A 57,671-nucleotide genomic window follows, 5' to 3' on the forward strand; every position below is an offset into this window, starting at 1 on the left:
GCGGGCCTTCAGCCCGACTTCCCCTTGGGAGGATAACGGGGCACCACCACCCCCAGGGACATGACGAACTTGAGGCCGTCCTCCACGCTCATGTCCAGTTCGATCACCTCGTCCCTGGGCACCAGAATGATGAAACCCGAGGTGGGGTTGGGGGTGGTGGGCACGAACACGCTCACCACCTGCCGCTCGGTGCGGGCCTGTACCTCGCCCATGCCGCTGCCGGTCTGGAAACCCAGGGTCCAGATCCCCTTGCGGGGATATTCGATCAGCAGCACCTTGCGAAAGGAGTCTCCGCCGGCGCCGAACAGGGTCTCCATCACCTGTTTCACCGCCGAGTAGATGGTGCTCACCAGGGGAATCCGGGCCAGGATGGCCTCCCAGAGATCCACCAGCTTGCGCCCCACCAGGTTCGCCACCACCAGACCGGTGAGAAAGACGATCACCAGCGCAACGACGATGCCGAAGCCCGGGATGGTGAAGCCCAGCAGGTTTTCCGGTCGCCAGGGCGGCGGCAGCAGCAACAGGGTGCGATCCATCATGTCGACGATGAACTTGATCACCACCACGGTGGTGATCAAGGGCACCCAGACCACCAGTCCGGCGATCAGATAGCGCCGGAAGGTATGCAACGGTCCTGTGGAGATGGGGTTCAAGGCGGATCAGCTCGCGGCCTTGCAGGCGGCGCAGGCGTCGGCGCCACCGCCGGACTTGCCGTCGGCGCCGCAGGCCGGGGCCTTGCCGTCATCCTTGAGGTTCTTCTTGTTGCCGTTCTTGAAGTCGGTCTCGTACCAACCGCTGCCGCCCAGACGGAAGGCGGGGGCCGAAACCTGCTTCTGCAGGGTGGCACCGTGGCATTCGGGGCAATCCACCAGGGGGGCGTCGGAGAACTTCTGGATGGCCTCCAGGCGGTGGCCGCAGGCATTGCATTCGTATTCGTAGATCGGCATGGTCAATACCCCAGGGGCAGAAATCTGGACAGGTCCGGATTATATCCGCAAAGTGTTTCACGGCACCGGAGAAATGGTGCCTGGTTGCATATGGGGACGTCCGGGAAAATTTCCAGTCCTCATTTTCACGAGGCAAGGACACCATGGCAGACAAGGTCATCATCATGCTTCTCAACACCAGCCTCAAGGCCCCAGGGACCCTGGGGGCGCCCTTCTTCCAAGCCGCCGTGGCGGCGGCCATGGATCTGGAGGTGGAGGTCTATTTCGCGGCCGAGACCACCCAGCTGCTCAAGCAGGGAGTGGCGGAGAACCTCTACACCGGCAAACAGCGGACGAAGTCCGTCTATGACTTCATGCGGGACGCCCACGAGGCCGGGGTGAAGTTCTATGCCTGTGCCGGTGCCATGGCGGAGCACGAGCTCAGTGACGACAATGCCATCCCGGAGCTGGACGGCAAGCGCGGCGGCGGGGCCTTCATCGGCGAGGCGGTGGAGGACGGGGTTGTGGTGCTGACGTATTAGGAGACCACCATTGAACACATCCCCCAGATCCGTGCTCATCACCGGCTGTTCCTCCGGCATCGGCCATTGCGCCGCCCGAATGCTGCGGGAACGGGGTTTTCGGGTGTTTGCCACCGCCCGACGAGCGGAAGACGTGGAACGGCTGCAACAGGAGGGCTTCGAAGCCCTGCCCCTGGATCTGGATGATCCAGACTCCATTGCCGCCGCCGTGGAGGCGGTCCTCGCCGCCACCGGCGGACGACTCCATGGTCTGTTCAACAACGGCGCCTACGGTCAACCGGGGGCGGTGGAGGATCTGTCCCGGGAGGTGTTGCGCAAACAGCTGGAGACCAACGTGCTGGGCTGGCTGGACCTGACCAACCGGGTGATCCCGGTGATGCGGGCCCAGGGCGAGGGGCGCATCGTGCAGAACAGCTCGGTGCTGGGCCTGATCGCCCTGCCCTTTCGCGGTGCCTACACCTGCTCCAAGTTTGCCCTGGAAGGACTCACCGACACCCTGCGCATGGAACTCCACGGCAGCGGCGTACACGTCTCCCTGATTGAACCCGGTCCCATCACCAGCCGCTTTCGAGCCAATGCCCATCAGGCCTTCCTGGCCCACATCGACCGGGACAACAGCGTCTTCCGGGAAAAATACCAGGCGGCGGAACGGCGTCTGACCAAGCCGGGGCCGGCCGCCCCCTTCACCCTGCCCCCGGAGGCGGTGGTGAAAAAACTGATCCACGCCCTGGAAAGCCCCCGCCCCCGGGCCAGGTACTACGTGACGGTGCCCACGTATTTGTTCGGCACCCTGCGGCGCATCCTGCCGACACGCTGGCTGGACCGGATATTGATGGCAGTGTCCAGAGGCGAGAACCGTTAGGGTTCCGGGAGGGGCGATGGGGCTCCGCTTCAGTCCGTGCGTCCTCTCAGATAGCTGTAGTACAGCACCGGGATTACCAGCAGGGTGAGCACCGTGGAGACCAGTACCCCGAAGATCAGGGAGATGGCCAGACCGTTGAAGATGGGATCGGTCAGGATGAACCCGGCGCCGATCATGGCCGCCAGACCAGTGAGCACGATGGGCTTGGTGCGCACCGCCCCCGCCCGGATCACCGCTTCCTCCAGGGCCACGCCACGGGCCACTTCCTGGTTGATGAAATCCACCAGCAAAATGGAGTTGCGCACGATGATCCCCGCCAGGGCGATCATGCCGATCATGGACGTGGCCGTGAATTTAGCGTCCATGAACAGCCCATCCAGCAGGGCGTGACCGGGCATGACACCGATCACCGTCAGCGGGATCGGCGCCATGATGATCAGCGGCACCACGTAGGAACGGAACTGGGCCACCACCAGCAGGTAGATGAGCACCAGCCCCACCGAATAGGCCAGGCCCATGTCGCGGAAGGTCTCATAGGTGATCTGCCACTCCCCGTCCCACTTCAGACTGTAGACGTAAGGGTCCTCCGGCTGACTGATGAAGTACTGATCCAGAGGACGGTCCAGGGCCAGGGGCTGGTCACGCAACTGGAAGAACAGGTCGAACATGCCGTACAAAGGACTGTCCAGACGCCCGGCCATGTCGCCGGTGACATAGACCACCGGCAGCAGGTCCTTGTGATGAATGGACCGCTCCCGGGTGGTCTCCACCACGTTGACCAGCTCCGACAGAGGCACCAGGGCACCGTCCCTGGCCCGTACCCGCAACGCCAGCAAGGTATCCAGCTCCGCCTTGTCGGCGGCGTCGAACTCCAGCCGGATGGGCACGGCGTACTTGACCCCGGCACCGAACAGGAAGCTCTCGTCCTCACCCCGGATCACCGTGTCCACGGCGTGGGCGATCTGGTCCTGGGCCACACCCAGCCGGGCCGCCTTTTCACGGTCCACTTCCAGGATCAGGCGCGGACCGGGATATTCCACCGAGTCGTCCACATCCACCACACCCTCGGTGGACTCGAACAGGGCCCTGACCTGACGCGCCACACGGACCTGACCTTCGTAATCGGGGCCGTAGATCTCCGCCACGATGGGGGCACGCACCGGCGGCCCCGGCGGCACCTCCACCACCTTCAGGGCGGCGCCGTGGCGCGTGGCAATCTCCTGCAGGGGGCCACGCACGTCCAGGGCGATCTCGTGACTCTGGCGACGACGCTCCTTCTGATCCACCAGATTCACCTGGATATCCCCCAGATGTCCGCCCTCCCGCAGGTAGTACTGGCGCACCAGGCCATTGAAGTTGATGGGCGAGGCGGTGCCCGCATACACTTGGTAATCCCGTACTTCCGGCACCGTGGCCAGATATTCGCCCATTTCCCGCAGCACCCAGGCGGTACGCTCCAGGCTGGTGCCTTCAGGCATATCCACCACCACCTGGAATTCGGACTTGTCATCAAAGGGCAGCATCTTGAGTACCACCACCTGGAAATAGGCCAGGGAAACGGAGCCCAGGATCAACAGCACCATGCTCCCGTAGAGGCCCCAACGGCGCATCCGCGCCCCCTTGCCCCGCAGGAAGGGTCCAAGGATGGCCTCGGAACCCCGCTGCATCCAGCTGGCGGCGGCCTCACCGCCGTCATGCCCCTTGCCCCCGTGTGCCGGGGATTGCTGTTCCGCCTGACGCCGCAATAGCTTGTAGGTCATCCAGGGCGTCACCACATAGGCCACCGCCAGGGACAGCAGCATGCCCATGCTGGCATTGATGGGAATCGGGCTCATGTAAGGCCCCATCAACCCGGAGACGAAGGCCATGGGCAACAGGGCCGCAATAACGGCGAACGTGGCCAGGATGGTGGGACCACCCACCTCGTCCACCGCCAGGGGGATGGCCTCCAGCAGCTTCTTCTTGCCCATTTGCATGTGGCGATGGATGTTCTCCACCACCACGATGGCATCATCCACCAGGATGCCGATGGAGAAGATGAGGGCAAACAGGGAAACCCGGTTGAGGGTGAAGCCGTAGGCCCAGGAGGCGAACAGGGTCAGGGCCAGGGTGATGACCACCGCGGTGCCGACGATAAAGGCCTCCCGCCAGCCCAGGGCCAGCCACACCAGGATCACCACCGAGGCCGTGGCAAGGATCAGCTTCTGGATCAGGGTCCGGGCCTTGGCATCGGCGGTCTCGCCGTAGTTGCGGGTGACGGTGACCTCCACCCCTTCGGGGATATGGGTGCCCCGGAGCTGCTCCATGCGGGTCATGAGCCGGTCGGCGATATCCACCGCGTTGGTACCCGGCTGCTTGGCCACGGCGATGGTCACCGCGGGTTCGGTCAGGCCCGGCACGAAGTCGTTGCCGGCACCCACGCCCCAGCCGAAGCGCACGTAATTGTCCGGCATGGCCGGCCCCTGACGCACCTGGGCAACGTCCGACAGGTAGACGGGACTGCCCTCGTGGACGCCCACCACCAGGGCGGCGACCTCCGCCTCGCTGGACAGGAACCGACCGGCCTGCAGGGGGATCTCCAGGTCATCCCGCACCAGCGCCCCGGCATCGCGGGAGACATTACCGGCCCGCAGGGCATGACGCAGATCCTCCAGGCTCAGGCCGAAACCGGCCACCCGCTGGGGGTCCAGCCGCACCTGGACCACATGGTCGGGACCGCCGATGGTGTAGATGTCCCGGGTGCCCGGCACCCGCTTGAGTTCGGTTTCCAGACTGTGGGCCACCCGCAGCAGCTCATGGGCACCCCGGGCAGGGTCTTTGGTCCAGAGGGTGAAGGCCAGGATGGGCACATCATCGATCCCCTTGGGCTTGATGATGGGTTGCCCCACCCCCAGCCCCTGGGGCAACCAGTCCTGATTGGAAAAGACCTGATTGTAGAGCCGCACGATGGCATCGGTGCGGGGTTCCCCCACCTGGTACTGGACCGTGATCACCGACAGGCCGGGCTGGGATACCGAGTAGACATGCTCCAGGCCCTCGATCTCGGACAGCACCTGCTGGGCCGGGATGCTCACCAGCTGCTCCACCTCCTCCACCGAGGCACCGGGGAAGGGAATGAACACGTTGGCCATGGTGACATTGATCTGGGGTTCTTCCTCGCGGGGGGTCACCAGAATGGCGAACAGCCCCATCAGCAACGCCACCAGCGCCAGCAGGGGCGTGATCTGGGATGTCAGGAAGGCCTTGGCGATACGCCCGGAGATCCCCATGGCGCCGGCGTCCTTTGCAGCCTGGTTCATCGTGCCGCCTCCCGCTGCCGGGTCTTGAGGGCCACGCCGGCGGCGACGGGATCCAGGGCCACCTGCTCGCCTTCGGACAGGCCGGCCAGGATGGCCACCTGCCCGTCACCTTCCGTTCTCCCCGTGCGCACCTGGCGCAGGCTGATACGGCCCTGATCATCCACCACATAGACCGCGGAGACCTCGCTGCGCTGCACCACCGCCGAGGCGGGTACCAGCAGGGTCTCACGCTCGCCCACGGTGAAGGCCACCTTCACGAACATGCCGGGAAACAGGCCCGGTGTCCGATCGGGCAGTTCGGCCCGGACCCGGAACGCGGCCGTGGCCGGATCGGCATAGGGGAAGAAGGTGAGCTGGCTGACGGTCACCGGCGGCTGGTCCTCCAGCAGGATGCGGGCGCTCTGATACCGACGCACCGGGTTGATGAAGCGCTGGGGTACTTCCGTGGTCACCCGCAGAAACTCCAGGGAGATGCCCGACAGCAGCGGCTGACCGGGACTGACGCTCTCGCCCACTTCCACATGACGCCGGGTGACGATGCCCGCGTAGGGGGCGCGCACCTGGGTATAGTCCAGTTCCTCACGGGCGCCGTCACGGGCGGCGCGGGCGGATTCCAGGCGGGCTCGTGCCGCTTCCAGCGCGGCAGTGGCCCGGTCCATCTCGGCACGGGAGATGAGCTGGCGCTCGAAGATGCCCTGTACCCGATCAAACTCGGTCCGGGCCTCGTTGAAGCGGGCCTGGGATTCCCGCAGGCCGGCCTCGGCCTGATCCAGACGGGCACGCTGTTCGGTGTCCCGCAGACGGATGATGACCGCCCCCGCCTCCACGAAATCGTCCACGTCATACAGGACCTCCATGACCCGGCCGCTGGTCTGGGCCGATACCGTGGCCTGCCGCACCGCTTCCACCCGGCCATCGAAGACCTGCTCGGCGGGCAACAGGTGACGGGTGGCGGGGACGGTGGCCGGATCAGGGGCGGCCAGGGCGGACGCGGCCCAGATGAGAAGCATGCCGGTGAACAACCGGCGCAGGCCTGAGTGGATCATGACGCGGATCTCCGTGAGGATCGTGCCTTCGGACATCTTGCCGAGGGCCCATGGAATATTAGTTTTCGCTAATTTAGCATGGATTGCGCGTCATCAAAAGGCGGCCATCCCGGAACGGCACCCGTGGCCCGGGAAAATCATCCCCGCCCCCCGTTCATGGTAAATTTATCCCATTCCCTTTCCACAGATCATGATCCGGACACCCCCGCATGCGAGTATCCCAGTTTCCCCTGGCCACCCTGAAAGAGACCCCCGCCGACGCCGAGGTCATCAGCCACCAGCTCATGCTGCGGGCCGGCTACGTTCGCCGCCTGGCCTCCGGCCTGTATACCTGGATGCCCCTGGGGCTGCGGGTACTGCGCAAGGTGGAGGCCATCGTGCGCGAGGAGATGAACCGGGCCGGTGCCCTGGAGGTACTGATGCCGGCGGTGCAGCCGGCGGAGCTGTGGCAGGAGTCGGGGCGCTGGGAGCTGTACGGACATGAACTGCTGCGCTTGCGGGATCGCCATGACCGGGAGTTCTGCTTCGGCCCCACCCACGAAGAGGTGATCACCGACCTGGTGCGGCGTGAAGTGAACAGCTATCGTCAACTGCCGGTGAACTATTACCAGATCCAGACCAAGTTCCGGGACGAGATCCGTCCCCGCTTCGGCATCATGCGGGCGCGGGAATTCCTGATGAAGGATGCCTACTCCTTCCACGCCGATGCCGAGAGCCTGCAACAGACCTACGACCTGATGCATGCCGCCTACTCCCGAATCTTCCAGCGCTGCGGCCTGGATTTTCGGGCCGTGCATGCGGATACCGGCGCCATCGGCGGCAGCAAGTCCCACGAATTCCACGTCCTGGCCGCCTCCGGCGAGGATGCCATCGCCTTCTCCGACAGCAGCGACTATGCCGCCAACGTGGAACTGGCCGAAGCCGTGGCCCCGACCGGGGAGCGGCCCGCCCCCACCGAGGACATGCGCATGGTGGACACCCCCAACGTGCGTACCATCCAGGAACTGGTCGACGGCCATGACCTGCCCGTCGAACGGACCATCAAGACCCTGGTGGTGGCCGCCTCGGAAGAAACCGCCACTCAGCTCATCGCCCTGGTGGTGCGCGGCGACCATGAACTCAATGCCCTCAAGGCGGAAAAGCTGCCCCAGGTGGCCTCCCCCCTGCGCATGGCCGGGGAGGCGGAGATCCGCGCGGTGATCGGTGCCGGCCCCGGCTCCCTGGGTCCCGTCAACCTGCCCATCCCCTGCATCGTCGACCGGTCGGTAGCGATGATGAGCGACTTTGCCGCCGGCGCCAACCAGGACGGCAAGCATCTGTTCGGCATCAACTGGGAACGGGACGTGCCCCTGCCCACGGTGGCGGATCTGCGCAACGTGGTGGCCGGCGACCCCAGCCCGGACGGCCTGGGCACCCTGGAGATCCGCCGCGGCATCGAGGTGGGCCACATCTTCCAGCTGGGGGACAAGTACAGCAAGGCCATGAATGCCACGGTACTGGACGAGCAGGGCCGCTCCCTGGTGGTCACCATGGGCTGCTACGGCATCGGTGTCTCCCGGGTGGTGGCCGCGGCCATCGAGCAGAACCATGACGAGCGGGGCATCATCTGGCCCGCCGCCCTGGCCCCCTTCCAGGTGGCCCTGTGCCCCATCAACGCCCACAAGTCCCAGCGCCTGCGGGAAGCCGCCGAGGACCTGTACCAGCGCCTGCAGGCGGCCGGTATCGAAGTACTCATGGACGACCGCAACGCCCGGCCCGGGGTCATGTTCGCGGACATGGAACTGATCGGCATCCCGCACCGGATCGTGCTGGGCGAACGGGGCCTGGATGCGGGCGAGGTGGAGTACAAGGGCCGCCGGGATGCGGAGGCCACCATGGTCCCCATGGCGGCGCTGGAACCGTTCCTTCTGGAGCGGCTGGGGCGGTGATGACGTTGCCCCCCTCATCTCAAGGGAGATGAGGGGGTATGGGTCAGCATATGATTAAAATCCTGCGTTTAAAGATATTAGGCCAACAACGGTTCCTGCTTTTTTTCTCTGACTCAAGACAGGGCGTTTTTGATTTACAGGATTATCTGAGCAAACACTCAGGCAACCTGCTCAAGCCACTGCATGATCCTGGATTTGCAGAAAAAGCCTTCATCGATGCGGGAGCCCTGTGCTGGCCTCATGGCCTTGAGCTGTCACCTGCACGTCTTTATGAACTTGCAGCCATGCAAGACGCGGCTTGATCCTCAACAGCATCAGATGCCCAGATACGCCGCCTTGACCTTGTCGTCCTCCAGCAGGTCGCGGCCGGCGCCTTCCTTTGTTAAGGAACAGGCACTCTTTGAGTGCGGACCCGCATGCCAGGTGGCGTGGTGAGGGCGTGCTAAATACCCACCCTTAACCGATTATGAGATTTTTGCTGACACTCAGCGGGTATCTGCTATCACACCGGCGGTAGATTCAGCTCTTTCAGATATTGATTGTGCTTGTCTGATGCTTCGCAAATGCGCTTTTCGATGGCCAACAGTTGCGCATGGACAGCGGCAAGGTCGATTTCCGGCTCGGCCTCGGCGGTGCTGACATAGCGGGAGATGTTGAGGTTGTAATCGTTCATCTCAATCTCCGCCATCTCTACCCGACGAGCGTAGCGCTCTTCTTCCCTGCGGTGCTGGTAGGTCTCGACAATCTTGTCGATATGCTCCGGCAATAGCTGATTCTGCCGTTTGCCCTTTTCAAAATGCTCGGCGGCGTTGATGAAAAGCACATCGTCAGGCTTTTTGCACTTTTTCAGCACCAGGATGCACACCGGGATGCCGGTGGAGAAGAACAGGTTGCTCGGCAGGCCAATGACCGTATCGATATGGCCGTCCTTGAGCAGCTTGGTGCGGATACGACTCTCCACACCGCCCCGGAACAGCACACCGTGGGGCAGAATGATGGCCATGGTCCCTTGGTCGCCCAGGAAATGGAAACCGTGCAGCAGGAAGGCGAAGTCAGCGGCTGATTTGGGCGCCAGACCGTAGTTCTTGAAGCGAAAATCCTCGCCCAGCGCTTCGTTAGGCTGCCAGCGGTAGCTGAAGGGCGGATTGGCCACCACCGCGTCGCACTTGAGCTTTTTGGCCGGGTTCATCTCGTTGAGCAGCGTCCAGTCATTGGTCAGGGAGTCACCGTGGTGAATCTCGAACTCACTGTCCTTGACCCCGTGCAGCAGCATATTCATGCGCGCCAGATTGTAGGTAGTGATGTTTTTCTCCTGGCCGTAGATCTTGCCGATGCCATGCGGCCCCATCTGGTTACGCACATTGAGCAGCAACGAGCCGGAACCGCAGGCGAAGTCCAGCACATTGTTGAGCTTTTTCTTGTGGCCGGTGGCGGGGTCCTGGCTGTCCAGAGTGACGATACGCGAGAGGATGGTGGAAACGGTCTGCGGAGTGTAGAACTCTCCGGCCTTCTTGCCGGAGCCGGCAGCGAACTGGCCAATCAGGTATTCGTAGGCATCGCCCAGGATGTCGCTGTCGGTGGAGAACTGCGCGATCCCCTCGGCGATCTTGGTGATGATGGTGCAGAGCTTGTCGTTGCGCGCCTTGGGTGTTCGGCCCAGCTTTTCCGAGTTGAGGTTGATCTCGGAAAACAGCCCCTGGAAGGTGCTGGCGAAAGATTCATTCTCGATGTAATTGAATCCCCGCTCCAGGGTTTGCAACAACTCGGCGTCCTGGGTGCGGGCGCGTTCGTAGATGCTGCTCCACAGGTAGTCCGGATGGATCACATAGTGCATCTTGCGACGCATCTGTTTCTCAAAGGTGGGCACATCGCCGGCGTTAGCCGCGTACCAGACCGCCAGCGGCGCACGCCGGTCATCCGCCTCCCGCCTGGGATAGTCCGGCCCCAACTCTTTTTTTGCCGCCGCCTCGAAGTTATCGGAGAGATAGCGCAAAAACAGGAATGACAACATATAGTCGCGGAAGTCATCCGCATTCATCGCCCCACGCAGGTCGTCGGCGATGGCCCAGAGGGTTTTTCCCAGTTGGCTCAGTTGCTCTTTGGTCATGCTCTTTCCTTCAAATTATCTACCGAGGGTCCCTCGGCAGTTGATTCATTCTTTTCGGGCTTTGAGCCAGATCTTGCCTTTATTTGTCACTCGATATCTCTGAAGACGACTGCGGGGTTTACTGGGGATCGTCATTTCGATCAGCCCGGCTTCCAGCAACGGGTTGAGTATGACCCCTCTGAACTTACTCCGATTCGAGCGTCCTACAACGGCCATCAAGCCTGTAAGAGGGAGATCTTCTTCACACGCCTGAATCACTCTGACTTGGTCCCGACTTAGCCCCGACTTGGTCCCGACTTCCCCGGTGACTTCGGGGGTGACTTCGGGGCCATGTCCCTCAACAAACCCCTCATGAACCGGCAAGCGGATCAAAAACGAACTGCGCTCATCGTCACTTTCAAAGCGCGGCTGCGGTGAGCCATTGGCCTGCATGACGCGCAGAATCTTGGGGATACCGGTGGAGCGACCTTCGGTGAGATCCAGTTCCTTCAAGAACTCGCCAATGCGGCGGTTGCGGTAGCGGCGGCTGACGGCACGGCCTGCCTGCAGGTCTTCCATACGGATGGAGCGATCCGGCCCAGGGAAGCTCAGTACCAGCAGCTCTTCGGGGGTAATACGCACCTCGATCGGCTCACGGATCTCGTAGGAGCGGTGATACACTGCATTTACCACTGCCTCCTCAATAGCCGCCAGCGGGTAGTTCCAGAAGCGCTCTGCCTGGGGGCGATCCGGGTGCTTGATCACGGCTTCCTTCAAGTAATTGCGGGCAATGTAGTCCACCGCATCACGGGTAATGCGCCCCAGCGGACCACGAAACTCCTTCTCCTCGAAGCGATCACCACCCGGCCCATCGGGGAAATACACCACATCAATCTGGGTGGCCGGAAAAAACTGCTCCGGATGTTCGTTGAAAAACAGTAGTCCGACATTTTTCGGGAACACCATCTCGGCCGGGCCGTCCACCACATTCATTCGCCGCCCCAACGCCTCAACATCCAGGTTTGAAGCTTCACCTGCCAGTTCACTGCCGATTTCCTGCAGGAACTCGCGCATCAGATGGGGCGAAAGATCGGTAAGGCTGGCGTTCTGTCGATAGCGGTCATCAAACGGCACTGTCGCGGCCAGGGACAACAGTTCTCGCTCATCCACCCCTTTGGCTCGCACCGTGCTGGTGTGTTTGCGCAGATAAAACGCCCACTCGGTATTCTTGTCGCCCAATCGCACGCGAGCCTTGTAAGGGCGCGTTTCCCCACCCGGCACCCACAGCACCAGAATCAGTTTACCCTGTACTTCATAGGTCGCCGTCAGGGGGTGATAGGGTGGCTGAAGCGCCGCATTACCCAGGTTCAACAGTTCCTTCTGGATGCGGTCAATCTGCTCCGGCTGCAAGCCCACCGGTGGCAAGACGGGCTGGCCGTTCTGCTCCGCGACACCCACCACCACGTAACCACCACCCATATTGTGAAAATCATTGGCAAAGGCGCAGATGCTGTGCAACACAGCTTCTGGATTCCAGCCTGCCTTGTATTCCACCCGCTCGCTTTCGATGGTGCGGTGATGGAGCAGGGAGTTAAGGTTGATGGGGAGTTTGGGGGTCATGGCCGCGCCTCACCCGCGGCAGGGAACAGCTCCGGATTGAAGCGGTAGTTGTTCATGAAGTCACGCAGAATCTTGCGGAAATACTCTTTGTTCTCCGGCAGCATTTCCCGTGGCTCATACAGTGAATAATTGCCGTGGCTGAGCACATTGACCAGCCGGGCGTGGAGAATGCCGTCAGGGTCGTCACGCTCTTGCTTGATACAGGCGGAGAAACTTCGAAAACCGTGGAAGGTGGCCGTCTTTTCCAGAATGTTGCGCAGGATATTGAAGTGATAGGTGTAGACCTCGCCGGATTCGGCCACCTCGTGCAGCTGCTTCAGCAGAGCGACATGATGGTAGTACGGTGTCTCACCGGTATCCGCCAGCCGGAAATGGTCGGTCTCCTTGCTCAGGAAGACCTTGACCGCCTTGCCCAGCTCATTACAAATCACATTGAAGAAAAGATGATGGTGCGTCGAGATCACTGTTCTGATCTGCCCATTGGCATTCTTCAGCAGTTGCGCCAAGTGGCTGGCCAGGGCTATGGCGTTATTGTCGACCAGTGAGGAGATGGGAATCACCTTGGGATCGGTGGCCGATCAAAAATGGACTGAGTGGTCGAATGGCATGTATTACGCAGCGTCAAGGCGCAACTCCAAGGCGTTCCAATATTCAAGTAACTTTCTTGCTTGGTCAGGCAATAAATTATCAAATGCGCCATCAATCAGATCCCCGACAAATTTCAGTGCACAGATGGAGATATTAACCCGGCAACCATTCATATCTGTATCTACTGTTGTAAGTTGCTGATTTTTTAAGATTAAAAACGAAGTAAAGTAACTTGTTTGATTGCCGGGTTAATAACTCATCCACTTGCTTACACACTGCCAGCCCCGGCCTGAATGAGTTGGTCTTTAGTCATGTGCTATCCATGTGAAATTCGAATTTCTCTACCAAGCGACTGAAGATATCGAGGAATAGATTTTGCTCATAATCGTTCATCATTTCGGTTTGATCATAATAAACCGTCTTGTGCGAGTGCGTATTAACAACATTCATTACTTCTTCAGTGTTTTCAATGCCTATCTTTTTTAGTGTGTAACTGGGCCTACCTGTACCCAAGAACGAGGCCACATTTTCCAGAAGTTGGCGCAGCAACGAGAAGTGATAAGTATAAAGCTGGTTATTACGTGCCTCATCCAATACTTCAAGAAGGTGCAGGTGATAAAGGAAGACACTTCGCTTTGGCGCTTCCAGCACGAGATTATCTCCGACTCGTTTAAGGACTCGGATTGCCGTTATATTCCTGTAGCGACCGCTCTTTTCCCCTTTCGTCAATCGATTTGCAAGATTTGCAAACAGTCCAATGTGATGCGTTGTGATAATCAGGCGCCTCTTGCCATAAAACTGCTCGACGAGCTGGAATATCGTGTCGGCTGTTACGAAAATATTGTGATCATCTAGGCTAGAAACCGGATCATCGATAAAAAAGTGCGCGTCCTGCTCGTCTGCCCAACCATCGACCTCCAGCAACGCCAGGTAAAAACACCAGACAAAGGTGCGTTCTTCACCCCGCGATATCTTAATCGGGATGCCTTCCGCGCCTTCCTTGAAGAAAGTGACTGAGTCGATGCCTTTTTCAAGATCATCATACAGATTCAGCTTGAATCGATAACTCGGGTTATAGGGTGCCAATTTGAGCATCACAGCGTCTTCGTTATCAGTCAGAAAACTATGAAACTGGTTCAGGCTGCTTGGCAGTACGCTAAGTTTTATATCCGCACCGCCATTATCCTCATCGTTATCCCAGACAAACAAGTCTTCGCTAAAGGCGTTATAATAGACGCCAGAATGCTGTCCGGTATCCGGGTCTTTGGTAGCATTTTTGTATGCGACCGACAGGCGGGTCTTGCCTGTGGCATTAAAGGCAAAGATCAGGGCGATATCCTGATCTAGCTCTTTTAATTCATTGGCCAGATCCTCGACACTCATGACACCATACCTTCAAAGATAGGGAAAAGCTGTTGCATCAGGCCTTTCTTATGGGTCTTGAGGCCATCGAGTTTTTCCGTGTGTGCTAAGATCAGTGCATCGAGGGACGAAAGGCAGTCGGCGACGGCTTGCTGTTCACCTTTATCCGCTGGCACTTTCAGAAGTATGGAGGAAAATAGGGATTTGTTAATTATAGGTACGGCTTGCTTTCCTGCCATCTCAGCGATTCTTTCTGACGCCAATTCTAGTGCGTAATACACAAAATCATTGAGAAACTTATTAAACGGAATAACTGAATTGATTTGCTGGTTAGTGGCACACTCATACTGATTTTGTGCGATCTTGCCAATCGTGGAGCCAATACAAACAAAGAGGGTGCTTCTTGCAGGAATAACTCGCGCCTTGGATAACCCTTTGTCGGTTAGGGTCTTCGCTGTCCGTGTAACAAAGCATTGATGTGAAATATCAGCCGGAGATACAAACATAACATCCCCTCCATACAGGCTCTTGTCCGTGGTGCTTGGGGTGCTCCCGGTAACCACCTCACCAATTTCCGAAATTGCCTCCTCTTTCCACTCCCCCGCACCCCGAAACTCGGGAAAGCGCAAGCGGGGAACGGTTTCGCCTTCGCGGGGGAAGAGTTGCTGCATCAGCCCTTTTTTATGGGTCTTAAGGGCGTCGATTTTGTCCGCTTGCGCAGCGATCAGCGCATCGAGGGACGAGAAACAATCGGCGATTTTTTGTTGTTCTCCGATCTTTTTATCGGGGTATACAATCACCTTCTCTTTAAGCGTGGAAAAATGCCTCTTATAACTTTCCATCTTTACTGGAGAAGACAAAAGACACTGATACAAGAACCCCGGGTCAACCTCACCTCTTGACTTCAGTATTTTTATACCATCAGCACCTTGCACAAATGATTGAAAGATGATTTTCAATACGCACGTATGGTCGCCAAAAACAATTAATGGTGACTCAACCAAAACCAAGGCATTTTCATCATTCGTCCAACCGCAAATATAATCCTGGGATTGATCTATAACAGGGAAACGCCCTTCATTTTCATACTGATCTGAGGTCAGTTTCTTCGGTGGTGTTACCGTAGTTATCAAGCTCTTCACTACCTCAATGTTCCACTCCCCCGCATTCTGAAACTCAGGAAAACGTAACCGGGGCACCAAAGCCTGCTTCTCGCTCTTTATCGTCTTACTCATAGGCCGCCAACCCCGATATCTCACGCCCACCGACCTGCTTTTTCAGAAACGGTACCAGTTCTTCCATCAAGGCCAGTTCAGCCTGACTGCGTGCCTTCCAGCCCAGTTCTAGCGGCTCGAACAGGTCGCTTAACTGCTCGCCGTCAAAGATCATGCGATCCAGAATTCCATCCACAAAGGCTTGCAATGCGTCACGGTCCAGCCCGTGGCGCTCGGCCAGGGCGGCGATTTCGTTGTGGGCCTTTTGCGCCTTGAAGGCCTGGTAGCCGTCGCGAATTGCGGCCTCGCTCAGGCCCTTGCCGGCTTCCAGGGTGTTGATGTAGGCGATGATGTCCTCGCGCTCGTCCATCAGGTTGCTGCTGGCGGCCAGCAGATTGATGAGCTGGTCGCGACTCATGGTCTGCTTGCCGGGCTTGTCCTGACTGAAGCGGGCAATCAGGCCCATGATGTAGTCATAGTCGATCAGCGCCGAAGAGAAGAGCACGAACTCGAAATCCAGTTGCTCGATGGCCTCCTGATCTGGCGAGGCCTGCTCGCCGGTTTTGCCCTGCTGTTCCTTGAGGCGCTGGGCGGTCTCCAGGTAGGCGCCGCGCAAGGAACGCAGATCATCCTCGGGCAGCACGCTGCTGATGCGTGCTTTCTGTGCCTCGTCCAGGTCGGTGTACTGGTCGAGCTGGGTCTTGAGGCGCTGCACCTCCTTGAAGCGATTGACGAACTCGATGCGCGCGGTATCGCCCTTGAGGTTGTAGACGCCCTTGGGTTCGGCCACCACATCCTTTTCGGTGAGGAAGTGTCCGATGGCGGCGACGGCTTGTTCGTACTTTTCTATCACCGTGGGGGCTGGGTCCACCAGCCAGATCTCGCGGGAGCGGTTGATGTCCTCGCCGGAGAAGAGCGCAATGGCGTCGTCCACCGCATGCTGCTGGCCGCGAAAGTCGAGGATGTTGCCATAGGGCTTGGTGTCGTTGAGTACGCGGTTGGTGCGCGAGAAGGCCTGAATCAGACCGTGGTGCTTGAGGTTCTTGTCCACGTACAGGGTGTTGAGATATTTGGAGTCAAAGCCGGTGAGCAGCATGTCCACCACGATAGTGATGTCGATCTTGTGCTGATGCGGCAGGTCGCTGTTGGGGTATTGCTGGTCCTTGATGCGCTGCTGCACGTCCTGGTAGTAGCGGTCGAACTCGCTGACCGAATGGCCGGCGCCGTACCGGGCGTTGTAGTCGGCAACAATCTCTTGCAGGGCGGCCCTTTTCTGCTCCGGCTCCTGCTGGTTGTCGGCCTTCTCCTGGGGTAGGTCTTCCTGAAGTTGCTTCACATCCTTGTCGCCATTGGCCGGGGGCGAGAAGACGCAGGCAATGTTGAGCGGAGTGTATGCCGGGTCGTCGGCCCGGCGCTCGGCCTGAACGTCCTTGAACAGCCGGTAATAGCCAATAGCCTCGTTGATGGAGGCGGTGGCCAGCAGGGCGTTGAAGCGGCGCTGATTGGTGGCGGCCTCATGCTTGGCAAGGATGGCGTCCACCACCGCCCGCTGGGTTACGGCCTGATCGGGTCTGGCCTTTGATTTGCCCTTGGACGGGTCGCCGACTTCGTTTGCTCGCGCTGCCTCGGGCTTGTAATAGTCGATATGAAAGCGCAGCACGTTGCGGTCATCAATGGCGTGGGTGATGGTGTAGGCGTGCAGCTGCTTTTCGAAAATGTCCTGGGTGGTGCGGTAGCTGCCGACGGTGCCGTCGATCTGCTTGTAGCTGGCGTTGTCGTCAAAGATGGGCGTGCCGGTAAAGCCAAACAGTTGCGCTCTGGGGAAAAAGGCCTTGATGGCCTGGTGGTTGTCGCCGAACTGGGAGCGGTGGCACTCGTCGAAGATGATGACAATGCGCTTGTCACGCAGCGGGGCCAGACGTTCCTTGTAGGTCTGCCTCCCCTTCTCCTTGTGCTGTTGGGCTTTCTTGCTGGTTTCATCCAGCGCCAGACCGAGCTTCTGGATGGTGGTGACGATCACCTTGTCGGCGTAGTCCTCGGAGAGCAGGCGGCGCACCAGGGTTTCGGTGTTGGTGTTTTCCTCCACGCAGCCTTCCTGAAAGCGATTGAATTCCTCGCGGGTCTGGCGGTCCAGGTCCTTGCGGTCCACCACGAACAGGCATTTTTCGATATCCGGGTTGTCCTTCAGCAGGGTGGAGGCCTTGAAGGAGGTGAGCGTCTTGCCGCTGCCGGTGGTGTGCCAGATGTAGCCGTTACCCCGGTTCTGGTGGATGCAATCGACAATGGCCTTGACCGCATAGATCTGATAAGGCCGCATGATCATCAGCTTCTGCTCGCTGGCCACCAGCACCATGTAGCGGCTGATCATCCGGCCCAGAGTGCATTTGGCCAGGAAGGCGTCGGCGAAGTCGTCCAGGTGGGTGATCTTGCGGTTATCCTCATCGGCCCACTGGTAAATGGGCAAAAAGCGCTCGTCGGCGTTGAAGGCGAAGTGCTGGCCCTGATTGTTGGCAAAGTACCAGGTGTGGTCGCGGTTGCTGACGATAAATAGCTGCATGAAGCACAGCAGCGTGTTGGTGTAGCCGTTACCAGGCTCATTGCGGTACTCGACGATTTGCTCCATGGCCCGGCGCGGGTTGATGCCCAGCGTCTTCAGCTCGATCTGTACCACCGGCAAGCCGTTGATAAGCAGAATCACATCATAACGGTGGTGGCTGTTGTCGGTGTTGATGCGCAGCTGGTTGATGACCTCGAAGTCGTTCTTGCACCAATCCTTGAGGTTGACCAGCATGTAGTGCAGTGGGGTGCCGTCTTCGCGCTGGAAATAGCCGTATTCGCGCAGGGTTTTGGCGGCCTGGAAGACATCGGCGTTGATGATCTCGTCGCGCAGGCGGGCGAATTCGGCATCGGTGAGACGGACGCGGTTCAACGCCTCAAACTTGTCGCGGAAATTCCGCTCCAGCGCGGCCTTGTCGCGGATGTCAGGGCGGTGAGTGTATTTGAGCGCTTCGAGCTTACTGATCAGCTTTTGCTCGATCTGGCTTTCTTTCAGAGTCATCCTGCCCCCAGTTGTCTTACTTATTTGCGCAATATGTCCGAGCCTGCCTTGCGATTTAGCCTACCCATCCATTTCAACCCAACTCTCATGCATCAAGGTGGTGAGTCAGCCCCGATGATGAAAGAGGACGATAAGGGACGGGCACGCTTGAGTTTTGACGAACATGGGAAAAGAAACAGGCTCTCTGACCACTTCTGCACGTCTTTATGAACTTGCAGCCATGCAAGACGCGGCCTGATCCTCAACAGCATCAGATGCCCAGATACGCCGCCTTGACCTTGTCGTCCTCCAGCAGGTCGCGGCCGGCGCCTTCCAGCACCACCCTGCCCGCTTCCAGGACATAGGCCCGGTCGGAGATGGCCAGGGCCTGGGAGGCGTTCTGCTCCACCAGAAATACGGTGATCCCTTCGCCGTTGAGCTCGCGGATGATGTCGAAGATCTCTTCCACGATCAGGGGCGCCAGCCCCATGCTCGGCTCGTCCAGCAGCAGCAGCCGGGGCCGGGCCATCAGGGCCCGCCCCATGGCCAGCATCTGCTGCTGCCCGCCGGAGAGCATCCCCGCCAGCTGATGGCGCTTCTGCCGCAGGATGGGGAAGCGGTTGTAGATCCGCTCCAGATCCTCGTTCACCTCCGCCCCACCCTTGCGGGTGAAGGCCCCCAGGCGCAGGTTGTCGTGCACGCTCAGGTCCCGGAACACCTGCCGCCCCTCGGGCACCTGCACGATGCCCATGGCCACCCGCTGATGGGCCGGCAGACGGGTCAGGTCCGCCCCGGCGTAGGCCAGTCCGCCCCGGTCCACCGGCTGCAGACCGGACAGGGTCATGAGCAGGGTGCTCTTGCCCGCGCCGTTGGCCCCCACCAGGGAGACGATCTCGCCCCGGCAGATGGTCAGGTCCACTTCATGCAGCACCTCGATACGACCATAGGAGGTGACCAGGCCCCGCACCTCCAGCAGGGCCTCCCGGGCCGGTGCCGGGTCCAGGCGCCGGGGGTGATCGATACCCAGCCCGCCCACGTGCTCGGGGGCCATGTTGATGATGCGGTGGCGCAGTTCCTTGAACTCCTCCCGTACCCGCTCGCCGAACAGGGGATCGTCGTACTGATCCTTGGCCTGGGCGATCCGCTCCCAGTCCGACTCGTCCAGCAATGCCCGGGCCTGGGGGATGAGCACCCGTTCCTCCTGCAGGACGTGGCGACGCAGGGTCTGGGTGAACCGGAACATGGCCTGGATGAAGGGGTCCCTGCCCCGCGGCCAGTCGTCCAGGCTCTCGTGCAACAGGGTGCGCAGACGCTGCAGGGCGTCATGGGCGGTGAGGTAGTCCTGTTCCAGCTCGTCCAACGCGGGAATGCCCTCGGGGGCCCGTGCCCGCAGGCACTGGAACAGCAGGATCTCGTTGGGACGACTCTGCACCCGTTCAGAGAAGTGCTCGAAATAGTCCAGGATGGCGTTGATCAGGACCTCGTCCGGGGCCTGGGCCTCATCATCGATATCCTTTTGCAGACGCTCCAGCAACAGGATGATGCGCCACAGGTTCAGATGTTCCCGGGTGATGATGTGGACGGCCTGTTCGCGGGGATCGTGGCGATGCTCGGTCATGGGATTCCGGCTGGCAATGAGGGGTACGTGGTCGGAACTAGCCGCCCAGGTAGGCGGCGATCACGTCCGGGTTGTCGCGGATTTCCCGGGGCGTGCCCTCGGCCAACTTGCGGCCGTAATCCAGCACCAGCACCCGGTCGGAAATCGACATCACCAGTTTCATGTCGTGCTCCACCAGGACCACGGTGATGCCGCCGGCCGCCACCTTGCGGATGAGCTGTTCCAGGGCGGCGGTCTCGGTGGAGTTCAACCCCGCCGCCGGTTCGTCCAGCAGCAGGATGGAGGGCTGGGTGGCCAGGGCGCGGGCGATCTCCAGGCGCTTGAGGGCACCGTAGGGCATGGCGGCGGCATCGGCATCCACATAGTCGCCGCAGCCGACGAACCGGATCAGTTCCTCCGCCTGCGCCCGGCAGGTCCGCTCACTGGCCCGCAGACTGGGCCAGCGCAGCAGGGCCGCCAGGAAATTGCGTTTGAGATGCAGATGCCGGCCCAGCATGACGTTTTCCAGGGCGGTCATGTTCATGCAAATCTGCAGGTTCTGGAAGGTCCGGGACATGCCCAGCCGCGCTAGGCGCTCCGGTGGCAATCCCTGCACCGCTTCACCTTTAAGGGAGATTTCCCCCTGATCAGGCTGGTACAGGCCGGTGATGAGATTGAACAGGGTGGTCTTGCCGGCCCCGTTGGGTCCGATCACCGCATAGACTTCTCCTGGCAGGATCCGGAAGCTCAGGTCATCCACCGCATGGACGCCGCCAAAGGCCTTGCCAAGGCCCCGGACTTCCAGCAGAGGGGCCGGCCGGGCGGTGTCGTCACGGGACGTTTCGGTCTGTTGCACGCTCTGATTCATGCCCCTACTCCTGCCCGGACGCCGGGGCGGAGGCCGGCCGCGGTCGCAGACGCCTGACGGCCTCGCTCAGGGTGGGCAACAGCCCCTTGGGCATGAAGATCATGGTCAGCATCAGGATCAGGCCGAACATCATCATCTCGTAGTCCTGAAAATCCGTCAGCAACTGGGGCAGCAGCATCAGCAGCACCGCGCCCAGGATGACGCCGTAGGTGGAGGCCATGCCTCCCAGCACCACCATGGTGATGAGTTCGATGGAATGCTCGAAGGACGCCACCTGGGGGGTGATGAAACCGGTGTAATGGGCATAGAAACTGCCCATGACGCTGGCATAGACCGCGGAGATCACGAAGATCAGCAGCTTGTAATGGGAAGTATCCACCCCCACCACCCGGGCCGCCACCTCGGAACCGTGCACCGCCCGCAGGGCCCGCCCGATGGGTGAATCCACCAGGTTCTGGGCGATCCAGACCGCCAGCAGCAGCAACAGGGCCGCCAGGCCGTACCAGAGCAGCGCCCCGGAGACTTCCAGACCCAGCAGGGAGTAATGATCGAAAATGCTCAGCTCGGCGCCCATCACCGTGAGGGGCTCCACCGCCAGGCCGTCGGGTCCGCCGGTGAGCCAGCCCTCGTTGTTGATGACGATGGCGATGATGATGCCCATGCCCAGGGTGGCCATGGACAGATAGTGTCCCTTGAGCCGCAGGATGGGACGTCCCAGGGTCCAGGCCAGGACAGCCACCAGCAGCGCGCCGCAAAGCAGCGCCGGGATCGAGGTCCAGCCATAGGTGCCGGTGAGAATGGCACTGGCATAGGCCCCCATGCCGAAGAAGGCCGCATGACCCAGGCTCACCTGACCGCCGTAGCCCACCAGAAGGTTCAGGCCCACCACGGTGGCGGCGATCAGGGCGATCTGGGTGGCGATGTCCAGGTGAAATTCGTTACCCAGGAACAGGGGCACCAGCAGGAGCACCAGGGCCAGCACCGGCAGGCCCGGCACGCGTTCAGGCAGTCGCAACGCCATCAGACACGCTCCGCCACACGAGCACCGAACAGACCGCGGGGCATGAAGAACAGGATCAACAGGATCAGCAGAAAGGCCACCGCATCCTTGTAGTCGGAGGAGATGTAGCCCGCGGTCATGGCCTCGGCAATCCCCAGCAAAAGACCGCCCACCACGGCCCCCACTCCGCTGCCCATGCCGCCGATGGCCGCGGCCACAAAACCCTTGAGCCCCAGCATGATGCCGATGTCATAGGCGGTCAGAGTGACGGGAGCCACCATGATCCCGGCCATGGCCCCCAGAACCGCCGCCAGCATGAAGGCCAGCATGAGCACGAACTGGGTACGGATCCCCATCAGGCGGGCCGCCCCGGGGTTCATGGAAGTGGCCAGGATGGCCTTGCCCATCAGGGTACGGGTAAAGAACAGGGCCAGCAGCAGGACCAGGACACCGGCCACCGCCAGCACCCACAGGCTCTGGGTGTACATGACGGCACCCAGCACGTTCACCGACTCCGTGGCACTGAAGCTGGGCATGGCATGAAATTCCTTGCCCCAGATGATCTGCGCCAGTCCGCGCAGGAAGATGGAAGCCCCGATGGTGATGATGATCAGGGTGATCACGTCCGCCTTGCGGGCGGGGGCGATGGCCAGCTTGTGCAGCGCCACCCCCAGCACGGCCGCCAGGGCCACGGCCATGGCGATGGCCAGCGGCAGGGGCACCCCCATGGCCAGCAGGGAGACCGTGGACATGCCGCCGATCATGAGGAACTCACCCTGGGCGAAATTGATCACATGGCTGGCGTTGTAGACCAGGGTGAAACCCAGGGCCACCAGGGCATAGGTGGCGCCGATGGTGACGCCCGAAAAGAGGTACTGGAGAAACTCGGCAAACATGAATGAACCAGAGTGGATGTTGTGTCGGGAAAGTGAGTCACGGGGAGGGGCGGCACGCGTCCGCCCCCCGGACGATCAGTCAACCAGTACCCACTGTCCGTCACGGACTTCCAGCAGGCGGAAGGACTCGGGCGCCAGGCCGTTGTGGTCATCCGGTGACATGTTGAATATGCCGGTGACCCCCACATGGCCCTGGATCTGCTCCAGGGCGGAACGGACCGCCTCGGGCTCGGTGGTGCCGGCGGCCTCAATGGCGGCCACCGCCAGCATCAGGGCGTCGTAGGCATAGCCGCCGAAAGTGGACACCGACAGGTTCCAGCGGGCCTCGTAGGCGGCCTTGTAATCCTGCACCACCTGCTTTTGCGGGTCATCATCGGGCAGGGCGTCGGGGACCAGCAGGGCGGAAGCCGGCAGGCGCACCCCTTCGGCGGCGGAACCGGCCAGATCCAGGAAGCGGTCGGAGGCCACGCCGTGGGACTGATAGAAGGGCAGTTCGATCCCCAGATGGGCATAGTTGCGGGTGACGATGGCGGGCCCCTGACCGAAACCGAAGTTGAATACGGCCTGCACGCCCGGGGTGTTGCGGATCCGGGTGAGCTGGGCGGTCATGTCCGTGTCCTGGGGACCATAGGTCTGATCCGCCAGCACCTGAATGCCGAAATCGGCGGCCACCGCCAGGGTCTGCTCCCGGCCGGAACGGCCGAAACCGTCGGTGCCCGAAATGAGGCCGATACCGGTGATGCCGCGGGATTGCATGTCGGCCAGCACCCGTTCGGCGGCCATGCGGTCGGACTGCGGGGTCTTGAAGATCCAGGGGCGGACCGGCTCGGTGATCACCAGGGCGCCGGCCATGGAGATCATGGGACGACCGGCCCGTTCCACCAGGGGCACGGCGGCCATGGTGGTGCCGGTGGTACTGCCGCCGATGATCAGGTCCACCCGGTCGGAACGCAGCAGGCGATTGGCGAAGTTGCGGGCCTCGTTGGCGTTGCCGCCGTCATCGTAGTGGAACAGACGCAGGGGCCTGCCGATGACGCCGCCCGACGCGTTGATGCGCTCCACATACATTTCCAGGGTCTTGAGTTCGGGGTCCCCCAGAAAGGAGGCCGGCCCGGTGGCGGACACCAGGGCGCCGATCCGGATCGGTTCGGCGGCCATCGCGGGGGCCACCATCCCGCAGATCAACACGAGGATCAGCAGTACGGCGCGGTACGGAGAACGGTTCTTGGTCACCATGATTCCGGACACCCTTGTGGTTGCGAGGGAAAAACCCGCCTATAAAACCACAATAGCGCCGGGGGCGCCACCGACGAACGGCGCCCGGGGACCGAAGATCAACCCGGGTTCTCTTTCAACTGCGCCATCAACCGACTGATGGCCCGGTCGAACACAGGCACGTCCTCGATGACGCGGGCACGACCGGCACGAAATTCCGCCGCCAGGGCATGTACCGTCATTTCCCGCACCTTGAGTCCCTGCTGATTGACGAAGAAGTACTTGCCGCTGATCAGGCTCTTCCAGGACAGTTTCATGCGCCGGGTCTTGCCCAGTTCCTCATCCTCGATCTCCAGCCAGGTGCCCTCGCTGAGTTCCCGGGCCGTGAGCAGGTGCAGATCATCCACGGTCGCGGACTCGGCATCCCCCCCGGCGGGTGATTCATCAGGAAAGACCTGGAAACACCCCTCGGCGATGCGCTGATTGATTTCCGCCACCTTGCGGGCCATGAAACTGCGCCCATCCGTGGGGACAGGATCCGCCGTGACGGGGGAAGATTCGGCGACAATTTCGGCGGAGGCCTCATCGGAGACGACAGGCACCGTCGATGCACTCCCCCCGGACATCTTCTCCTTCACCATGCGCGTATGCTCGGCGGCCAGCATCCCGAGGATCTCCTGCTGCTCGGCCTGCGGCAGGGACATCCGGTTCATGCCCTCCTGAAGGGACTTGAGCAGGGAAGGCAACAACCGGGTCAACTGCTCCCGTTCCTCCTCGCCCTGCTTGGGAATCAGGCTCCAGACCAACAGTGACGCCACGTTCAGGGCCTTCTGCCAGAGGGGACCGTGTTCCCCGTGCCTGAGATGGATCAGCACCAACAAGTCCTTCCAGGTACCCTCCAGCAGGCGGTGGACGGCCGGCGGCAAGCTCTGGCCGTCCAGAACATGCTCGATGGCTTCACCGGCCACGGCCTTGGCCACCAGTAACTGTTCACGCCCCTGGGCGACCTGAGCCGTTTCCTCCTCCCGACGGCCGGCCCGTTCGGCCTGGGAGGCACAAAAGGACTGGAAGTCCGCCAAGACCTCTTCGAACAGACCCACGTCATCCTCGAACTCATCCAGCAGACGCTCCACCACCGACTCGATCCTGGCTCGCAGCTCACCCCCCTCATCGGACGACTCGGACCAGCCCACGCCGGCTCGGGACAGCTCACTGAGGAGGCGACGGGCGGGATGGCGCTTGCGGCTGAAGAAACTCTTGTCGAGGATGGCCACTTTCAGCAGGGGGATCTGCAGGCGACCGATCAGCTCCTTGATGGGCGCGGGCAGTGCCGGGTCATCGAAGACGAACTCGAACAGCATGGAGACGATGTCGATGGCCGATTCGTCGGTCCGGTTGATGGCCACCGCCTGGCCGCCGTCGGGGTTGAGCGCGGTGATCACCGCCCCCTTGAGATCCGCAACGGGCACGGTGCGTCCCTCGACGGCAAGCTGGTTGAGAGGAATGGCGGACAATGCCGACAGCAGGGCTCCGGCGTCCGCCGTGGTGATGGCGGTCCCGGGACCCGAAACCGGTCTGCCGACCGCGGTACCGCCCGGGTGATGACCGGTCGCCGACGGGTAGCCTCCCCCACCACGGGCCAACCTTTCCAGCAGCAGCAAGAGATCTCCCTCCTCGCCGGAAGTCCCGCCGGCAGGCTCCTGCGCCGGTGCCGACCACCCGCCTCTTTCGGCCGCCTCGTCCCGCGCGGTACCACCGGTTGCGGCGGGCGCGGAAAACCGGCCCTCCGGCCGCAGATCCGGCAGGATCCCCATCTCCTGCAGATAGCGATTGACCTCCTGATACAGAGGCGGCAGATGGCCGATCACGAACTGGTCGAACAACTTGTAGATGATCAGCCTGATCCGGATATCCACATCCAGCACGTGCATCGCATCCCGAAAGGCATGACAGAAAGCCTTGGGGTCGAGGGGATTGTCGTCTTCCCCGAGGCCGGGGCGGTCCATCACCGCTCCCAGACGCCGACGCACCGCATGGAGCTCGGCCTCGCTGATGCGACGCACCTTCGCCACCATGCCCTCGATGGCCAGATTCTCCTCCAGCTCATCGGAGGCCACCAGGGAGAGTTCATCCGTGGAGGCCGGGGCCGTTTTCCAGCCACCGGGGCCTGGGCGCATGCAGGCATCGAATACCCGCGCAATCTGGGTCACATACTCGCTTTCCATGGTGGAACGCTGACGACGCAGGGCGCGCATGGCATCAAAGAAAGTGGTCTGGGAGCGATTGTCCTCGGCCTTTTCCGCCAGCCTGAACAGCGCATCGTCGGCACCGTCCAGCATTTCCTTGAGCAGAGGCTCCACGTGACGGGAGGCCAGGTTCCGGCAACGGCCGAGAATCTGGAAGGGGGCGGCCTGCTGGCCGCCGCGCCGCGCCGCGGCGTTGAAGGCGATCACATTCTCACGGGCTTTCTCATTCATGGCTGACACCTGGGCAGGCGGATCGTACCGACCGGCGGGGGCGACGGACTGCGGTTGACTTGTGAGCCTTATAGTTCATATTACTCCTGTCAGACCCGTATCCACTTCAAAATTTCCATGGATGATCAGTAACATGGGCAATCCTCCCGACAGACGGTGCGACCTGGACGACCTGCTCGAGGATGTCTCCGGACTGGTTTCGCCGCCGGAGATCATCATTCGCCTGCGCTCGGCCCTGGATGCACCCGGCAGTACCGCAAGTTCCCTGGCGGCCATTGTGGCACAGGATCCGAACCTGAGCGCACAGATCCTGCGCCTGGCCAATTCGGCCATGTACGGCCTGCCTCAGCGCGTGGAGACCGTCAGCCGGGCCATCGCCGTGATCGGCACCCGGGCCCTCTATCATCTGGCACTGGCGGTCACCGCCACCCATACCTTTTCCCGTCTGCCCTGCGAACTGGTCAACATGGCCGTGTTTTGGAGACACAGCGTGTTCACCGCCCTGATCGCCCATGATCTGGCCCAGCGCTGCAACGTGCTGCATCCGGAACGGCTGTTCGTGGCCGGATTGCTCCATGACGTGGGCAGCCTGGTCCTGTATGGGCGCCACCCCGACCTGCTGCGGGAAACCATGCTGATCACCCGGGGATGCGAGCCGCTGCTGGCAAGCCACGAAAGGGAAATCCTGGGTTTTGATCATGCCGACGTGGGGGCGGAACTGCTGACCCGATGGGGTCTGCCGGAAAGCCTGCGAACAGCCATCAGACTGCACCACCAACCCGACAGGGCACTAGGAACCGGGCTGGAGGCCACCCTGGTTTATCTGGCGGACATGCTGAGCAATCGCACCGAACAGGGTTGTTTCAGTGAATTCGGCCCCCGGAACGAGGAGATTCCCGATGCGATCTGGGAGTGCTTGGGCCTGGACCCGGAAGATGGGGAGGACTGCCGCGCCAACGTGGGCTGGCGCTTCATGGAAACCCTCACCGTCATCCTGCCCCAGGCCAGATACTGAAACGGCAGGTCTGTTCAACCGGTGATGAAGCCTTCCGCCACCGGACCCGTAAAGGGCTCGCAGGACACCTGATCCACCCGCGCCTGAGCAGGCCCCTCATGCAGCCATGCCTTGAGCCGGTCCACCTTGTCCGCGGGTCCGGCAACCACGACTTCCACCCGTCCGTCAGGCAGATTGATTGCGTGGCCACGCAATCCCAACGACACGGCCTGATGCTGGGTGGAGACACGGAAATAGACACCCTGCACCTTGCCGGACACCCGGCAAAGACAGGCCACTTCGTCATGGGACTTCACGGACACGAATGATGACTCCTCTGCAAAAAAAGGCCCGCGCAAGCGGGCCTTTTCAAGGCTTTCAGCAAGACGGCGCCGGATATCAGCGCTTGGGGGTCAGACCGTACTGATCCAGGTAACGCAGGTCGGAACGCTCCACCGGACCGACGGCCCAGGCACCGCGGGTACGGGCATGGTGCACGGCGGCGTCCACATCCGCGGCGGACGGACGCAGCTCGATCTTCAGGCGCTGACCGGGGAAGATGAGGTCCGCATCACGGATCTGATCCGCATTGGCCCGGTAGATCAGCGGCCACTGATAGGGGTTGCCGTAGACGGAACTGCGACCGGAGATCTTCCAGAGGCTGTCACCGCGAACCACTTCATAGGTCATGTGGGTGGGTTCGGCCGCGGGGGCCGGTGCCGGTGCGGGGGCCGGCGCGGGAGCCGGAGCCGGCGCGGGGGCCGGTGCCCGGACGAACAGGTCCGGATCACAGACTTCGTTGGCGGCATCGCGGGTCCAGTAACCGGTGCGGACGCACTCCCCGGAGGCGGCGCTACGTGCGTAGGCCCCGCTGCCGTCCACCACATAGGCAGTGCCGACGGGAACCTCGGACACACTGGCGCAGCCCGCCATCAGAGCCGCCGAAGCCAGACCGGCGAGCAGAATCATGTTCTTTTTGGTATTCACGGCTAGAGCTCCATTTGAGACGTGTGCGAGGGGTGACCCTTCGAGGGCCTTTACCATGATTTTATACGATGAAAGCGGACATGGCGAATGGACGGTGGCCCGTCCGGCACAAGCACCCCTGTTCCAGGATCACTCGGCGGCGCGGATGCGTGCCTCGATGGCCAGTGCCCTGGCCTCCCTGGCCTGGCGGCGGGCCGCCTGGAACTCCCCGGCGGAGAGACTGCTCTCGGCCTGTTCCAGCAGACTCCGGGACCGCTCATAGGTCTCGGAGGCACGCACGGGCGCCCCCACTTCCTCAGCCGCCCTGAGGGCCTGCCGGGCATCGCTCATTTCCTGTACCGGTGCCATGGTGGCACATCCCGTGACCAGCAACGTCACGTATACTGCGATCAACAGGTGCCGGAACAAGGGTCGATGGCGGGATCTGGTGGGCACGATGCGGTGACACACTGCCTGGGTGTAAAAAAGACACTAGCACCTGACCCAAAAAACGTCAAGACAACAACTACCTACAGTCAAAACCTGTTGTAATTTCGTGAACTTCCTCAATGTACCTCCGACCCGCGAGGCCTTTTCCATGAGTCAGACTCCCGACATCGAGATCCTGGTGCTGTATTACAGTCGGTTCGGCGCCACCGCCCAGATGGCGCGCCATGTGGCCCGTGGCGTCGAAGAAGTGAAGCACTGCACCGCCCGCCTGCGCACCGTGCCGCCCGTATCGGCCACCTGCGAAGCCGTCGACGAGGACATTCCCGCCGAAGGCCCCCCCTACGCCACCCTGGACGACCTGAGGGAATGTCGGGGTCTGGCCCTGGGCTCCCCCACCCGCTTCGGCAACATGGCCGCCCCCATGAAGTACTTTCTGGACCAGAGCAGCAGCCTGTGGCTGGCGGGCACACTGGTGGGCAAGCCGGCGGGGGTGTTCACTTCCACCGCCACCCAGCATGGCGGCCAGGAGTCCACCCTGCTCAACATGATCATTCCCCTGCTCCACCACGGCATGCTGATCACCGGTATTCCGTATACCGAGCCGGCCCTGAGCGAAACCACCTCGGGCGGCACCCCTTACGGCGCCAGCCACGTGGCCGGCGCCCAAGGCAACAATCCGCTGACGGACCATGAACGAATCCTGTGCCACGCCCTGGGGCGGCGCCTGGCACGAACAGCCCTGAGCCTTGCGCAAGGAAGCCGGGAATGAAGCGGAACGGATATCACCGGCTGGCCCTGGCCGGCCACCTGGGGCTGTTCGGCCTGATCTTCCTCTGGACCCTCTGGATCGCCCCGCCGGAACAGTTCCCCCGGGCGATCCTGCTGGTGCTGCTGCTGGGGCCGCTGCTGCTGCCCCTGCGGGGGCTGCTCCATGCCCGTCCTCAAACCCATATCTGGACGAGCCTGCTGAGCCTGCCCTACGTCCTGATCGGCAGTGCCCTGGCGGCAGCCGGCGAGCAGCGCCTTTACGGGGTGCTCATGGTCCTGCTCAGCCTGGCCCTGTTCGCGGGATGCGTCGGGTTTGCACAGACCATGAAAAAACGCTGATCCGGTGCGCTAGACACCCCCCAGAATATGCTTGACGAACCGCACCGTCACCCGGCGCCGGGTGGCCAGGGACTCCCTGTCCAGTTGGTCCAGCAGGGCGATCAGGGAAGGCAGGTCCCGACGATGGTGGCGCAGCAGATAGTCACAGACCTCCGGAGACAGATCGAATCCGCGCCGCCGGGCCCGCGCCATCAGGGCCTCGCATTTATGCGCATCGCCCAGCACGCGCAACTGAAAGACCGCCCCCCACAGCAGGCGTGAACGGAGGTCCGGCAACGCGACCGGCAGGGACTGAGGCGCGGTACGCGACGCCATCAGAAGGCGCCCGCCCGTGTCGCGCACGCTGTTGATCAGATTGAACAGGGCCTGCTCCAGATCGGGCTCCCAGGGCATCCGGTCCAGGTCGTCCAGAGCGATCAGGTCCACGCCCTGCCAGCCCTCCAGCAGGTCCGGGCCGGCACCGGCGGTGATACCCATGGGCAGGTAGGCCACCCGCCCGCCCCATTCCGCCACCTCATGGCAGGCGGCATGCAGCAAGTGGGTCTTGCCCGCACCAGGGTCACCAAACAGGTACAGCTGCCGCTCTCCCGTGCCCCGCGCCAGCCCCCTGACCGCTTCGGGCACGAGGGCCTGCCCCCCCGGGTGAAAGGTATCGAAGTCCGTACCGTCACGGAGGGTGACGTCCAGGGTCAGCTGACGGGCCATGAACCCCTCGGCAATGGGGCCGGATGCGCCTGATTCATGCCGTTGAGCGCCAGTGCAGGTAGGCCTTGCGCCCCCAGGTGAAGACATAGGCCAGGCCGCTGCTGATGGTGGTGAACAGCACCAGCATCAACATGCCGTCCAGATACCAGGCCGGCAGCGCCAGTACGCCGGCATTGACGATCACCGACAGCACCAGCACGATCTGGAAAAAGGTGTTGGCCTTGCTGATGAACAGCGGCTGCATTTCCAGGCTGCGGGTCACCGCCCGAAAGGCCATGGCCCCCAGCACGATCACGGCATCCCGCGCCACCACCAGCCCGACCAGCCACCAGGGCAGCAACCCGGTCCAGGCAACGGTGAAATAGGTCCCCATCATGAGGATCTTGTCCGCCAGGGGGTCCAGATACCCCCCCAGCTTGGTATACCAGCCGTAGCGCCGGACCAGCCAGCCATCCAGGCCGTCGGACAGACCGGCGATGAGCAGCAGCCACAGCACCAGCACGTACTGATGGGTGGCGAGGGCCCAGATGATGGGTCCCGTCAACGCGATCCGCATCAGGGTGATGGCATTGGGTAGCTGGCGCAAGTTCACCGCAATAACCTGAAGCCGATGGTTTCAATACCGTCCACCGCCGCCTCCGCGGCCTCCGCGGCCTCCGGTACCAGGGTGGAGCCCAGCAGGGCGGCACGTTCCAGATCGCGCACGCCACCCCGCACCTGGACCAGGAACAGGGCCCGGTCCGGCGTCAGGCCATGGGGCCGCAAACGGGACACGACGGCCATGTCACCCAGGTAGTTGACCACCCGAAGATAGTCGGCCAGGGAGTCCACGCCGCCGACACTGACCATGACCCCGCCCCGCTCCACCTGCAGGCCGGCAACGGCCAGGCGCCGCCCCAAGTGATCCGCCGCCTGATGCATGACCGAGGCAATTGCGGCATCCTGATCCTCGCCCTCGCTCTGCCACTGGGCGGATTCCTCGCCGGCATAGAGCTGCATTCGAGCCAGCCAGCGGCTGCCGGAAGGCTGTACCCGGGCCACCAGAACGCCGCCGGGACCGTAACGACGGGATGCCCCCATCACGGGCTCATGGAATCCCCCCATCACGTCGGCCAGAGTCACGCGGCCCTGGTCTTCCAGGTCCATGAGCGGAAACAGCAGCGGCAACCCCCGTTCCCGGGCGGTCCGCTCCAGGGCGGATCTTGCGGGGTGATCATCGGCCGATGACACCAGGCGGCGCTCCTGTCGATCCTGAACTCCCAGCCATACCAGCAGGGCGGGTCGATCCCCGGACCAGACCGGCAGTCCCGCCTCCAGCAGATGCCGTTCCACCGCACCGACATCGAAACGCACCCAGAGCAGACTGGTGGCCTCGTCGGGACCGTCAAGATAACGATATTGCTGGACGTGACGGGGTGCCTGCTCAAGCAAGGCAAGGACCCGGGAATCATCGAGCATGTCGCGACGCCCGGTCAGCCGGACGACCACCTGGGCCAGGGCCCGGTTGAAACCTTCCATGCGTTCGGGGCGGTCCCGGGAGGCCACGCTCACCTCGGCTTCCCCAAGAACTGGAGCGGTGTCCGCAATCCCGACCACCGGGGCGGCCGCCAGGGCCGACAACAGGAACAGCGTAGCAAGCAAGCGAAGTGAAACCAGGGTTCTCATCATTGTGCTCGGGACTAGGGCTGCAGGCGTCGGACCCGTTAAAATAGCACAAATGACCTGGCGCCAAGCCCGTCGGTCGCGGTTTTCGCCCGTGTCAACCGACCCGCGAAGATGGCTTGCCCCGCCCTCCCTTGGTAACATCACCGCCCTGCGGGCCGAAAATACCGCCGGGCACATCCTGCCCGGCGATTGCCTCCCATGGCGACCCGGCCCACAATCAGCGCATTGCACCCTCCCACGCAAGGTCAGAGTTTTCCATGGTCCAGAAAAACACTCCTCCCACCCAGGGCATCAGCTACCGTGATGCCGGCGTGGACATCGACGCGGGCAACGCCCTGGTGGAACGCATCAAGCCCCATGCGCAGCGTACCCGTCGCCCCGGTGTCATGGCGGGCCTGGGCAGTTTCGGCGCCCTGTTCGAACTGCCCATCGCGGATTACAAGGAGCCGGTCCTGGTTTCCGGCACCGACGGCGTGGGCACCAAGCTCAAGCTGGCCCAGCAACTGGGCCGCCACGACACCATCGGCATCGATCTGGTGGGCATGTGCGTGAACGACATCATCGTTCAGGGCGCCGAACCCCTGTTCTTCCTCGACTACTACGCCACCGGCAGCCTGGACGTGGATACCGCGGCGGACGTGGTCAAGGGCATCGCCGATGGCTGCGCCGAGAGCGGCTGCGCCCTGGTGGGTGGCGAGACCGCGGAGATGCCCGGCATGTATGCACCCGGCGAATACGACCTGGCCGGCTTCGCCGTGGGCATCGTGGAAAAGGCCCGCATCATCGACGGCAGCCAGGTCCGCCCGGGTGACGTCCTGCTGGGCCTGGCCTCCTCCGGCCCCCACTCCAACGGCTATTCCCTGATCCGCCGCCTGCTGGAAATCACCGGCGCGGACCTGGACAGCCCCTGCGGCGAGGTCACCCTGGGTGACGCCCTGATGGCCCCCACCCGCATCTATGTCAAGCCTTTGCTGGCGCTGCTGCGCCAGCAGCCCGTCCACGCCCTGGCCCATATCACCGGCGGGGGCATTCTGGAGAACCTGCCCCGGGTGATGCCCGCCGGCACCGTGGCAACAGTGGATCCCCAGGCCTGGCCAAGGCCCCCGGTGTTCCAGTGGCTGCAGCAGGCCGGCGGCATCGAGGAACGGGAGATGCTGCGCACCTTCAACTGCGGTGTGGGCATGATTCTGGTGCTGCCGGAGGCTGCCGTGGCCGCCACCGAGGCCCTGATGACCCAGGCCGGCATCGACTGCTGGCGCCTGGGCGGCATCGCGGCCGCTGAAGGCGAAGCCCGCGTGGAGCTGACCCGCTGATGCGTCGGAGTCCGTTACCCGGTATCGTCGTCCTCATCTCCGGCTCCGGCACCAATCTGCAGGCCCTCATCGATGCCGCGGCCGACGGCCGCATCCACGGCGAGATCCGGGCCGTGATCAGCAACCGTCCCGAGGTGGCCGGACTGGACCGGGCCCGTCGCGCCGACATCCCGGCCCAGGTGATCAATCACCGGGACTTCCCCGACAGGGGCACCTTCGATCAGGCCCTGATGGCGGCAATAGACCGCCATCAGCCTGACCTGGTGGTGCTCGCCGGCTTCATGCGCGTGCTCACCCCGGCCTTCGTGGCCCATTACGAAGGTCGCCTGATCAATATCCATCCCTCCCTGTTGCCGGACTTTCGTGGTCTTCACACCCATGAACGCGCCCTGGAGGCCGGTGTCCAACAGCATGGCTGCAGCATCCACTTCGTCAACACGGAACTGGACGGCGGGCCGGTCATCCTGCAGGCGAGCGTACCCGTACTGCCCGATGACACCCCGCAGACCCTGGCGGCACGGGTACAGCAACAGGAGCACCAGGCCTATCCCCAGGTGGTCCGGTGGTTCTGCCAGGGTCGGCTGACACTTCGCAACGGACAGGTATGGTTTGATGAACAACCCTTGCAGGCTCCCCTTCAATCACCCGCCGCGAACGACTGATCGGCATCGCATCCGGCGACATCGACCGCTGATCGCACTGGTGCTGACCGCCCTGCTGGCGGCCGCGCTGGTCCCGGCGGCCCAGGCCCAGACCCTGCCCTTTGTCCCGCCCTCCTACACGGCGGAATACCGGGCGCAGAAGATGGGGCTGTCGGTGGTGGCCAGGATCACCCTGACCCGGGAGGGGGAGCGCCTGCGCTATCGGGCCCGGGTCCGGCCCACCGGCATGCTGTCCTGGGTGCGCAACGACGAGATCATTGAGCAAAGCATCCTGCGACTGACCCCCGCCGGGCTACGCAGCGAGGAATACCTCTACAGTCATACCGGCGCCAGCCGGGACCGGCGCACCGAGATCCGCTTCGACTGGGAGGCCCTCAAGGCCAGCGGCACCCACAATGGCCGGGCCTTCGAGCTGGACATTCCCGACCGGGCCATCGACCGCTTCGCCCTGCAGCTCTCCATGATCCACGACGTCTGGAGCGGACAGCGTGAATTCACGGAAACCATCGTCGAGCGCAACCGCATCCGGACCTACGAATTCACGGTGGGAGCCCCCGAAACCATCGACACCCCCATGGGTGCGGTGGAGGCCATCCCGGTCACCCGCTACAACGAGGAACGGGATACCACCGTCAGTACCTGGTTCGCCCCCCGCCTCAACTATCTGCCGGTCCGCCTGGAACAGCTGGAGGACGGTGAGCGGCTGGTCCTGACCATCCAGTCGGTGGAGTGGCATGACAACCGCTGACCCGGTTCTGGCCTGTGATCTGGCCGTCATCGGCTCCGGCCCCGGCGGCTACCGGGCGGCGGTGCTGGGGGCCTTGCGGGGACTGTCCGTGGTCATCATCGAAAAGGCCGACTGGGGCGGATGCTGCCTGAACCGGGGCTGTGTGCCCAAGAAGGACTGGTATCACACCGCCCGCCTGATGGCGGCCCAGGCGCACTTTGCCGGGCGCGGCCTTGATGGGCCACTGCGGGCGGACCTGGGCCGGGCCTGGGCGCATCAGCGCCGGGTGGTCGACGGCATCCGGACCCGCTACCTGGACTACCTGCATCACCTGAAGGTGACCCGACTCGACGGCCACGCCCGCTTCCTGGATCCGCAACACCTGTCGGTGGCGCATCCCGACCGGCCGGCCCAGCGGGTCCGGGCCGACCATGTCATCATCGCCACCGGCGGACAGGCGCAGATACCGGCCCCCTTCAAGGCCATCCCCGGCAAGGTGCTCACCACGGACATGCTGTTCGACGCCCCACCGCCGCCGGGCGAGCGAGTGGCGGTGATCGGCAGCGGCGTGGTGGCCACCGAGTTTGCCTATATTTTCAGTCAATTGGGGAGACAGGTCACCTGGCTGGCCCGTTCCCCCATGCTGCGTCGCCTGCCCCTGAGCCGGCCGGCCCGGGATGCCCTGACCCAGGCCTTGGCACGGCAGGGGCTGCACCTGCGCAGCGGCATCGGATTCGAGGCGATCACGGTGACCGATGATGACGTCCGGCTACACCTGACAGGGGATGAGACCCTTGCCGTGGACTGGGTTTGCCTGGGGACGGGACGCCGCCCCCATACCGAGGGGCTGGCGCTGGAGCAGGCCGGGATTCGCACCGACGACCGGGGATTCATCCGCCGCAACGGGCAGCTGCAAACCGATGTCCCTCACATCTACGCCATTGGCGACGTGGCCTGTGAATGGATGACCGCCAATCATGCCTTGGCCGAGGCCACCACCGTCATCGGCCACATCCGGGACGGGCAGGCACGACACCTGGACCCGCTGCGGGTGCCCATGGTGGTCTACAGCGCCCTGGAACTGGCCCGCCTGGGGATGGATGAAACCATGGCGGAAGACACCGGACACGAACCGGCGGTGGGTTTTGCCGCCTTCGCGACGTCCCCCAGCGCCCTGGGCCAGGATGACACCGAAGGCTTTGTGCGCCTGATCGCGGACATGGACACCGGCGCCCTGCTGGGGGGCGAGATTCTGGGTGCCCAGGCCGGAGAATTGATCCATCTGCTGTCCCTGGCCCCGGACCGGGACACGGCCCTGGCCTGGATCGCCCGGGGGGTCTTCAATCATCCCTCGCGCACGGAAGAGATACTCAATGCCGCCGAGACCCTGGCCGGCAAATGGGGGCTGGGCGACCGGGTGTTCGGGCCGTAAGGCCCTCCCCACACGCTTGGGATCACTGCTCCGGCGCGCTGGTCAGGCGCATCTCGATGCGCCGGTTGCGGGCCAGTGCCGCCGGCGTATCCGCCGGGTCCAGGGGGTGAAACTCTCCATACCCCGCCGCCGCCAGGCGCCGGGGCGCCACCCCGCGATCGATCAGGTAGTCCACGATGCGCTGCGCCCGGGCGGTGGAAAGCTGCCAGTTGGACGGAAACTGCTCGGTGCGGATGGGGCGCCGATCCGTATGCCCCTCCACCATCAGCACCCAATCGATGTCCGCGGGGATGCGCTGCTCGATCTCCCGCACCAGCACCGCCACCCGGTCCAGCCGCGCCTGCCCCGCCGCCTCCAGATCGGCGGAACCCGAGGCAAAGAACAACTCCGACTGGAACCGGAAACGGTCGCCGACGATCTGGATATCCTCCACGTCCGCCAGTGACTCCCGCAAACGCCCGAAAAATTCCGAGCGATACCGGGCCAGTTCCTGCACCCGGTCCGCCAGGGCGAGGTTCAGGCGCTCACCCAGGTTCTCCACCTGCAGCCGCTGGGCCACGATCACCGCCTCCCGCGCCTCCAGGGCCTGATTGAGGGCGGTCAGCTGCAACTGCACCTGCTCCAGCTGCCACTGCAACTGCGCCAGGTCCGTCTGGGCTTCCATCCCCAGGACCCGCTCCCGGGTCAGGTCTTCCTGGACCTGCATCAGCAGCCGACGGTCCGCATCCCGTGCCTGCAAGGCGGCCTCCCGCTCCTCGAAGGTGGTCTGCAGGGTGGCGGTGAGGGCGTGGATGCGCCCTTCCAGGCGTGCGTTGTCCGCCTCCTTCAGGGCCAGGGTCCGGGACAGCTCGCCGATGCGCTGGTGCAGGGTTTCCACGGTCTGGTCCCGCTGGAGCAGGACATCGGAGAGATGGAACTGGGATACCACGAACAGCATGAGCAGGAAGACGAAGACCAACACCACGGTGGCCAGCACGTCCACGAACCCGGGCCAGATGTCCAGGGAGGCACGACTGCGGCGGCGACTGGAGGGCAGCATGGGGGGTCAGCAGGCTCCGGAGGGTGTCGCTGGACAGTGCATCATCATTCCCGCTCCCGCCCCCCTTCCCCCAGGCGGGCCGCCGTGCGGGTCATCAGGCGGACCTCGTCACGCAGCACGCTGATGAAATGCCCTCGGTCCTCGCCCAGCTGCACCCGCAGCTCCGACAGGGTATCGGCCACCCCGGACAGGTGCCGGCTCATCTCCTGCTCACTGTCGGAACGGGCGCCGGTGGCTTCGGCCAATCGCTCCAGCACCCCCTGCAGCTCCGACTGGGTGCGGGCCAGCCCGAGCATGGCCTTCTGCTCGCCGCGTACCAACTGGGCCACCTCCGCCACTTCCTGGGTCAGGGCGATCAGCCGCTGGTCCGTGAGCCGGCGCTCCTCCTCCCCCCGGGCCATCAGGCGCTGGAGCTTGTCCAGGCTGTCGGAAGTCTGTTCCAGCAGGGCCTGGATATAGGCCGGGACCGTCCCCTCCCCCTCCGACACCAGGGCGCCGGTGGAGAGGCGGGTGAGGCCCGAAAGCCATTCTTCCAGTTCGTTATAGAAGCGATTCTGGGCATGACCCGCCTGCAGGTCCACAAAGCCCAGCACCAGGGCGCCGGCCAGCCCGAACAGGGAGGAGCTGAAGGCGGTCCCCAGCCCCGAGAGGGGTTTCTCCAGACCGCTCTGCAGGGCGGCAAAGGCCCCGTTCATGTCCTCGCCGCCGATACCCATGTCCGAGATCACCGCACCCACGCCCCGCAGGGTATCCAGCAGACCCCAGAAGGTCCCCAAAAGCCCCAGGAAAACCAGCAGACCGATGAAATAGCGGGACAGATCGCGGGACTCGTCCAGGCGCATCCGGATCCCATCCAGCAGGGTGCGCATGGAGACGGTGGACAGGGTGAACTGGTCGCCGCGCCGCCCGGTCAGCAGGCGGGCCATGGCCCCCAGCAGCCGGGTACGGGGGAGCTGGGCGGCCTCCGGGGCATCACTGGCGCGGAAGGCCTCGATCCAGCGCACCTCGGGATTGAGGATCAGTACCTGCCGGTAGTTCACCACCAGTCCCACCAGCAGCACGAACAGGATCATGCCATTGAAGGCTGGATTGGCCAGAAAGGCTGCCAGCAGGGGACCGGACAGCAGCAACGCGGCCGCCATGACCGCGAGCAGAAAGACGCTCATCCAGATGATGCTGTCCCTGGTCTTGCGCATGCGATGGCTCCCCCGGCCGGATGATCGCGAAATGGAGAGGGTAACCCGGCAACCACGACCGCCCCTCACCCCACCCCCCTCTCCCACAAGGGGAGAAGGGCTTATGGTAACAAGACCGTGGGTGGGATTGCTGTGGAACCGGTCGGGTTCGGGTCAGTCGCCGGCGACGGTGAGCCCGTCGATCAGCAGGGAACCGGTCCGGATATTGGCGCGCAAGTCCACGTCCGAACCCACGGCCACCAGATTCATGAACATGTCCTTGAGATTGCCCGCCACGGTGATCTCCGAGACCGGGTACAGGATCTCGCCGTTTTCCACCCAGAATCCGGCCGCGCCCCGGGAATAGTCGCCGTTGACCATGTTGATGCCGTGACCGATCAGTTCGGTCACCAGCAGCCCCGTGCCCATCTCCCGCAGCAGGGCCCGGGCATCCCCGGTGCCCGGGTCAATGGTGAGATTGCGCACGCCGCCGGCGTTCCCCGTGGTTTCCATCCCCAGTTTGCGGGCAGAGTAGCTGTCCAGGGCATAGGATTCCAGACGGCCGTCACGGACCAGATCCCTGGCCCGGGTGGCCACCCCCTCGCCGTCGAAGGGGGCACTGCCCAGGGCGCGGGGGATGTGGGGCTGCTCGTGGATGTGCACGAACTCAGGAAAGATCCGCTCCCCCAGCCGGTCCACCAGGAACGAGGACTTGCGATACAGGGCGCTGCCGCGGATGGCGGCGACGAAATGCCCCAGCATGGAACGGGCCACATCCGGGGCATAGAGCACGGGAACGCGGCGGGTGGAAAGACGCCGGGCATTGAGACGGCGCACCGCCCGGCGGGCGGCCTCGACCCCCACGGACTCGGGGGTTTCCAGGGCACCGGCCTCGCGGGCCACGGTGTACCAGTAATCCCGCTCCATGGTGCCGCCGTCCCCCGCCAGCACGGAGCAACTCAGGGAATGCCGGGTGGCGGCGTAGCCGCCGACGAAGCCATGGGTGTTGCCGTAGATGGCGGTGCCCCGAAAGGTGTTCACGCTGCCGCCTTCCGAATTGACGATCCGGGCATCCTCGGCGCGGGCCGCGGCCTCGCAGCGTCGGGCGATCTCGATGGCGTCATCGGCCTCCAGGTCCCAGGGATGATCCAGATCCAGGGCGGGATAGTCCCGGGCCATGAGCCCGGCGTCGGCCAGGCCGGCACAGGGATCCTCGGCGGTATAGCGGGCGATCCGGCAGGCGGCCTCGGCCACCTCCCGCAGGGATCGGGCACGCAGATCGGAACTGCTGGCGGAACCCTTGCGCCGGCCGATGTAGACGGTGACGCCCACACCCTGGTCACGATGAAACTCCAGGGTTTCCACCTCGCCCAGGCGGACATTGACCGACAGGCCGGTATCGTGGCTGACGGCCACCTCGGCGGCCGTGGCCCCGGCGCGACGGGCCTCGTCCAGGACCTGCCCGACGAGCTGTTCCAGCGCCTGCGCATCGAGAACCGGGGTCTGGGGTTCGGACATGAGATCTCCTTTGGTCATGGGTGTGGGTGATGCTCGTTGAAGGGCGTCTTCGGGATACACTATGCCCCATGACGACCCATGATGAACTGGATGAATTCGACCGCCCCAGCCGCGGTGCCCGCAAACGGGAGGCTCAGGCCGCCAAGGACCTGGGCGAGGCCCTGCTTGAGCTTTCCGAGGCGGACCTCAAGGCCCTGGACCTGCCGGAACGCCTGCTGGACGCCCTCCGCCACTGCCGCGGCCTGCGCAAGGAGGCCCTGCGACGACAGCGCCAGTATATCGGCAAGCTGATGCGTCAGGTGGACATCGGCCCCATCCAGGCGGCCATCGAGGCCAGGGAGGCGGCACGCCGTGCCCAGGCCCGACGGTTCCACCGGATGGAGCAGTGGCGGGACCGCCTGATCACCGAGGGGGAAACGGCGCTGGCCACCTTCTGCGACGAGTATCCCCGGGTGAACCGCAAGCGCCTGGCGGCACTGGCCGCCGACGCCCGCTCGCAACGTCCCGGGGCATCCCGGGCCCTGTTCCGCCTGGTGTCCGACACGATGCAGACATCGGACGGCCCGTCGCCAGAGGGTCAGTGACTGGTGCCGCCCACCGTCAGGCCGTCTACCCGAAGGGTCGGCTGTCCGACCCCCACCGGCACGCTCTGACCTTCCTTGCCGCAGGTGCCCACGCCGGTATCCAGGGCCAGGTCATTGCCCACCATGGAAATCCGGCTCATGACCTCGGGACCGTTGCCGATCAGGGTGGCGCCCCGTACCGGCCGGGTCACCTTGCCGCCTTCGATCAGATAGGCCTCCGAGGCGGAGAAGACGAACTTGCCGGAGGTGATGTCCACCTGACCACCGCCGAAATTCACCGCATAGAGCCCCTTGTCCACCGAGGCGATGATCTCGCCCGGGTCATGGGCGCCCGCCAGCATGTAGGTATTGGTCATGCGGGGCATGGGCAGATGGGCATAGGACTCGCGGCGACCGTTGCCCGTGGGCGCCAGCCCCATCAGCCCGGCATTGAGCCGGTCCTGCATGTAACCCTTGAGGATGCCGTCCTCGATCAACACCGTGGACTGGGTGGGGATGCCTTCATCATCCACGTTCAGTGAGCCGCGCCGCCCGGCCAGGGTGCCGTCATCCACCACCGTCACCCCGGATGCCGCCACCTTCTGCCCCAGCCGGTTGCTGAAGGCCGAGGTACCCTTGCGGTTGAAGTCACCTTCCAGGCCGTGGCCCACGGCTTCGTGGAGCAGCACGCCGGGCCAGCCGGACCCCAGCACCACGGTCATGGTGCCCGCCGGGGCCTCGTCCGCCTCCAGATTCACCAGGGCCTGACGCACCGCCTCCCGGGCATAGCCCAGGCCCCGATCCTGATCCAGGAAGAATTCGTAACCGCTGCGCCCACCGCCGCCGCTGGTGCCCTGCTCCCGGCGCCCCTTGGCGTCCTCGGCGATGACATGGACGTTCAGGCGCACCAGGGGCCGCACATCCGCCGCCACGGTACCGTCGGTGTGCATCACCATCACCACCTCATGGACCCCGGCCAGGCTGACGATCACCTGGCTCACCCGGGGATCCTGACGCCGGGCCTCCGCGTCCAGGCGCTGCAACAGATCGATCTTGGCATTCTCGTCCAGGGTCCCCAGGGGGTCCACCGGCAGATACAGGCGGTGTCCCGCCTCCCGCCGACGCACCGGCACCGTGCCGTCACGATGATCCCGGCCGATGGCCCGAGCGGCGCGCGCCGCCTCCATCAGGGAGGGCAGCAGAATCTCGTCGGAATAGGCAAAACCGGTCTTGTCGCCGGACAGGGCGCGTACCCCCACCCCTTGCTCGATGTTGTAGCCGGCATCCTTGACGATGCCGTCCTCCAGCATCCAGGACTCATGGCGGGAAAGCTGAAAATACAGGTCGCCCCCATCCAGCCCGGGACCGCACAGGGTCCCGAGCACCCGGTCCAGGTCGGCCTCGGTGAGGCCGGCGGGTTCCAGCAGATGCAGGCGGGCGGTATCCAGGGCTTGGGTCATGAACAGGGCCTTTGGTCAGTGTCTCGTTAGAGGTTGCAGGACAGTCGGCGATGGTAGATGGACGGGAAACTGCGTCGGATGGACTGTTGCCGCTCCCGGTCCAGGGTGCCGGTCACGACCCCTGAACCGCGGGGCAGACGATCCAGCACATTGCCCCAGGGATCGACCACCATGCTGTCTCCGTGGGTCTCGCGACCGTTGACGTGATAACCACCCTGGGCCGCGGCCACCACATAGACCTGGTTCTCGATGGCCCGCGCGCGCACCAGGGCTTCCCAGTGGGCGCGGCCGGTCACGGCGGTGAAGGCCGCCGGCAGCACCACGATCTCCGCGCCCTGGTCCAGCAAACCCCGGTACAGTTCCGGGAACCGCAGGTCATAGCAGACCGACAGCCCCATCACCCCGAAGGGGGTCTCCACCACCACCACCCGGTCACCGGCGACGATGGTCTCGGATTCCTCGTAGTGCTCGTCGTTGTCCGGCAGATGCACGTCGAACAGGTGGATCTTGTCGTAACGGCCCACCACCCGTCCCTGATCGTCGTAAACCAGGCAGGCGGCGTACACCTTGCCCGGATCCGGGCATTCCATGGGGACCGTCCCCCCCACCAGCCAGATCCCGTGACGTCGGGCCTGCTCCGCCAGGAAATCCTGGATCGGCCCTTGGCCCGGTGCCTCCCGCACACCCACCTTGTCATGTTCGGACATCCCCATGAGGGCGAAGTTCTCCGGCAGGACCACCAGGCGGGCACCGGCCTGGGCGGCCTGGGCAATCAGGCGTCCGGCTTCCTGAAGATTGGCACTCAGGTTGGTCCCCGAGGCCATTTGAATGGCAGCGGCAATCGTCACGTTAATTCCCTTGGCTATCGCGGTTCAGGGTAGGGGTTGCAGAGACAGTTCCATCCGGCCGGTCAGGCCCTCCCCCGCGATCCGAATGATGTCGGCGGAAGGGATGCCCAACGCCACCAGCCAGTCCTGCAGTTCGGCGGCCCACAGCCGGCCCTGCTCACCCGGAGGATGACGCAGGATCACCTGCCCGCCACCCCGGGACTCGTAGCGGGACAGCAGGCTGCGCAGGGCCGGTTCGGCCACCAGGGAACCGGCATCCCGGGGGCGGGTCCAGACGTCGGCATCGAGGGTAAAGACGGGCTCGCCCGCCGGCAGGAGAAGGGGAAAACACAGCAGGATCAGGGTCAGGCCCCGGCGCAGGATCGGCAACATGGCGCTACTATAGCAACAGTCGGCTCAAAATGACGACAGTCCCTCAGGAGCCCCGTCCGTCGGGGACCCGGGCCACCGCCTCCACCCGAGGTGACGACCAGTCTCCCGTCACCCGGTACTCCACCCGGGCCGCCTCGTCGATGCGCTCCCCGACCCCCAGCACCCGGTCGAAAACGAAGACCGCCAGGCCCGCCACCGGACCACCGAGCAGGGCACCGGCCAGGGGCAGCGTACTCTTCACGCTGGGGGTCACGACAATGGTCTGGTCATAATCCCTGGCCTCCACCCCGGTCCGACCCTGGATGCGGATGCGGGCCGCCGGTCCCTGGATACTCAGGTCCTGGGTATGCACATTGCCCTGTCCGAGCTGGAATGCCCCTTCCAGATGATCAAAGGCAAACCCGCGCTGGAAAAAGTCCCGGAAATCCAGGGCCAATCGCCGGGGCAGCAGGTCAAGGCTGAACAGCCCCAGCAGTCGGCCCGCACCGGGGTCCACCTCGGTCAGACGTCCGTCCTCCACTCGCACCCGTCCCTCGCCTTCCAGGGTGGACCAGTCCGGGTGGGCGGGCGTATCGGGCCACTGCAGCCGTGCCCGCAGCCCGGCCTTGCCGCCATGGAAGAGGGGCTGGAAACCCAGCAGACCCAGGCTGCGTCCCAGATCATCACTCTCCAACTCCATCCGCAACAGGGTTTCGTGGGCGTCATCGTCCCGTCTGAGCCAGTGTCCCTCCGCCCGCCCCCGGGTCAGGCCCTCGCCATCGACGAGTGACAGGGCGCGGATGCCAAGACCGTCGGGGCGGGGCTCGGTTTCCAGCCGTAGGTCCTTGAGCCGATGCCCCTGCAGCACCAGCCACTGGGCGGACAGGCGCAGGGGCGGCAAATTTCCCGGATCCGGCCGGACCCGATCCTCGGCGGCCTGCACGGCCGGCCCCTCCAGCCGGTCCAGATCCAGCCACTCCAGGTCCATGAGCAGGGCATCTCCATCCCGCAGGGGCCACTGAATGGTCCCCAGCACCATGGGAGACGCCACCTGCGCCTGCCAGTAGCGCGACTCACGGCGGGCATGCAGGCTCAAGTCATCGATGCGCCTCCCCGCGACCTGCAGACGGTCCAGATGCAGGTCCAGCTCCCGCAGCCCACCCTCGCCGCCGGCGGGAACCCAATCGCCGATGTCATCCAGCACCGTCATCCAGTCATCCAGGGACAACCCGGAGAGATGGCCCCTGACCCGCAAACCCTGCGCGGGCAGGGCGGCGGCCTGACCGCCCAGGCGCAACTCGCCCCGTCGCACCTGCCCCGCCTCGTCCAGGGTGAACAGGGCGCGCAGATCCTCGCCCAGCGTCACCCGAAACGGCGGCGCGCCCTCATCCCGTCCCAAGGGAATCCTTACCGCCAGGGGACGGGACGCCTCCGGCGTCTTGGCCAGCGGCAGGGGCAGGCTGGAACGGACCCCCACCAGGTCCGACGACAGGTTGAGCACGCCCCGGGACACCCCCTCGGGCGGCACGGTCAGACGCGCCTCCCAGCGGGCGCTGCCTTCCACCCAGTCCAGCCAGGGTTCGGAAACGATGCCCCCCAACAACCCCCGGATCGGCTGCGGACCGACGGCCCGAACCTCCAGGGCACCGGCGGGACTGCGATCCATCCGCATCTCGATACGGGCCTCGTTGAGCCGGGCGGACACATCCCTGGCCCGGGCGCTGCGCTCGGTGAAATCCACCACGCCCCGCACCGCGTCCAGCACCAGCGGCGGGTCCGCCAGGGACAGCCGGTTGCCGTCCAGGGTCAGGCGCCCCCGGACCGTGTCAGGCCGTACCAGGGCTTCCCGGTCCTCCAGGGGGATGTCGATGCGTATCTCCAGTCCCGCCTCGCCCCGGGCCGAAACGCCGGCCAGCAGGGTCTCCAGCCCTTCCCCCAAGGGGCTTTCGCCGACGAAACGCAGATAATCCCGAGCGGGTCCCCTCGCCTGTCCCTCGATAGTGAGCACGGGGCTTTCAAGATCCTCGATCCGCACCCGGGCATCGCGTATGCGGGCATCGAAGACCCTTGCCTCTCCGTCATGAATCCGCATGCCCTGGTTACGAAATTCCAGGGTGGCCGAAATCGCTTCCAGGCGTGGCCAGCCGTCTTCGTAGTCCAGCACCCCCTCCTCCACCCGGGCGATGACCTGGAACACCCCCTCATCCTCGCGGAAGGGAAAGTCACTGAACCGCCCCCGGAACAGCAGGCCGCCCTCGACCACACGGCCATCGAGGATGCCGCGACTCAGCCACTGATAAGTTTTCTCGGGCAGGATGCCCCGGGGCAGGTAATGTGCCGTCCGGGCACCATCACCCTCGGCAAAGGACAGCTGCAGGTCCATGCCGGGTTCTTCCCCCAGGTGGATCATCCCCTGCCCCCGGGCCTGCAGATCGGCATTGGCCAGCACCAGTCCTTCCAGATGCAGTCTGGGTACATCGGGTCCCGGCAACCAACGCACCAGCCCCTGCAGGGTATCGGCCCGCAACTCGTGGTCGAACAGGGTCGGCAGCGCCATCCCCAGACCGGCGCTGTCCAGCCAGAGCTCACCCCCCTCCTCGGTGAAGGCAAAGGCACCGTCCGCCCCCTCGATCCCCGGCAACACCGACCAGGGGGCCATGCCCGCCCCCTGGAACCGTCCGTCGGTCACGAAGCGGGGGCTGCCGTCACGGGGTAGGGTCAGGGCCAGGCGGGTTTCCGTCAACGTCCCCCTGGGGGAGAGCGACGCCAGCAGGGACTGGAAGGGATTGTCCACCCAGGGTTGATGCAGAACCAGGGGCAACAGGTCCTCCAGACGCAGGTAGTCCAGCCAGACATTCACCTGGAGGCCACCGGCATCCTCCACCAAGCTCAGGTCCAGGCCGCCATCGGGCCAGTGATCTCCCTCCTGGCGCGACAGCCTCAGCCCGTCCACCCGCAGGTCCCAGCCCCCTTCACGGGCATACCAAAGCCATCGCCCTTCCAGGGCTTCCAGCATCGGCGCGGGCAGATCGTCTTGCGCCAAGGAAGCCATCTCCAACCGGCGCAACGCCAACTCCAGGTAGGCCCGTTGCAGGTCGCCGCGACGCCAGTGCAGCCACAGCCGGCCATCCAGGTTGCCCGTGCGCAGCCCCAGGGCGCCCCGGGCGTCCTCGGGCAGGCCCGCCAGTTCCAGCCCGTCGGCCTGGATGAAGGCCTTGCCGCTCCAGTCATCCCAGTGGCCGGCATGGTTCATGTCCATGCCCACCCGAAGCGAGCGGCCCAGCTCATCGGGCAGAAAGACCTCCCCGGCCATGCGTACGCGACGGGACTCCAGCGAGATGTCCAGGTTCAGGTCGTCGAACTGATAATCGATGCCCAGTCGCCGATCCTCCCAGCGCAGACGGCTTTCACTCAGAGTGAAGGCCCGGCCCACCAGCAGGGCCAGCACGTCCGGTGACGGCGCGGATGCCGGGGTATCGGGGCGCGGGGGCAACGGGTCCACACCTCGCACCTGCACTCGCCCGTCTGCATCCCGCAGCAGGTGCAGATCGGCGCCCCGCACTTCCACATGACCCAGTACCGGTCGGCCCTGCCGCAGGCTGCGCCACAGGGCCAGGCCCAGATCCAGATGCGCCAGCACCAGGATCGGCTCAGCCGCGTCGGCACCATGGACCTGAACATCGGACACGGTGACCCGGGGTGACAGGATGCGCCATCGGGCGTGGAATGCCCCCACCGTGACCCGCTGGCCGGACTGTTCGGAGAGGAACCGCTCCAGCGGTGTGCGCAGCCCATCCAGTTGCGGCGCGATCAGCCGCAGACCCGCCACCAGGGTTGCCGCCACCAGCAGGCTGATGACCAGAATACGCAGACTGACGGCCAGGGCGGGTCTGAGCAAGCGGCGGACTCCTCAAGGTCCGGGGCGAAACGCGGGGTTACAGGAGCACGACGTCGAACTGCTCCTGGGTATAGAGACTTTCCACCTGGAAACGGATGGGGATGCCGATGAATTCCTGCAGTTGGGCAACGCTGGCGGACTCCTCGTCCAGCAGCAGGTCCACCACCGGCTGGGAGGCCAGCACCAGCAATTCCCGGGCGTCGAACTGACGGGCCTCGCGCAGGATCTCCCGGAACATCTCGTAGCAGACGGTCTCGGCGGACTTTACGTAACCGCGCCCCATGCAGGTGGGACAGGGTTCGCAAAGCAGATGTTCCAGGCTTTCGCGGGTACGCTTGCGGGTCATTTCCACCAGTCCCAGGGGCGAGACATCACAGATCTGACTCTTGGCATAGTCCTTTTCCATCGCCTTTTCCAGGGAGCGCAGCACCTGACGCTTGTGATCCTCCTGGGTCATGTCGATGAAGTCGACGATGATGATGCCCCCCAGATTGCGCAGGCGCAGTTGCCGGGCAATGGCCTGGGCCGCCTCCAGATTGGTCTTGAAGATGGTCTCTTCCAGGTTGCGATGGCCCACGAAGGCGCCGGTGTTGATGTCGATGGTGGTCATCGCCTCGGTCTGATCGAAGATCAGATAACCACCGGACTTGAGCTCCACCTTGCGTTCCAGGGCCTTCTGGATCTCGTCCTCCACGTTGTAGAGATCGAAGATGGGACGCTCGCCGGGGTAATGTTCGATCCGGTCCAGCAGCTCGGGCACATACTGGGCGGCGAACTCGCTGACCCGCTGCACCGTCTCCCGGGAATCGATGCGGATCTTTTCCAGTTCCACCCCCACCATGTCCCGCAGGATCCGCAGGGTCAGCGGCAGGTCCATGTAGACCTCGGAACCGGCCCGTGCCTTCTGTACCGCCTGCTGAATGGTCTGCCAGAGCTTGACCAGGAAGATCATGTCGTTGCGCAGGGCCTCCAGGGGCGCGGCCTCGGCTGCGGTGCGCACGATGAAACCATGACTGCACCCGAGTTCCGCCTGCAGGCCTTCCACCGTGCCCTTGAGCCGGGCGCGCTCGGTGTCCGTCTCGATGCGGGTGGAAATGCCCACGGTGGTATTGCCGGGCATGAGCACCAGATACCGGGAGGGCACGGTAATGTAGGTGGTCAGGCGTGCCCCCTTGGTGCCCAGGGGGTCCTTGATCACCTGTACCAGGATGTCCTGCCCTTCCCGCAGCAGGCGCTGGATGGGCTCGGTGCGTTCCGTCTCGCCGCCCTGCAGTTCTTCCCGTTCCACCGGGGCCACGTCGGAAGCGTGCAGAAAGGCGGCCCGCTCCAGGCCGATGTCCACGAAGGCGGCATCCATGCCCGGCAGCACCCGGCTGACCCGCCCCTTGTAGATGTTGCCCACCAGCCCCCGACGCCGGGCCCGCTCCATGCTGAGTTCCATCAGCACACCGTTTTCCACCAGGGCCACGCGGGTCTCCTGGGGGGTGACGTTCATTAGGATTTCCGTGCCCATCATCGGGGTGCCTTCAGGTTTGATTATCAATGCCGGATATTAGACCGCAGCGCCGCAGAAGTTCCCCGGTCTCGAACAGGGGCAGTCCCACCACGCCGGAATAACTGCCCTCGATATGGGCCACGAACAGGGCGCCCAGGCCCTGAATTCCGTAAGCGCCCGCCTTGTCGGCCGGTTCTCCCGACGCCCAATAGGCGCGCCTGTCATCGGGACTCAGGTCGCGAAAGCATACCCGGGTGGTGGACAGGGCCTGATGACAGTATCCCTGGTGCAGCAGGGCCACGGCGGAAAGGACCGTGTGGGTCCGGCCGGAAAGACGGCCGAGCATGTCCAAGGCATCTTCCCGGTCCCTGGGCTTGCCCAGGATATCACCGTCGATGCTGACCACGGTGTCCGCGCCCAGTACCGGGAGGTGCCCGGGAACGGCGTCATGGGCTGCCCGGGCCTTGGTAACCGCCATGCGCAGGGCAAAGTCCTCGGGGGACTCACCGGCCCGGGGGATCTCTTCCACGTCCACCGGATGCGCCCGCCAGGCCACGCCGATCTGATCCAGCAGTTCACGACGGCGGGGCGAGGCGGAGGCAAGGATGAGCATGGGCGAATCTCCGGGTGAGACATCGGGGTGGACGCCCGGCACGGAAGCCGTGCCGATGGTCACGCCCGATGATAGGGGTGATTGCGCAACAGACTCCAGCCGCGGTAGAGCTGTTCCGCCAGGATCACCCGCACCAGGGGATGGGGAAAGGTCAGCGGCGACAGGGACCACTTGAAGTCCGCCCGGGCGCGGCAGGCGTCGGACAGACCGTCGGCGCCCCCCACCAACAGGGCCACGTCCCGGCCCGACTGCATCCACTGATCCAGCTGCCGGGACAGGCCGGCGGTATCCAGACCGCGGCCCTTCTCGTCCAGGGCCACCACCCAGCAGTCCCGGGGCACCGCCGCCAGCAGACGCTCACCCTCCTCTTCCCGCAGACGCTCCACCGGGGCGTTGCGGCCCCGTCGGGGCGAAGGGATCTCCCGCAGTTCCAGACTGCATTCGGCGGGCAGACGCCCGGCATACTCACGATAGGCCTCGGTCACCCAGCCGGGCATGCGGGTGCCCACCGCCAGCAGATGGATGCGCACGCCAGCCTAGCGGCGCAGGCGGCGCAGGGCCGCGGCCGGAGAGTCCTCGTCCGATTCCTCATCCGGGGCCGCCGACAGGGATTCATCCGTCAGCCACAGCTTCTCCAGATTGTAGAAGTCGCGGACCTGGGGCAGCATCACGTGGACCACCACATCGTCCAGATCCACCAGCACCCACTCCCCTTCCCGCTCGCCCTCGGCGCCCAGGGGCTGGATACCGGCTTCCTTCGCCTTGATGATGACGTTGTCGGCCAGGGATTTCACATGGCGGTTGGAAGAGCCGGAAGCGATCACCATGGTGTCGGTGATGGCGGTCTTGCCCCGTACGTCAATGCATTTGACGTCCTGGGCTTTCATGTCTTCCAGGGCCTGGAGGACGATCTGGGTCAGTTGTTCTGTCTGCATGCATCCCTCTGGGAAAGCGTTGAAAGGTAAAGCCCGTGTCGTTGAATGTATGTCAGCACCGGTTCCGGCAACAGGAATCTCGGACTGCGCCCCCGGGCCACCAGATCACGGATGGCGGTGGCGGAAATGTCAAGCTGGGTCACCGGCATGAACAGGATACGCCCCGCCGGCGCGGCGCGCAGGTCGGCGGGGCTTGCGGCCTGCCGGGATGCCGCCCAGGCTTCCCGTGCCCGGGGAGCGTCGCTGCCCGGCCGGTGGGCCACCACGATATGGGCCAGACCGAACAGGTCCTGCCAGCGATGCCAGGAAGACAATCCGGCAAAGGCATCCATGCCCAACAGCAGGCACAGGGGCACATGGGGACCCAGCTCCCGGCGCAGGCTCTCCAGGGTATCCACGCTGTAGGAAGGTCCGTCCCGCTCCAGCTCACGACGATCCACGCTGAAACCGGGGTGGAGAGCCACCGCCTGTTCCACCATGGCCAGACGGTGCGACATGTCGGCCTGGGGCCGGCGCCGGTGCGGCGGCAGGCCGCAGGGGATGAAGCGCAGCTCATCCAGATCCAGACATTCCTGGATCTCCAGCGCCGGACGCAGGTGTCCGAAATGGATGGGATCGAAGGTGCCGCCCAGGATGCCGATCATCGCTCCCCGAGCCCGCGCTCACCCGCGCACATGACCGTCTCCCAGAACCACGTATTTCAGGGTGGTGAGACCGTCCAGCCCCACCGGGCCACGGGCATGGAGCTTGTCGGTGCTGATGCCGATCTCGGCCCCCAGGCCGTATTCGAAACCGTCGGCAAAACGGGTGGAGGCATTCACCATCACCGAGCTGGAATCCACTTCCCGCAGGAACCGCCGGGCACGGGTATAGTTTTCCGTGACGATGGTATCGGTGTGGCGGGAGCCGTAGTGATTGATGTGCTCGATGGCCTCGTCCAGGCCGGGCACCACCCGGATGCTCAGGATCGGCGCCAGGTATTCCGCCTGCCAGTCCGCCTCGGTGGCCTCGCCGATATCCGGCAGGAAGGCGCGGGTACGGGCACAGCCCCGCAGTTCCACGCCCTTGTCGTCGAACAGGGGCTTGAGGGCGGTCAGGGCCCTGGGGGCGATGGATTCGGCCACCAGCAGGGTTTCCAGGGTATTGCAGGTGCCGTAGCGCTGGGTCTTGGCATTGAGGGTGACCTTGACGGCCTTGTCCAGGTCCGCGTGATCGTCGATGTAGACATGACAGATGCCGTCCAGGTGCTTGATCACCGGAATCAGGGATTCCTCGCTGACCCGGGCAATGAGCCCCTTGCCGCCCCGGGGCACGATCACGTCCACATGATCCTTCAGGCGCAGCAGGGCGCCTACCGCGGCCCGGTCGGTGGTCCCCACCACCTGCACCGCGTCGGCGGGCAGACCGGCCCGGTCCAGACCCTCGCGGATGCAGTCGGCCAGGGCCCGGTTGGAATGGAACGCCTCGGAACCGCCGCGCAGGATGGCGGCATTGCCGGATTTGAGGCACAGGCCGGCGGCATCCACGGTCACGTTGGGCCGGGACTCGAAGATGATGCCGATGACCCCCAGAGGGACGCGCATGCGACCCACCTGAATGCCGCTGGGGCGGTAATTGAGATCGGAGATGGCGCCCACCGGATCCGGCAGGGCGGCGATCTGGCGCAGCCCCTCGGCCATGGTGCCCAGACGCTCGGGATTGAAGGCCAGACGATCCAGCATGGCGGCATCCAGGCCATTCCTTTCACCGGCCTCCAGATCCTTGCGGTTTTCCGCCATCAGGGTGTCGGCCCGGGCCTCGATCAGTTCCGCCATGGCCAGCAGGGCGGCATTCTTGGCGGCGGTGTCGGCGCGCAGCAGGACCCGGGAAGCGGCACGGGCCTGCCGGCCCAGCTGCAGCATGTAGTCGTTGATGTTCTCGATCACGGTGTCTGCCATCTTTTTCAATGTGAGTGGTTGCGGATCAAGGAAGACGGATGTCCTGCCAATCCCAGGGTCAAGTCTAACAATTCATCCCAGGGGCTGCCCGGCTTCTGCCCCTTGGCCACCTGATCCGCCCGCGCGCCCTCCCGCAGCAATTGCCCCAGGGCATGCAGGGACAGGCGTCGCAGGGCCTGGCGCACCACCGGCTGGCGCTGGGGCGGCCAGACCGACTTGAGCACCACCTGGGGCGGGGTGCCGGCGGCGGCCTGTTCCGCCAGCCGGTTGAGGGTGCGGATCTCCCTCGCCAGGGCCCAGCTCACCAGCACCGGCGCGATGCCCTCGGCCCGCAGGCCGGACAGGATCCGCACCGCCCTGCCCGCCTCCCCGGCCAGGGCGGCGTCGGTCAGGTCATAGACACTGAAACGGGCACTGTCGGCCACCGCGGCCATCACCGCGGCCTCGTCCACCGGGCCGTCCCCCTGCAGCAGCATCAGCTTGTCGATCTCCTGGGCGGCCGCCAGCAGGTTGCCTTCCACCCGCTCCGCCAGTAACCGGGCCGCCCCGGCGGTGGGTTGCAGCCCGCGACGGCTCATGCGACGGGTGATCCAGGCCTCGGTCCCCGCCAGATCCAGGGGCCAGACCTGGATCATCACCCCCGCCTGCTCCAGGGCCTGACACCAGCGGGACTTCTGCTCCTGTCGTTCCAGCTTGCCGCACTGAATGATCAACACCGTATCCACGGACGGCTGTCCGGCACAGGCCTCCAGTACCTTGCCGCCCTGGGCGCCGGGCTTGCCGGACGGCATGCGCAGTTCCAGTACCCGGCGCTGGGCGAACAGGGACAGGCTCTCGGCGGCGGTCTGGACCTGGCCCCAGTCAAACCCCTTGTCCACAGTGAAGACCTCCCGGTCCTCGAACCCCTCGGCCCGTGCCCTCGCCCTGATCGCATCGGCGGCCTCCATCAGCTGCAGCGGCTCCTCGCCGCTGAGCAGATAGATCGGCGCCAGCCCCTTTTGCAGGTGGCTCTCCAGTTGCTCCGGCTTGAGTTTCATGGCAACGCTGAATGGTTCCCCGCCGCCTGCAGTCGCAGCAGGATCAGCTGGACCAGGTCGCGGCGCATGGACTCCCGCAGGCTCTGTTCCTGCTCGGCCTGTCCCAGCACGCCTTCCGGATCGAAGAGATAGTCCCGGGTCAGGGTCAGACTCTGCTCGGGGATCTCGAAGTCATTCCCCCGCCCTCTCACCGAATAGGTCAGGCGGGTGAAGACCTCATACTCGGAGACCTGGGCGTCTCGCCCCACGGACAGGGCCCGGCGGCCGGTCCTCAGATCGTGGATGCGCAGCTCGGCCGTGGCCTTGGACAGGGGCACCGGTCCCACCCCGGCGGCGCGCAGGGCCAGCTGCAGGTCGATGACCAGGGGGTCGAAGGCCCCCAGGCCGGTGATGGCGGTACGGGCCATCTCCGGCGGCAGGCCCGCCGCCCCCCGCAACTGAAAGCCGCAGGCAGCCAGCAGCAGGCACAGCATCAGCACCAGGGCTGTCCGCCCCGGTCCCGACCGCCACGGCCTGACGCCTCGACCGTGCATCACTTGGCAACCACGTTCACCAGCTTGCCCGGGACCACGATGATCTTGGCCACGGTCTTGCCGTCGATGTGTCGCCTGACGTTCTCGTCGGCCAGGGCCTGGGCCTCGATGGCGGCGCGTTCGGCACCGGTGGGCACCCGCAGATGGCCGCGCAGCTTGCCGTTCACCTGAATCACCAGTTCCTGGGTGTCACTCTCCAGGGCGGCGGGGTCCACCTGGGGCCAGGGGCGATCCACCAGGGCATCCGGATGTCCCAACTCGGCCCACAGACGATGGGTGATGTGGGGCACGATGGGCGAGAGCATCAGCACGATGGCCTCCAGGGCCTCCTGCATCAGGGCGCGCCCCTGGGGCGTGGCATCCTCGAAACGGCTCAGGTCATTGAGCAGTTCCATGCAGGCGGCAATGGCGGTGTTGAAGGTATGGCGCCGGCCCATATCATCGCTCACCTTGGCGATGGTCTGATGCAGCTTGCGGCGCAGATCCGCCTGAGCCTCGGTCAGCGAAGGAGCATCCAGGGCCGGTGCGGGTCCGGCACCGAGATGGTCGTGGGTCTGTTTCCACAGTCGCTTGAGGAAACGGGAAGCCCCCTCCACCCCGGAATCGGACCATTCCAGGGACATTTCCGGCGGCGCGGCGAACATCATGAACAGGCGCACGGTATCGGCACCGTACCGCTGGATCAGTTCCTGGGGATCCACTGTGTTGCCCTTGGACTTGGACATCTTGGCCCCGTCCTTGAGCACCATGCCCTGGGTCAGCAGGTTGGCGAAGGGTTCATCCCCCGGCACCAGCCCCTCGTCCCGCATCAGCTTGTGGAAAAAGCGGGCATAGAGCAGGTGCAGCACCGCATGTTCGATGCCGCCCACATACTGATTCACGGGCAGCCAGTGACGGGCCCGCTCGTCCATCATGGCGCCGTCGTTGTCCGGGCAGGCGTAGCGGGCGTAATACCAGGAGGACTCGAAGAAGGTGTCGAAGGTGTCCGTTTCCCGCTCCGCCTCGCCGCCGCAGCGGGGACAGGGGGTGCGGTAGAATTCGGGCATTTTCTTGATCGGGGAACCCACGCCGTCGAAGGCCACCGCTTCCGGCAGCACCACCGGCAGCTGATCTTCGGGGACGGGAACCGGACCGCAGTCCGGACAGTTGATGATGGGAATCGGGCAACCCCAGTAACGCTGCCGGGAGACACCCCAGTCCCGCAGCCGGTAATTGACCCGGCGCCGCCCCCGGCCCTCGGCTTCCAGCTGATCGGCGATGGCATTGAAGGCCTGGTCGAAGTCCATGTCGTCAAACCGGCCGGAGGCCAGCAGAATGCCCTTCTCGGTGAAGGCTTCCTTGTCCAGGTCGATGGCGGCGGCCCCGTCGGCGGGACGGATCACCTGCCGGATGGGCAGGCCGTAGGCCCGGGCAAACTCCCAGTCCCGCTGGTCGTGGGCGGGCACCGCCATCACGGCGCCGGTGCCGTATTCCATGAGCACGAAGTTGGCGGCCCACACGGGCACCTTTTCCCCGGTGATGGGGTGGATGGCCTTGAGACCGGTGGCCACGCCCCGCTTCTTCATGGTGGCCATGTCGGCCTCGGACACCTTGGTGTGGCTGCATTCCTCGATGAAACCGGCCAGGGCCTGGTTGTCCTCGGCGGCCAGGGCGGCCAGGGGGTGTTCCGGCGCCACCGCCAGATAGCTCACCCCCATCAGGGTGTCGGGGCGGGTGGTATAGACGGTCAGGGGGGTGTCGTGGCCGTCTACCTGGAAGACCACTTCCACCCCTTCGGAGCGGCCGATCCAGTTGCGCTGCATGGTGCGTACCTGCTCCGGCCAGCCGGTCAGGGTATCCAGGCCGTTGAGCAGCTCTTCGGCATAGTCGGTGATGCGCAGGAACCACTGGGGGATCTCCCGGCGTTCCACCGGGGCACCGGAGCGCCACCCCAGGCCGTCAATGACCTGTTCATTGGCCAGCACGGTCTGGTCCACCGGGTCCCAGTTGACCACGGCGGTCTTCTTGTAGACCAGCCCCTTTTCAAACAGGCGGGTGAACAGCCACTGTTCCCAGCGGTAATACTCGGGCCGGCAGGTGGCGATTTCCCGGGACCAGTCGTAGGCAAACCCCAGGCGCTTGAGCTGGCCGCGCATGTAGTCGATGTTCTCGTAGGTCCACTTGGCCGGGGGCACGCCGTGCTTGAGGGCGGCATTCTCGGCGGGCAGGCCGAAGGCATCCCAGCCCATGGGCTGGAGCACGTTGCGCCCCTGCATGCGCTGGTGGCGGGCGATGACGTCGCCGATGGTGTAGTTGCGCACATGGCCCATGTGGAGCCGCCCACTGGGGTACGGGAACATGGAGAGGCAGTAGAAGGGTTCCCGGCCGTCATCCTCCCGGGCACGGAAGCAGTCATTGGCTTCCCACCAGGCTTGGGCATCGGTTTCGATGACTTCGGGTTCGTAGTGTTCTTGCATGGGGTTCCACCGGCTGAATCTGGGAATGCACGGGCCAGGGGCGCGGACCGCCGCTGCGTTGTCCATGGCTCCGGGAAGACCGGCAAGGATAGCGTGACTGCCGGGGGGTCACAACTTCCGGCACATTGACCTGAGCCGAGGCATGGGTGGTACGCGTGAAACCTGGTGTACTCTTGGAAGCATGGTGGAAGACAGAGGTAGGCCGTGGCCCCATCGGCGGGACGCCGTGAATACGTCCCTGTAGGCTTGATTGCCGCATCCCTGCGGCAAACGCCCGCCGCCAGGACCACGGCCTACCCCTTCTGCGGCACCGATCCATTTTTTGATGAATTCACTGGAGGTTGGAATCATGTCGGACAAACAGAGCGAACATCCCATCCGGGACGGACTGGTCCATGCCTACGACCGGATGCTGGAACGGGTGCGGCATGCCGTGGAAGTGGCAGAGGAAAAGACCGGCCCGACCCTGGAACATGCCATCGAGGACGCCCGTCACAAAGCCGTGGAACTGGGCGAGGCCACCCGCGAGGAGGCCCACGAGGTGGCCGAATACATCCGCCGGGATCTGCATGACATCGGCGACTACCTGAACGAGTCGAGCCGGGATTTTCGCACCTGGTTCCGTATGGACCTGCAGCTCATCGAGGCCCGGATCCTGGACCTGCTGTCCTCCATCGCCGACCGCACCCGGGTGGAACTGGCGGAACTGGAGGCCCGCGCCCGGGCGGTGGGGGTCTGGCACACCGGTGAGGTGGCGGCGCCAGGGGTGCTGGCCTGCAAGCGGTGTGACACCGAACTGCATTTCACCGAGAGCGGTCGGATCCCGCCCTGCCCGAAGTGCCACGGCACCGAATATCGAAGGGCTCGGGACTAGGAGCGAGGAACCGGTGATGAAGGGGACGCCGGGCCGCGTCGCCCGGCCAGCACCAGCCCCGCCACCAGCAATGTCAGCCCCGTGACCACCGGCCAGTTCCCCCACAGGGCATAGGGGGTGAGCCCTTCCCGGGGCTGCGCCCGGGTGGTCAGCACGTGGGTCTCGAACTGGGGCGAACGATCCCGGATCCCGCCCCGATGATCGATCACCGCCGAGATCCCCGTATTGGTGGCCCGGAGCATTTCCCGCCCCGCTTCCAGTGACCGCACCCGGGCGATTTCCAGGTGCTGATGGGGGGCGATGGAATCCCCGAACCAGGCATCGTTGGTCACGTTCACCAGCATCTGCGCCCGCG

General features: G+C 64.3%; 52 protein-coding genes and 1 pseudogene (1 of these 53 running past the window's edge). 13 read left to right on the forward strand and 40 right to left on the reverse strand.

Going from position 1 to position 57,671, the window contains the following annotated elements:
* Positions 1-8 precede the first annotated feature (8 nt).
* Entirely contained in the window at positions 9-653 is a 645-nt protein-coding gene (locus tag ACLF6L_RS12345; protein WP_238615740.1) for a DUF502 domain-containing protein, read from the reverse strand.
* Between the two features lie 6 nt (positions 654-659).
* Complete coding sequence (locus ACLF6L_RS12350; protein WP_008931165.1) at positions 660-947, reverse strand: FmdB family zinc ribbon protein; 288 nt, start codon at positions 945-947, stop codon at positions 660-662.
* A 143-nt stretch (positions 948-1,090) separates the two neighbouring features.
* On the opposite strand from ACLF6L_RS12350, the gene ACLF6L_RS12355 reads away from it, so the two are divergent.
* Together ACLF6L_RS12355 and ACLF6L_RS12360 are read left to right on the forward strand one after the other, a co-directional pair.
* Positions 1,091-1,468 carry a DsrE family protein gene (locus ACLF6L_RS12355; RefSeq protein ID WP_412851781.1) on the forward strand — a complete coding sequence of 126 codons (378 nt, stop codon included), beginning with the start codon at positions 1,091-1,093 and terminating at the stop codon, positions 1,466-1,468.
* A gap of 10 nt (positions 1,469-1,478) precedes the next feature.
* On the forward strand, positions 1,479-2,330 hold the full coding sequence (locus tag ACLF6L_RS12360; protein ID WP_412851782.1) for an SDR family oxidoreductase: 852 nt from the start codon (positions 1,479-1,481) through the stop codon (positions 2,328-2,330).
* A gap of 29 nt (positions 2,331-2,359) precedes the next feature.
* On the opposite strand, the gene ACLF6L_RS12365 is transcribed toward ACLF6L_RS12360, so the two are convergent.
* Together ACLF6L_RS12365 and ACLF6L_RS12370 are read right to left on the reverse strand one after the other, a co-directional pair.
* Positions 2,360-5,629, reverse strand: a complete 3,270-nt coding sequence (locus tag ACLF6L_RS12365; protein WP_412851783.1) for an efflux RND transporter permease subunit — start codon at positions 5,627-5,629, stop codon at positions 2,360-2,362.
* Positions 5,626-6,675: an efflux RND transporter periplasmic adaptor subunit gene (locus ACLF6L_RS12370; protein ID WP_238615737.1), complete on the reverse strand. Its 1,050-nt coding sequence runs from the start codon at positions 6,673-6,675 to the stop codon at positions 5,626-5,628. The genes ACLF6L_RS12365 and ACLF6L_RS12370 overlap by 4 nt, the downstream gene beginning before the upstream one ends.
* Positions 6,676-6,884: 209 nt before the next feature.
* Here ACLF6L_RS12370 and ACLF6L_RS12375 point away from each other — a divergent pair, with 209 nt between their 5' ends.
* Positions 6,885-8,603 carry a proline--tRNA ligase gene (locus ACLF6L_RS12375; RefSeq protein WP_238615736.1) on the forward strand — a complete coding sequence of 573 codons (1,719 nt, stop codon included), beginning with the start codon at positions 6,885-6,887 and terminating at the stop codon, positions 8,601-8,603.
* A gap of 38 nt (positions 8,604-8,641) precedes the next feature.
* The gene (locus ACLF6L_RS12380; protein ID WP_412851784.1) at positions 8,642-8,905 is read left to right on the forward strand and encodes a DUF2442 domain-containing protein; all 264 of its coding nucleotides are present in this window, start codon (positions 8,642-8,644) and stop codon (positions 8,903-8,905) included.
* A gap of 200 nt (positions 8,906-9,105) precedes the next feature.
* On the opposite strand, the gene ACLF6L_RS12385 is transcribed toward ACLF6L_RS12380, so the two are convergent.
* The 13 genes and pseudogenes from ACLF6L_RS12385 to ACLF6L_RS12445 form a co-directional block, all read right to left on the reverse strand.
* On the reverse strand, positions 9,106-10,710 hold the full coding sequence (locus ACLF6L_RS12385) for a type I restriction-modification system subunit M (RefSeq protein WP_412851785.1): 1,605 nt from the start codon (positions 10,708-10,710) through the stop codon (positions 9,106-9,108).
* Between the two features lie 45 nt (positions 10,711-10,755).
* A complete protein-coding gene (locus tag ACLF6L_RS12390; protein ID WP_412851786.1) occupies positions 10,756-12,309 on the reverse strand; it encodes a Fic family protein in 1,554 nt (517 codons plus the stop codon).
* Positions 12,306-12,869 (reverse strand): hypothetical protein, encoded by a 564-nt coding sequence (locus ACLF6L_RS12395; RefSeq protein ID WP_412851787.1) that lies wholly within the window; start codon positions 12,867-12,869, stop codon positions 12,306-12,308. Before ACLF6L_RS12395 ends, ACLF6L_RS12390 begins: the two co-directional genes overlap by 4 nt.
* A gap of 337 nt (positions 12,870-13,206) precedes the next feature.
* Positions 13,207-14,280 (reverse strand): AAA family ATPase, encoded by a 1,074-nt coding sequence (locus ACLF6L_RS12400; protein ID WP_412851788.1) that lies wholly within the window; start codon positions 14,278-14,280, stop codon positions 13,207-13,209.
* A complete protein-coding gene (locus ACLF6L_RS12405) occupies positions 14,277-15,494 on the reverse strand; it encodes a restriction endonuclease subunit S (RefSeq protein ID WP_412851789.1) in 1,218 nt (405 codons plus the stop codon). The genes ACLF6L_RS12400 and ACLF6L_RS12405 overlap by 4 nt, the downstream gene beginning before the upstream one ends.
* The gene (locus ACLF6L_RS12410; protein ID WP_412851790.1) at positions 15,487-18,531 is read right to left on the reverse strand and encodes a type I restriction endonuclease subunit R; all 3,045 of its coding nucleotides are present in this window, start codon (positions 18,529-18,531) and stop codon (positions 15,487-15,489) included. Before ACLF6L_RS12410 ends, ACLF6L_RS12405 begins: the two co-directional genes overlap by 8 nt.
* A gap of 250 nt (positions 18,532-18,781) precedes the next feature.
* On the reverse strand, positions 18,782-19,486 hold the full coding sequence (locus ACLF6L_RS12415) for an ABC transporter ATP-binding protein (RefSeq protein WP_338081463.1): 705 nt from the start codon (positions 19,484-19,486) through the stop codon (positions 18,782-18,784).
* Positions 19,487-19,744: 258 nt separating this feature from the next.
* A pseudogene (locus ACLF6L_RS12420) lies at positions 19,745-20,128 on the reverse strand (hemerythrin domain-containing protein); the annotation flags it as partial.
* Between the two features lie 37 nt (positions 20,129-20,165).
* Positions 20,166-20,975, reverse strand: a complete 810-nt coding sequence (locus ACLF6L_RS12425) for an ABC transporter ATP-binding protein (RefSeq protein ID WP_238615734.1) — start codon at positions 20,973-20,975, stop codon at positions 20,166-20,168.
* 4 nt (positions 20,976-20,979) lie between these two features.
* Positions 20,980-21,996, reverse strand: a complete 1,017-nt coding sequence (locus ACLF6L_RS12430; RefSeq protein ID WP_238615733.1) for a branched-chain amino acid ABC transporter permease — start codon at positions 21,994-21,996, stop codon at positions 20,980-20,982.
* Positions 21,996-22,871 (reverse strand): branched-chain amino acid ABC transporter permease, encoded by an 876-nt coding sequence (locus ACLF6L_RS12435; RefSeq protein WP_008931174.1) that lies wholly within the window; start codon positions 22,869-22,871, stop codon positions 21,996-21,998. The genes ACLF6L_RS12430 and ACLF6L_RS12435 overlap by 1 nt, the downstream gene beginning before the upstream one ends.
* 75 nt (positions 22,872-22,946) lie before the next feature.
* On the reverse strand, positions 22,947-24,107 hold the full coding sequence (locus tag ACLF6L_RS12440; RefSeq protein ID WP_008931175.1) for an ABC transporter substrate-binding protein: 1,161 nt from the start codon (positions 24,105-24,107) through the stop codon (positions 22,947-22,949).
* Positions 24,108-24,205: 98 nt separating this feature from the next.
* On the reverse strand, positions 24,206-26,563 hold the full coding sequence (locus ACLF6L_RS12445) for a DUF1631 domain-containing protein (protein ID WP_412851791.1): 2,358 nt from the start codon (positions 26,561-26,563) through the stop codon (positions 24,206-24,208).
* A gap of 133 nt (positions 26,564-26,696) precedes the next feature.
* Between ACLF6L_RS12445 and ACLF6L_RS12450 the strand changes: the two genes are divergently transcribed.
* Positions 26,697-27,578 (forward strand): HDOD domain-containing protein, encoded by an 882-nt coding sequence (locus ACLF6L_RS12450; RefSeq protein WP_412851792.1) that lies wholly within the window; start codon positions 26,697-26,699, stop codon positions 27,576-27,578.
* A 14-nt stretch (positions 27,579-27,592) separates the two neighbouring features.
* Here ACLF6L_RS12450 and ACLF6L_RS12455 read toward each other — a convergent pair whose 3' ends face one another.
* The 3 genes from ACLF6L_RS12455 to ACLF6L_RS12465 form a co-directional block, all read right to left on the reverse strand.
* A complete protein-coding gene (locus ACLF6L_RS12455; protein WP_412851793.1) occupies positions 27,593-27,880 on the reverse strand; it encodes an acylphosphatase in 288 nt (95 codons plus the stop codon).
* A gap of 76 nt (positions 27,881-27,956) precedes the next feature.
* The gene (locus ACLF6L_RS12460) at positions 27,957-28,544 is read right to left on the reverse strand and encodes a LysM peptidoglycan-binding domain-containing protein (RefSeq protein WP_008931179.1); all 588 of its coding nucleotides are present in this window, start codon (positions 28,542-28,544) and stop codon (positions 27,957-27,959) included.
* Positions 28,545-28,673: 129 nt separating this feature from the next.
* A complete protein-coding gene (locus ACLF6L_RS12465) occupies positions 28,674-28,979 on the reverse strand; it encodes a DUF4398 domain-containing protein (protein WP_238615729.1) in 306 nt (101 codons plus the stop codon).
* 142 nt (positions 28,980-29,121) lie between these two features.
* Between ACLF6L_RS12465 and wrbA the strand changes: the two genes are divergently transcribed.
* Positions 29,122-29,742, forward strand: a complete 621-nt coding sequence (gene wrbA, locus ACLF6L_RS12470) for an NAD(P)H:quinone oxidoreductase (RefSeq protein ID WP_008931181.1) — start codon at positions 29,122-29,124, stop codon at positions 29,740-29,742.
* The gene (locus ACLF6L_RS12475) at positions 29,739-30,080 is read left to right on the forward strand and encodes a DUF2069 domain-containing protein (RefSeq protein WP_238615728.1); all 342 of its coding nucleotides are present in this window, start codon (positions 29,739-29,741) and stop codon (positions 30,078-30,080) included. Before wrbA ends, ACLF6L_RS12475 begins: the two co-directional genes overlap by 4 nt.
* Before the next feature lie 9 nt (positions 30,081-30,089).
* Here the strand turns inward: ACLF6L_RS12475 and hda are convergent, their stop codons facing one another.
* Genes hda through ACLF6L_RS12490 form a run of 3 tightly spaced genes read right to left on the reverse strand, consistent with a single transcriptional unit; the run spans position 30,090 to position 32,426 of the window.
* Complete coding sequence (gene hda, locus ACLF6L_RS12480) at positions 30,090-30,785, reverse strand: DnaA regulatory inactivator Hda (protein WP_238615727.1); 696 nt, start codon at positions 30,783-30,785, stop codon at positions 30,090-30,092.
* A 34-nt stretch (positions 30,786-30,819) separates the two neighbouring features.
* On the reverse strand, positions 30,820-31,377 hold the full coding sequence (locus tag ACLF6L_RS12485; RefSeq protein ID WP_008931184.1) for a CDP-alcohol phosphatidyltransferase family protein: 558 nt from the start codon (positions 31,375-31,377) through the stop codon (positions 30,820-30,822).
* Positions 31,374-32,426, reverse strand: coding sequence for a DUF2066 domain-containing protein (locus tag ACLF6L_RS12490; RefSeq protein WP_412851794.1), 1,053 nt, complete (start codon positions 32,424-32,426; stop codon positions 31,374-31,376). The genes ACLF6L_RS12485 and ACLF6L_RS12490 overlap by 4 nt, the downstream gene beginning before the upstream one ends.
* Positions 32,427-32,707: 281 nt before the next feature.
* On the opposite strand from ACLF6L_RS12490, the gene purM reads away from it, so the two are divergent.
* Genes purM through ACLF6L_RS12510 form a run of 4 tightly spaced genes read left to right on the forward strand, consistent with a single transcriptional unit; the run spans position 32,708 to position 36,584 of the window.
* Entirely contained in the window at positions 32,708-33,763 is a 1,056-nt protein-coding gene (purM, locus tag ACLF6L_RS12495) for a phosphoribosylformylglycinamidine cyclo-ligase (RefSeq protein WP_238615725.1), read from the forward strand.
* Positions 33,763-34,425: a phosphoribosylglycinamide formyltransferase gene (purN, locus tag ACLF6L_RS12500; protein WP_238615724.1), complete on the forward strand. Its 663-nt coding sequence runs from the start codon at positions 33,763-33,765 to the stop codon at positions 34,423-34,425. The genes purM and purN overlap by 1 nt, the downstream gene beginning before the upstream one ends.
* Positions 34,376-35,173, forward strand: a complete 798-nt coding sequence (locus ACLF6L_RS12505) for a DUF3108 domain-containing protein (protein ID WP_412851795.1) — start codon at positions 34,376-34,378, stop codon at positions 35,171-35,173. Before purN ends, ACLF6L_RS12505 begins: the two co-directional genes overlap by 50 nt.
* The gene (locus ACLF6L_RS12510) at positions 35,160-36,584 is read left to right on the forward strand and encodes a dihydrolipoyl dehydrogenase family protein (protein ID WP_412851796.1); all 1,425 of its coding nucleotides are present in this window, start codon (positions 35,160-35,162) and stop codon (positions 36,582-36,584) included. Before ACLF6L_RS12505 ends, ACLF6L_RS12510 begins: the two co-directional genes overlap by 14 nt.
* A 22-nt stretch (positions 36,585-36,606) precedes the next feature.
* Here the strand turns inward: ACLF6L_RS12510 and ACLF6L_RS12515 are convergent, their stop codons facing one another.
* The 3 genes from ACLF6L_RS12515 to pmbA form a co-directional block, all read right to left on the reverse strand.
* Positions 36,607-37,623 carry a peptidoglycan -binding protein gene (locus tag ACLF6L_RS12515; protein WP_008931190.1) on the reverse strand — a complete coding sequence of 339 codons (1,017 nt, stop codon included), beginning with the start codon at positions 37,621-37,623 and terminating at the stop codon, positions 36,607-36,609.
* Positions 37,624-37,667: 44 nt separating this feature from the next.
* Positions 37,668-38,819: a flagellar motor protein MotA gene (locus ACLF6L_RS12520; protein ID WP_238615721.1), complete on the reverse strand. Its 1,152-nt coding sequence runs from the start codon at positions 38,817-38,819 to the stop codon at positions 37,668-37,670.
* A 153-nt stretch (positions 38,820-38,972) separates the two neighbouring features.
* A complete protein-coding gene (gene pmbA / locus ACLF6L_RS12525) occupies positions 38,973-40,316 on the reverse strand; it encodes a metalloprotease PmbA (RefSeq protein WP_238615720.1) in 1,344 nt (447 codons plus the stop codon).
* A 68-nt stretch (positions 40,317-40,384) separates the two neighbouring features.
* Here pmbA and yjgA point away from each other — a divergent pair, with 68 nt between their 5' ends.
* Complete coding sequence (yjgA, locus tag ACLF6L_RS12530; protein ID WP_412851797.1) at positions 40,385-40,900, forward strand: ribosome biogenesis factor YjgA; 516 nt, start codon at positions 40,385-40,387, stop codon at positions 40,898-40,900.
* Here yjgA and tldD read toward each other — a convergent pair.
* Genes tldD through leuS form a run of 13 tightly spaced genes read right to left on the reverse strand, consistent with a single transcriptional unit; the run spans position 40,894 to position 56,442 of the window.
* Positions 40,894-42,339 (reverse strand): metalloprotease TldD, encoded by a 1,446-nt coding sequence (gene tldD, locus ACLF6L_RS12535; RefSeq protein ID WP_238615718.1) that lies wholly within the window; start codon positions 42,337-42,339, stop codon positions 40,894-40,896. The genes yjgA and tldD overlap by 7 nt on opposite strands.
* Positions 42,340-42,365: 26 nt before the next feature.
* Positions 42,366-43,163, reverse strand: a complete 798-nt coding sequence (locus ACLF6L_RS12540; protein ID WP_008931195.1) for a carbon-nitrogen hydrolase family protein — start codon at positions 43,161-43,163, stop codon at positions 42,366-42,368.
* Positions 43,164-43,211: 48 nt separating this feature from the next.
* A complete protein-coding gene (locus ACLF6L_RS12545; RefSeq protein WP_008931196.1) occupies positions 43,212-43,559 on the reverse strand; it encodes a hypothetical protein in 348 nt (115 codons plus the stop codon).
* Between the two features lie 43 nt (positions 43,560-43,602).
* On the reverse strand, positions 43,603-47,436 hold the full coding sequence (locus ACLF6L_RS12550) for a YhdP family protein (protein ID WP_412851798.1): 3,834 nt from the start codon (positions 47,434-47,436) through the stop codon (positions 43,603-43,605).
* A 37-nt stretch (positions 47,437-47,473) separates the two neighbouring features.
* Positions 47,474-48,952, reverse strand: a complete 1,479-nt coding sequence (gene rng / locus ACLF6L_RS12555) for a ribonuclease G (RefSeq protein WP_238615716.1) — start codon at positions 48,950-48,952, stop codon at positions 47,474-47,476.
* A 10-nt stretch (positions 48,953-48,962) separates the two neighbouring features.
* Positions 48,963-49,544, reverse strand: coding sequence for a Maf family protein (locus ACLF6L_RS12560; protein ID WP_238615715.1), 582 nt, complete (start codon positions 49,542-49,544; stop codon positions 48,963-48,965).
* 59 nt (positions 49,545-49,603) lie between these two features.
* Complete coding sequence (gene rlmH / locus ACLF6L_RS12565) at positions 49,604-50,074, reverse strand: 23S rRNA (pseudouridine(1915)-N(3))-methyltransferase RlmH (RefSeq protein WP_238615714.1); 471 nt, start codon at positions 50,072-50,074, stop codon at positions 49,604-49,606.
* 6 nt (positions 50,075-50,080) lie between these two features.
* A complete protein-coding gene (gene rsfS / locus ACLF6L_RS12570) occupies positions 50,081-50,479 on the reverse strand; it encodes a ribosome silencing factor (protein ID WP_008931201.1) in 399 nt (132 codons plus the stop codon).
* The gene (gene nadD, locus ACLF6L_RS12575; protein ID WP_238615713.1) at positions 50,461-51,123 is read right to left on the reverse strand and encodes a nicotinate-nucleotide adenylyltransferase; all 663 of its coding nucleotides are present in this window, start codon (positions 51,121-51,123) and stop codon (positions 50,461-50,463) included. Before nadD ends, rsfS begins: the two co-directional genes overlap by 19 nt.
* Positions 51,124-51,141: 18 nt before the next feature.
* Positions 51,142-52,416 (reverse strand): glutamate-5-semialdehyde dehydrogenase, encoded by a 1,275-nt coding sequence (locus ACLF6L_RS12580; protein WP_238615712.1) that lies wholly within the window; start codon positions 52,414-52,416, stop codon positions 51,142-51,144.
* Positions 52,417-52,421: 5 nt separating this feature from the next.
* On the reverse strand, positions 52,422-53,453 hold the full coding sequence (gene holA / locus ACLF6L_RS12585) for a DNA polymerase III subunit delta (RefSeq protein WP_412851799.1): 1,032 nt from the start codon (positions 53,451-53,453) through the stop codon (positions 52,422-52,424).
* Positions 53,450-53,926, reverse strand: a complete 477-nt coding sequence (lptE, locus tag ACLF6L_RS12590) for an LPS assembly lipoprotein LptE (RefSeq protein ID WP_412852790.1) — start codon at positions 53,924-53,926, stop codon at positions 53,450-53,452. Before lptE ends, holA begins: the two co-directional genes overlap by 4 nt.
* Before the next feature lie 59 nt (positions 53,927-53,985).
* Positions 53,986-56,442, reverse strand: coding sequence for a leucine--tRNA ligase (gene leuS / locus ACLF6L_RS12595; protein WP_412851800.1), 2,457 nt, complete (start codon positions 56,440-56,442; stop codon positions 53,986-53,988).
* A 349-nt stretch (positions 56,443-56,791) separates the two neighbouring features.
* Here leuS and ACLF6L_RS12600 point away from each other — a divergent pair, with 349 nt between their 5' ends.
* Positions 56,792-57,316, forward strand: coding sequence for a zinc ribbon-containing protein (locus tag ACLF6L_RS12600; protein ID WP_008931207.1), 525 nt, complete (start codon positions 56,792-56,794; stop codon positions 57,314-57,316).
* Here ACLF6L_RS12600 and lnt read toward each other — a convergent pair.
* A protein-coding gene (lnt, locus tag ACLF6L_RS12605; RefSeq protein WP_238615709.1) for an apolipoprotein N-acyltransferase crosses the window boundary here: on the reverse strand, positions 57,313-57,671 show its end. The gene runs 1,204 nt beyond the window's last position; 359 of the gene's 1,563 nt are visible here — the last part of the coding sequence; its start codon lies off the right edge, out of view; the stop codon is at positions 57,313-57,315. The two genes, ACLF6L_RS12600 and lnt, sit on opposite strands and share 4 nt — an antisense overlap.

Source organism: Ectothiorhodospira shaposhnikovii, from assembly GCF_047222355.1.
Classification (GTDB): Bacteria; Pseudomonadota; Gammaproteobacteria; order Ectothiorhodospirales; family Ectothiorhodospiraceae; genus Ectothiorhodospira.

Coding starts and splice junctions, on each gene's coding strand:
- ACLF6L_RS12400 (WP_412851788.1), bottom strand. CDS start 14,280: ATGAGTGTCGAGGATCTGGCCAATGAATTAAAAGAGCTAGATCAGGAT.
- ACLF6L_RS12375 (WP_238615736.1), top strand. CDS start 6,885: ATGCGAGTATCCCAGTTTCCCCTGGCCACCCTGAAAGAGACCCCCGCC.
- ACLF6L_RS12405 (WP_412851789.1), bottom strand. CDS start 15,494: ATGAGTAAGACGATAAAGAGCGAGAAGCAGGCTTTGGTGCCCCGGTTA.
- tldD (WP_238615718.1), bottom strand. CDS start 42,339: ATGACCCAAGCCCTGGATACCGCCCGCCTGCATCTGCTGGAACCCGCC.
- ACLF6L_RS12600 (WP_008931207.1), top strand. CDS start 56,792: ATGTCGGACAAACAGAGCGAACATCCCATCCGGGACGGACTGGTCCAT.
- ACLF6L_RS12365 (WP_412851783.1), bottom strand. CDS start 5,629: ATGAACCAGGCTGCAAAGGACGCCGGCGCCATGGGGATCTCCGGGCGT.
- purM (WP_238615725.1), top strand. CDS start 32,708: ATGGTCCAGAAAAACACTCCTCCCACCCAGGGCATCAGCTACCGTGAT.
- ACLF6L_RS12475 (WP_238615728.1), top strand. CDS start 29,739: ATGAAGCGGAACGGATATCACCGGCTGGCCCTGGCCGGCCACCTGGGG.
- ACLF6L_RS12450 (WP_412851792.1), top strand. CDS start 26,697: ATGGGCAATCCTCCCGACAGACGGTGCGACCTGGACGACCTGCTCGAG.
- pmbA (WP_238615720.1), bottom strand. CDS start 40,316: ATGTCCGAACCCCAGACCCCGGTTCTCGATGCGCAGGCGCTGGAACAG.
- ACLF6L_RS12380 (WP_412851784.1), top strand. CDS start 8,642: ATGGGTCAGCATATGATTAAAATCCTGCGTTTAAAGATATTAGGCCAA.
- purN (WP_238615724.1), top strand. CDS start 33,763: ATGCGTCGGAGTCCGTTACCCGGTATCGTCGTCCTCATCTCCGGCTCC.
- ACLF6L_RS12505 (WP_412851795.1), top strand. CDS start 34,376: ATGAACAACCCTTGCAGGCTCCCCTTCAATCACCCGCCGCGAACGACT.
- yjgA (WP_412851797.1), top strand. CDS start 40,385: ATGACGACCCATGATGAACTGGATGAATTCGACCGCCCCAGCCGCGGT.
- ACLF6L_RS12385 (WP_412851785.1), bottom strand. CDS start 10,710: ATGACCAAAGAGCAACTGAGCCAACTGGGAAAAACCCTCTGGGCCATC.
- ACLF6L_RS12545 (WP_008931196.1), bottom strand. CDS start 43,559: ATGTTGCCGATCCTGCGCCGGGGCCTGACCCTGATCCTGCTGTGTTTT.
- ACLF6L_RS12435 (WP_008931174.1), bottom strand. CDS start 22,871: ATGTTTGCCGAGTTTCTCCAGTACCTCTTTTCGGGCGTCACCATCGGC.
- ACLF6L_RS12390 (WP_412851786.1), bottom strand. CDS start 12,309: ATGACCCCCAAACTCCCCATCAACCTTAACTCCCTGCTCCATCACCGC.
- hda (WP_238615727.1), bottom strand. CDS start 30,785: ATGGCCCGTCAGCTGACCCTGGACGTCACCCTCCGTGACGGTACGGAC.
- lptE (WP_412852790.1), bottom strand. CDS start 53,926: ATGCTGTGCCTGCTGCTGGCTGCCTGCGGCTTTCAGTTGCGGGGGGCG.
- ACLF6L_RS12425 (WP_238615734.1), bottom strand. CDS start 20,975: ATGAATCAGAGCGTGCAACAGACCGAAACGTCCCGTGACGACACCGCC.
- holA (WP_412851799.1), bottom strand. CDS start 53,453: ATGAAACTCAAGCCGGAGCAACTGGAGAGCCACCTGCAAAAGGGGCTG.
- ACLF6L_RS12445 (WP_412851791.1), bottom strand. CDS start 26,563: ATGAATGAGAAAGCCCGTGAGAATGTGATCGCCTTCAACGCCGCGGCG.
- ACLF6L_RS12440 (WP_008931175.1), bottom strand. CDS start 24,107: ATGGTGACCAAGAACCGTTCTCCGTACCGCGCCGTACTGCTGATCCTC.
- ACLF6L_RS12560 (WP_238615715.1), bottom strand. CDS start 49,544: ATGCTCATCCTTGCCTCCGCCTCGCCCCGCCGTCGTGAACTGCTGGAT.
- ACLF6L_RS12410 (WP_412851790.1), bottom strand. CDS start 18,531: ATGACTCTGAAAGAAAGCCAGATCGAGCAAAAGCTGATCAGTAAGCTC.
- ACLF6L_RS12510 (WP_412851796.1), top strand. CDS start 35,160: ATGACAACCGCTGACCCGGTTCTGGCCTGTGATCTGGCCGTCATCGGC.
- ACLF6L_RS12370 (WP_238615737.1), bottom strand. CDS start 6,675: ATGATCCACTCAGGCCTGCGCCGGTTGTTCACCGGCATGCTTCTCATC.
- rsfS (WP_008931201.1), bottom strand. CDS start 50,479: ATGCAGACAGAACAACTGACCCAGATCGTCCTCCAGGCCCTGGAAGAC.
- wrbA (WP_008931181.1), top strand. CDS start 29,122: ATGAGTCAGACTCCCGACATCGAGATCCTGGTGCTGTATTACAGTCGG.
- ACLF6L_RS12355 (WP_412851781.1), top strand. CDS start 1,091: ATGGCAGACAAGGTCATCATCATGCTTCTCAACACCAGCCTCAAGGCC.
- nadD (WP_238615713.1), bottom strand. CDS start 51,123: ATGATCGGCATCCTGGGCGGCACCTTCGATCCCATCCATTTCGGACAC.
- ACLF6L_RS12350 (WP_008931165.1), bottom strand. CDS start 947: ATGCCGATCTACGAATACGAATGCAATGCCTGCGGCCACCGCCTGGAG.
- rng (WP_238615716.1), bottom strand. CDS start 48,952: ATGATGGGCACGGAAATCCTAATGAACGTCACCCCCCAGGAGACCCGC.
- leuS (WP_412851800.1), bottom strand. CDS start 56,442: ATGCAAGAACACTACGAACCCGAAGTCATCGAAACCGATGCCCAAGCC.
- ACLF6L_RS12515 (WP_008931190.1), bottom strand. CDS start 37,623: ATGCTGCCCTCCAGTCGCCGCCGCAGTCGTGCCTCCCTGGACATCTGG.
- ACLF6L_RS12430 (WP_238615733.1), bottom strand. CDS start 21,996: ATGGCGTTGCGACTGCCTGAACGCGTGCCGGGCCTGCCGGTGCTGGCC.
- ACLF6L_RS12520 (WP_238615721.1), bottom strand. CDS start 38,819: ATGCGCAAGACCAGGGACAGCATCATCTGGATGAGCGTCTTTCTGCTC.
- ACLF6L_RS12580 (WP_238615712.1), bottom strand. CDS start 52,416: ATGGCAGACACCGTGATCGAGAACATCAACGACTACATGCTGCAGCTG.
- ACLF6L_RS12540 (WP_008931195.1), bottom strand. CDS start 43,163: ATGGCCTCGGGGACCAACCTGAGTGCCAATCTTCAGGAAGCCGGACGC.